The organism is Paenibacillus sp. FSL R7-0652 (genome assembly GCF_038595045.1).
Classification (GTDB): Bacteria; Bacillota; Bacilli; order Paenibacillales; family Paenibacillaceae; genus Paenibacillus.
The window spans coordinates 6,499,386-6,557,056 of sequence record NZ_CP152001.1 but is presented as its reverse complement, the minus strand read 5'-3'; the positions used below and the strand labels follow the sequence as shown (position 1 = coordinate 6,557,056).

Sequence of the window (57,671 nt, the reverse complement as noted above, 5' to 3'; positions counted from 1 at the left end):
TACCCTGCCCAACCCGCAGTTGAATAACCTTTTTACACCATTAACGGAGAGTGCAGAACCAATCTGAAGAAGCGAAGTGCTCGCGTTTATCCTCGGATTTCCCCATTAAGAGGGGAAGGAAAAGAAATCCGATGATAACCAGCGATCGAAAGATGGTACTGCAATCGGAGTGCCCCGGTGTAACCAGCCTATCCAACTATAAACTAACGAAATGAGGATGATTCCATGTCAGCAACAGCAGCAAAAGAGTTTTGGTTCGTTGTCGGTTCACAGCATCTGTACGGAGAAGAAGCACTCGGTGAAGTTAAAGCAAACGCACAGAAAATTACGGATGCCCTGAACGCTAGCGGCGTACTCCCTTACCCGCTTGTGCTGCAGGATTTGGCTGTAACCGCAGACAAAATTACCAGCATCATGAAAGAAGTGAACTACCGCGATGAAGTAGCGGGTGTAATCACTTGGATGCATACCTTCTCTCCAGCAAAAATGTGGATTCGCGGTACGAAGCTGCTGCAAAAGCCGCTTCTTCACCTCGCAACGCAGTATAACGAGAGCATTCCATGGGCAACCATCGACATGGACTTCATGAACCTGAACCAAGCGGCACACGGTGACCGTGAGTACGGCTTCATCAATGCTCGCCTGAGAAAACAAAATAAAATTGTTGTGGGATACTGGGAGCGTCCGGAAGTGCAGCAGCAGGTTGCAGACTGGATGGACGTAGCGGTGGCGTACAACGAAAGCTTTAACATCAAAGTTGCTCGTTTCGGCGACAACATGCGTAACGTAGGGGTAACAGAAGGTGATAAAGTCGAAGCTCAAATCCAGTTTGGCTGGACAGTAGACTACTACGGCATTGGCGACCTTGTGGAATACGTGAACGCTGTAACTGAGCAGGAGATTGATGAATTGATCACGCAGTATGCGGATCTGTATGAATTCGATTATGGCACGAACAGCAAAGAAGCGTGGGAAGCCAGCGTACGTGTGCAGGCAAGCTATGAAATTGCGATCAAAAAGTTCCTGGATAACGGTGGTTACACGGCTTTCACAACGAACTTCGAAGATCTGCACGGCATGAAGCAGCTTCCGGGCCTGGCGGTACAACGACTGATGGCTCAAGGCTACGGATTCGCGGGAGAAGGAGACTGGAAAACAGCTGCGCTGGATCGTTTGCTGAAAATCATGGCTCACAATGAAAACACGGGCTTCATGGAAGATTACACATATGAAATGGCATCCGGTCAGGAGGCGATTCTGCAATCCCACATGCTTGAGGTTGACCCGACACTTGCCAGCACAAAACCAAGAATCATCGTCTCCCCACTGGGAATTGGCGATCGTGAAGACCCGGCTCGTCTCGTATTCGACGGCAAAGCTGGAGAAGGCGTCGTAGTATCCATGGCAGACTTCGGTACACATTATAAATTGCTGATCAACGAAGTATCCGCCTTCGAACCAACCGTTCCTGCACCCAACCTGCCAGTGGCACGTGTATTGTGGACAGTGAAGCCGAACTTCCAGGACGGGGTTAAAGCCTGGATTGAGAACGGGGGCGGACACCACACGGTTGTATCTCTGAACCTGACGACAGATCAGATCATCACGTACGCGAAGCTGGTGAACTTGGAGTACGTTGTAATTAAATAGGAAAAAGACGCGGATTTATTGGTTTTATACAATCATCGTGAATAACGTAACACAAACTGCAGCGGTTGAATTCAAGTTGTATTCCGGCAGTACCTGAAGTATGATCAGAGTATAACGAGATCGGGCTGGAAAGTCATATCAGACATCAGCGCGAGCATCTGCTTGCAGTATAAAAAGTGTATTTCCAGAGGCCGAGAGATAATCTCGGCCCTTTGTTTTATTTTGCGGCAGATCGTTTCATTTCAAAGGAGGTTATTTCATCATGACACATACATACGAAAGTCTTACAGCTCAGCTTAAAACATTAGGCATAGATCCCTGCGGTACACTGCTTGTCCATTCATCCATGAAGAGTATGGGAGAAGTGGAAGGTGGAGCAGATACTGTGCTGGATGTGCTGAGTGACTACATGAAGGACGGATTGCTTGTGCTGCCTACACATACGTGGTCAACGATTAACAAGGATAATCCATTGTTTCACGTGGAAACTTCTTCCTGCTGTGTGGGCATTCTGCCTGAGCTGTTTCGTAAACGTGATAACGTAGTCCGCTCCTGGCATCCTACACACTCCGTAGCGGCCCTAGGTAAAGACGCACGGGCGTTCACTCAGGACGATCATCTCTTCGATACGCCGTGTGCACGAGGTTCTGTATGGGGCAAGCTGCTCGATCGCAAAGCTACTATACTGCTGGTCGGCGTGGACTTGAAACGGAATACGTTCATCCACGGCATAGAAGAATGGGTGGACATTCCAGGCAGAATGACAGATGATCATGAGATGCTGTATACGGTTTTGCCGGATGGAACTAAAATTTCCGTGCCTTCGCGCAGACACTGCGGTTTATCATGGTCAGAACATTTCTGGAAAGTAGATGATGTACTGGTTCAAGCAGAAGCTATGCATAAAGGAAGCTTTGGAGATGCTGTCGCCAGCGTATGTGATGCCGCCAAAACAACTGAGGTACTTACGGAGATGTTAAAGGAAAATCCGGATCTGTTCTCGGACAATGAGCCATTGGCAGATGTGAAGTAAGCGGAAATTGTCTGATACTCAGGTTGAAGAAGGAGCCTGATTTTCAATGCAAAGCAAACGATCTTCTAATGAAGCGAATGAAACAATGGGGCGTTAAGATGAGAAACGAGCTTCAGCTTCTGATACTTCACCTATAGGAGACTGATGTCCTTTCAGGTATTTGAAACAAGAAACCTACCTCTGATGATGTAGGTTTCTTTTGGTGTTTATCTCTGTTTCTGAAAAAGTTAGAAAGTGAGACCAGCTACTTTTGATGTCAGGGTCCATAAGATTAGAGAACGGCGTGTTCTGCTAGTCTGTTGTCGCTCTGTGCTAGTTACGTATCGGAATGTGAAGAGTATCATCATATTCATAAGTCAGCGTAGGTGGAAGTTTATCATCCGAATGTGTCAGTCAGCAGAAGGAGGTGCAGATGAATGACAACTCAATCCTTTGACCGCATCAAAATGCCGCCAGGTTTCTGGGGTGGACTATGTCAATTGGGGATTGCCGCACATGATGTCGTCCGCAAAGCCGGACTGCCGCTTACGATTATTTCGGAGCCGGCTGTAATTACTGCTCAATATTATGCAATCTGGCAGGCATATTCCGACTTAGCAGGGGATATTGCTCAAGGAATAATCAAACTTGCAACCACATATGAAGTCGCGAAATATCCGCCAACAATATTAGCCACCTATCACGCCTGTGATTATCGTGATGCATTGCAGCGGATGTCCCGATATAAGCTGCTCTGTCCTCCCGAAAGGTTGAACATGATTGAAGACGGCGAGGAATGCACGATTGAGTTGGATTGGCTCGTTACCGATCAATCTTGTCCACCGTTACTGGTTGGTATAACGCTGGCATTTCTGCTTGAGTTGGGACGGCGGGGGACAGGTCAGCATCTGACAGCAAAAGCTGTAGAATTTGCACAGCCGATGGGAAATGCACAGGTTCTCGAAGCGTACTTTGGGTGCCGCGTCCGAACAGATGCCGATCGGAATCGATTGACACTGCATCGGAGAGATTTGGATCGTCCTTTTCTTACTTATAATAAAGAATTGCTTGAAATTCTCACCCCTGCACTGGACTGTACGATACATGAACATCAAGAAACTTGTTCTGTGTCGGAGATGGTCCAATGGATTATGAAGCGCAGCTTCAGCGCCGGACGTCCCGATATGCATACGATAGCCAAGGAAATGGGCATGAGCGATCGTACGCTTCAGCGCCGACTAACCGATGAGAACACAAGCTTCGTAATTCTGCTTAAAAAGGCAAGGCATGAACAGGCACGAATGTATCTGGCAGACTTATCTCTGGACATTAAAGAAGTGGCATTCCTGCTTGGATATGAAGACCAAAACTCATTTTACCGGGCATTCCGTACTTGGGAAGGCGATACACCTGCTCATTGGCGCAGCGAATATGCGGAAGGATATGCAGCTCAGGCAGAAGATACACATTCGGACATTCAACGTAGTCATTAAACAACCGGAACAAAAAGGGAGAAAGTATCATGGATATGGGATTGAATAACAAAACAGCATTGATTACTGGATCAACGAAAGGAATCGGCAAAGCGATTGCCATCGAGTTGGCCAAAGAGGGCGTTAACGTGTTAATCAATGGACGGAATGTTGAAGAAGTAGAACGCGTCGTTAGCGATATCAAGGCTGCGTATCCGAATACGTCTCCTCAGAATGCTGCAGCTGATATCGTTAATGCCACTGAGCGGGAGGCTTTGTTTTCCAAGTTCCCGCAGGTTGATATTTTGGTCAATAACACCGGGATTTATGAGATCATATCTTATTATGACGTAGATGATGCGGTGTGGGAGAAATATATCCAAACCAACGTGCTTTCCGCAAACGCAGTCACCAAATTTTATTTGCCGTCCATGCTGAGCAATGGCTTTGGCCGCATCATTTTTATAGCGAGCGATGAAGCAGTGATGCCTGGACAGATGCCGCAATATGCCGTAACCAAGTCGATGCTTCTCTCCCTCTCGAAAAGTTTGTCCAAATTGACAGTGGACACGGAGGTAACAGTCAATACGATTATGCCTGGACCAACACTTTCAGAGCATGTGCAGCAGATCGTTGAGCGTGTTATTCAGGAGGAGAATATGACTTTTGAAGAGAAAGAAAAACAATTCATGGCCTCTCATCTTCCACAATCCGAGCTGCAGCGATTCATTAGACCCAGTGAAATCGGTAGGCTTGCGACATTTGTATGCAGCCCTTATGCAGCACCGTTCAAAGGTTCACCGATCCGTATGGACGGGGGAATGGTTCCGACGATTTACTAATTAAGCCGGGTTAGATATTTAAACAATAACGCAATAGATTAAAGTGAAGCCAATCGAAACTGGTCATAACCCCGTCAAGTAGACAGTACAAAAAAGACAAGATTTAAGCTGCGGCTGTTTCCCGGTATTCCACCGGGGAACGGTCGTTTAGTTTTTTCTGAAATCGGTTTTGGTTGTAAAACAATATGTATTCACTCACTTGCTGTTCAACCTCTGCTTTGTTAGCTGCCTTATTCAAATAAATCTTCTCCGTCTTCAAATGAGAGAAAAAAGATTCAATACAGGCATTATCTAAGCAATTTCCACGCCTGGAGTGACTGCCTAGCATGCCGAGCTGGTTTAGTTTACGGTTAAAGGGCTTCGACGTATATTGAAATCCTTGATCTGAGTGTAGGATTACGCCATTCAGATCCACGTGCTGACGGAGTCTGTCCAGCGTGTCATGAACCAAAGCGAGGTCATTTCGTTCAGAAAGATGCCACGCTACAATTTCGTTATTGTATAAATCTTGAATAACAGAGAGATACACAAAGTGTTCTCCAGCACGAATATAGGTAATGTCCGTAACCAGCTTCGTTCGTGGTGTATCCGCCTGAAACTGACGCTCCAGCCGATTCGGGTTTACCACAGAGGCTTGTTTTCCAAAGAATCGACGCTTTTTTCGAATGACAGAACAGATGCCTAATTGTTTCATTAATCGGTACACCTTTTTGTGGTTGACTCGAAGGCCTTCCCGTCGTAAAGCAACGGTCATTCGAAGATAGCCAAAGTAAGGATGCACGCGATGAATGGCAAGCAAATGGGATTCTAGTTCATGTTCTTTGTGTCTACGCTCTTTTGCGGCTGCTATGCTTTTTCTCCACTTGTAATAACCCGAGCGGGAAACCGCAGCTAACTTCAAGAGCCAAGCCAGACCATGGCGTGCTCTCAGGTCCTCAATGATTTGAAATCTGGCTGCTTTACTCGTCACTCCTTGTGTAGATTTGGATACCGCTTTTTTAAGTATTCAATCTCCGCCCGCAAATACGCCATCTCTTCTTCCATACTGGAAAACTTGGTTCTAGGGCGTCCACGTTTGGGTATAGCAGGTTCTAGACTCATTCCCTGTTTCGCTTTGGCTGCCCACACTTGTACCTGAGATTTATTTTGAATATCTAAACGTGTCGCTACTTCACGTATACTCATATGTTCTTCGTTGACCAGCCGGACGGCCTCCAATTTCAACTCCAAGGAGTACCGCCGGTATGTTTGTCCTTTTTTAGCCATGAAAAAACCCCCTTCGTTTACATGATTAAGTTCATCTTAACAGATGTCTTTTTTCTCATGTCTACTAAAAGGGGATAATACCAAACAGGGGTTGGCTTTTTTGATTTTCATAACGTAGATTCCTTACTGCTGCGGGCTGGACGATGTTTAGTCGAACGCTGAACGTTTTTTGATATTGAGCGAGCCTTCAAAAACTTTCATAAAAGTGCAAAATAGATCATGATTTCAATCAGAGGTTGGTCAGAATTCCAGCGAATGGGCTACTCAGGGTATCGGGGGTGTGGTACGATATGGGTAATTTAGCCAGTGGGAAAATAGTATTGGGGTAAAGGCAGCTCATCATTGTTGCTTTTAGAACGTTCAGAAGGATAAAGTTTTAAATTATGTCAGTGTATCAGCATTATTCCTTGATAACCATGGAATCATTGTCGCATCCAAGAAGGAGAAGATTTGTGAACCCTTTAGTGTGGTATGACCTTTCGTTGTTCGTGCTGTTGTTTGGTGTGGGCGTGTATGTGTTTGCTGCGGTTAGAATTACGAACTTACATAAAGTGTACTTTTTGTTTCATGGTTTAATGATGATGTGGCCGTTCTGTCAGTTTGCGATTACGCTTACAGATGATCCGGGGCTGCAGTTGTTCTATGTTTTGCTGTCCTTTGTTTCGGTCTCTCTGCTGGGGAGCGGGTGGCTGCTGCTGACACTCTTTATCACCGGTTATGCGGAACGGCTGAGTAATGCGCGTTTGATGCTTTTGTTTGTACCTGCTGTGATCGGAGCAATTGGGGTAGTGGCCAATTCATGGCATGATTTTGTGATGCCTCTGGAGGGTGGATATATCCATCGTGCTTATGGCCCTTGGTTCTGGGTTGTGATGTCCATTTTGGTGAGCTACTTCGTTTCCTCTCTGGTGATCATGTTCCGCGCCGTATTCTCGTCTAAGACACCCGCGATGATTCAAAAGCAGGTCAAAATTACCCTATGGGGTATTTTTGTGCTGGCTGCGTTTGCAGCCCTTGATGCGATTCTGAATGTGCTGCTGAGCCGCTGGCTGCCAATCATTCCGGGTCTGACCTCGCTCGGGATTTTCCTGTCCGATCTGTTCTTTGTGTATGTGATCAAAAGGTACAATGTGTTCAATCTGGTCTCCATTGCCCATGAGGACGTCATTAATACGATCCCCTATGGCATCTTGGTGCTGGATGAGAACGGAGTCATTGTGGAGGAGAATAAAGCCTCTCGTTTGTTTATAGAACAGCATGTGGGGGATGTCTGGGACATGGAGGCATTTCTTGCAGGGGGGACTGCTGAGGGGGATGCCCGGAGGTTTTTGAATAAGTATCGTTTGAAAAAAATGGAGCTTTGCCAGATCGAAGTGATTGTGGAGAGGGATCATCAGCTTTGTCACTACATTCTGCAGTCATCTCCAATCGTAGATTCGGCTCTTGCTCCGTTAGGGCATCTGCTGACGTTCCAAGATGTTACGCAGGAACGCTTCTATGCCAAGGCGATGAATCAGCAGTATAGAACGCTGCATGAGCGCACCGAGGCACTGGATCTGATTCGACAGGAGTTGTCCGAGGCCAACCGCAAGCTGGAAGAGCTGGTCCTGACGGACAGTCTGACGAATTGTTATAATCGCCGCTATCTGAAGCAGCATCTAAACCACGAAGTACTCACAAACCTGCAGTACAAAATGCCGTTCTCTCTTATGCTGCTCGATATTGATCATTTTAAAGCGGTCAACGATCATTATGGTCATGTCATTGGAGATGAAGTACTGGTGCGTACAGCAGAGGTGCTTCGGCAATCTGTACGCAGTACGGATATTCTAACCCGCTATGGCGGAGAGGAATTCATGATCTACCTGCCGCATACGGAGCATGACTTGGCCATTGAGATTGCGGAGCGTGTAAGAAGGGCAGTGGAGTCCAACCGTATAGAAGCAGACCATGAGATTGGGGACATAGCGATTACAATCAGCGTTGGAATTCTGTCGATTGATGATTTTGAGTATGATGACGACGAGGTGCCGGAAGATGGCGATCGATACCTAATCCAGCTCTTTAATGCGGTGGACAAGGCACTGTATCGGGCGAAGCAAAAGGGCCGAAACCGGGTGGAGTATGGGGTATTGGCGCGGGGAGCGGTGTGATATTTATGAAGACGATAAAGATTACAGTGGATGGGAAGGCCGCAGGAGGCGGTGGATTTTATTTTGAAGGCGATGTGTGTAGCGGACAGGCTGGGGATAAGAGGCATATTATCAAGTGTACAGCGGTATTGGAGTCGTTGCGAGAAATAGCGACGGAGGAGCAGATTGAGCGGTATCGGGTGTTTTTAGCGGGAATAAAGTAGGGACGTTATTGGGTTTACTGAAAATGGTAGGATGTGCTTGGATGTGGGTATATGCATATAGGACTATAGCACCGATGAGTGGTGTATCAGATGTCGGGTTATAGGTAAATTCAGGATGTTAACCGGATGGTTTTACATATTATACTTCTGCTAACATAGGATAATCCTATTTCAAATGAGCGGAGAAAGCGTATGAGTACAATCAAAGTGACCCCTGAACAATTACATCACGTATCCAATCAGGTGGATCGGGCGAGACAACAGTTGGAGCATATCCAGGATAATCTTTCAAGGCAGATCATGTTTCTTCAGGCTGTATGGCTGGGTGTGACGCAGGAACGTTTTTATGGTGATTTTGCACGGTCACGTCCTGTATTACAGAAAGCACTGGAGAGCATGTTGTATACTTCAAAAGAGTTAAAAGATATTGCTACGAGGTTTGAGCAGGCAGATGCCGAGAAGGGCAGTCTGGGTGGTGTTATTGGCGCTGTGGGTGCGGCAGCGATGACGAAGAGCTCGGGGAGTGATGCGGGTTCGGGGGATAAAGGCTACCGGATGGCACAAGTCGATGTTTATGGTAGGTTGATGTGGATGCCTGTAAACGAAAATGGTGTTCCCGATCAGGCATCTCTGCAAGCTTATGAGAAGGATCAGGGGCATTTGGATATCAACAAGATGCAAGCAGCAGGTCATGTGGAAGAGCTGGGGGAAGATATTAATGCGTTGCAGATTAAAGCTTTTGAAAATCGAATCCATCCCTTCACGGGCGAGCCTGTATCCGACAAGTATGCTCAGATGATGCTGACTTCTCTGAAGTTCAGCCAGATCGTTATGGCTTTCCAGATGGTTCGCGGAAGTATGCCGGGTCGCAAAGGGCTATTTCATTTGCCTGCTTCTGATCCGGCAGTCGCAAAGATGAAGGCTAATGTGGCGAATGCAGAGAAAGCTAGCGTAAACAACAAGATTCACGAAGTGGACCCAAGTAAAAAGTTTACCGGCTCCGGGATGAAGGATTATGATAAAGTGGCAGAGATGGAGTATGAGTCGATAAGACAAACAAAAATGCATGATATCAAGGACGTTGCGGCAAATACCGGATTAAGTGTAGATGAAATAAGAGCCATGAAGAAGCATTTATTCTTTGGCAAGCATCAGGTTCCTCAACCTGGTGGTAAAGAGTTTAAAATGGAACGGTTCATAGCAGACGACGAAATAGCATACGCATGGAAAACTGCTCAAAAGGGTGAACTGAGCGTTGAACAAAAATCTTGGTTCAAGCAATTGGCAGATCATGAGCTAGTTGAGCGGAAGTTGATGGCACAGGGACAAAAGTATCGGACTTTAGAATCATGGAATCCAATAACGGGAAGATATGATGGATTTCCACCTGGAGCCCATGAGAACGCTCCTAAACAACCTAGAGCTTCTTTTCCTGGATATGAAGAGTATTTCTTTAATAAATCTTTTAAGTAGGTGAAAGATAAATGGGATATTTATTAAATAAAGCTGTTGAACGTCTAAAGTCAATAAATGATGTGACAGAAGAAAAGTTACAAGAATCCCATCATGTCTTGATCGTAGAGTATTTCAGAAGAGTTAATATATTTCTGAACATGAGAGCTATTAACATAGATCGATATCCTATATTTAGTTTTGCCAAGACTATAGGAGAAACAATAAACAGTGAAGTATATGATTGCCTTCCAAAACTAAATATTTTTCAAAATGTATATATGAAGGCGGTCTGTTATAGTTTTTTAGAAATTTCCGAATTAGCAGATCGAGGTGTACAAGAAGCATATAAACATATTAATTTATTTGAACCTATTATTAAATTTATGGAGAGAGGTGGGAGCTTCACAATTCGGCAAGGTGAAATGATGGTGGGAGATTCGGCATATCCTCTTAATTATTGGAGAGATAAGGTTATTGAGGAACAAGATATCAGTGAAAGGACTCTACAAATACTTGATGAAAGGCCATTTTAAAAGTTCAAATAAATACAGATTTTGCTCAAACAAAAAACATACGAAATCTGCTTGGTCAACTAGCGCCGGGTTCCTACGGCATTCTTCACGTAAAAGAACGGATATGAACAAGAGGTGACCAGAGTGATTCTGAAACAGCAGTAACCAGGATTAATACGATTAATTGGGAAAGTGTGGGGACGCGCTCTTCTGAAATAGAAGCCGATTTAGCACGGGAGTATCTAAGAAGATTAACACTCTTCTTTAGAGACACCTCTAATAAACCTCTGCCTCCTTTCATAGCTAATGTTGCTAGTATACTTGGGGATGAACAAGAAATTGAAATCTCAAATTATTGCAACGTGGAAGCCATGGCAACACACGGTAGTAACGTGTATGTGTATAAAGTTTTTGAATACTACTTGCAGTTAGCGAAGCTAGCTGATCAGGATCATGGTTATGTTGATTACTTACTTATATATGAACCATTCATCAAAATCTTTGAAAGAGAAGGATTGGTTGTACTAAAACCAGGAGAATTAAACGTGGTAGGGTTTGCACATATTCCATTAAATCATTGGTACGATAAGTTTATAGATATGGAACCGTTCGACTTAAACAACTTGAAAGAATAAATGTCCTGAATAGGTCTTCTTAGTAACTAGCATTGTAGTTTTTGAGAAACAAGACGGATGCAAAGTATATATTGAATACGATTGAGTGGAACCGGAGTGTGCTCAAAATATGTTCACGATTTCATTTAAAGCCATAGATGATTTGGACGCACTGAAGCAAATGTCGGCAGAGCAGTTTGATCAAGCCAAACAAGATATAGATGGAATAATGGAATTGAATTTCAACGGAAGAACGTTTGGTTTGTTTCTGTTAATGGTGAATTTCACCTTTTGTGCCTAAGTTAGAGGATGAATGCTGAGCGTTTGCTCTCCTGAGAGCGGAAATGAACAATACGATAAACAATTTTGATCTACTCCCTAAAATTCAATAGCATCTTTTAGTCTTGATCAGGAAGAATAGGCATTTTATCTTCTACATGAAACCATTTTTCGATATGATCATTTAAAGCAGGGATATCCTTAATACCTAATTCGCAGATTTTATTGTATCTTTCACCCAATATACGCTTTAAGTCATAGTGTTCTTTAAATTCGTCTGTTGATCTTGCTAAGAATACTTCATATGGCTCTAAGCTGTAATTTTTATTACGGCTCTCAAAACTTAGGTACAATTTCCACTGAAGTTCCCCTTCTTGGAAAGAATCTACACATTTAGCCAATTGGTTATACACTTGCCCTGGACTATGAAATCGAAAATATAATCCAGGTGTACTGTGGTAAATGTTCTCTTTTGCAAACATATTAAATTTGACCCATTCGTAGGTACAAAGCTTAGATAATGTATAGCCTATGAGGTGGGTCAATTGAACGTCTTTTTTATCCATGCTATATATATTCATAACGTCACCTCTAATTTTCTAATGGTTTAATTGATAGTTGTATTTTCCCGTTATTATGTTGTTGAATGGATTTCAAATAACTTTCTTTAAGTACAGGCTTATCTCTATATCTGGGGTCATAAACATATTTGCCGTCTGAATATACTGTGTGATAATAGAAGTCTTGCTTCGTTCCATATTGTTCAATCTCAATGGTTCCTTTATCCGAAGATTTGAGAGTGATTATTTGACCTTTCCCTTTAGCCGCTGTTGCTAAATCCTCCGCTATTTCTGAACAATCATAGGATAGGTTTGCTCTGTACATCTTAGATTTATCCAGCATTGCTTTATTCACGTAAGGGTTCCCAAATTCAGGGGGAGAATCTTCCTTAAGGTCTGATTTTTCTTCAGTATCCTCATTCCTATTCTTGCTTCCTCCAGAATCGGTATGAGGTGAATGGTGCTGTTTACCATCAATTGACTTAATCCCGACCTTCCTGCCAAAAAGGCCAAGAAGCATGGAAGTTGTGATATTTGCAGCGTACTCTGCTCCGCCTTCTTGCTTCATTTTATCGAATTCGGCTGTAATATACTTCTCTGCCTGATTTCGGGTATCTCCGTTATCCCAGGCGTAGTTCCAAGTAAATGCAATACCGTTTCCGATGTCCGTAATTGTACCGATGGTATTATCATACAAGAAGTTACCCGCAGTATCTAATGGATGTTCAATAAAGTCTTTACCTAGCTGCAGGGCAGAATCACCAATGGATATGACGTTCTCTCCGGCTTGCTTAAAAAAAGCTTCCATGTGTTCTTCAACGCTCCGTTTAGAAGGGGACTCGTTAGGACCACAAACAAGATCATTAGCACGAGCTGCACCCGTATTAGCCTGATACTGTAGTAACGCGGAGATATTAACCATAGTGGAATCACTATCTAAAAAACGATCCCGGATCTCTTCCAAACGAAGAGATATTGTATGAAGCAGATCAAGAGTGGTATTTAGGTTTTTCTCTGCATAACGAGACAAATGGGCAAAGCGCTCGGCAGTCTCGCCCTCAAAACTGTCTAGGAGAGGAGTGAGTTGACTGTGCAGCCTAGCTAAAATTTGTTGCAAATGCCCATGTCCTAACTTAAATAGACCAATTGTATGTGTCATTTGATCCACAGGAATTTGTATCTTCGCCATTATTTCAATCCTTAATTTTTATCATAAAATATATTTTACTCCATGTTAGATGATGTGTTTGAGAGTCTTTGGTGCCATTTTTTTGAATCTTATTCCTAATTTTGTGTTTTATGAGTGGATCAAATGGACTTTTTTTCAGATAAAAGTGTTGTGTACTCTGAAAAAAAGCAAGTGACTTAGATCTGTTGCTCTAAAAATAGGACCGCAACACCGAAGGAGATTTTGAATGATTTTGATGAAGGGTACAAGTCAGGAGGTTAGCCGGATAGTTTAGTGTGATGACTTCTGCTAACATAGTATTATCATTTTCATTTCTGAGTTTATAAGAGTTGAAGCAAAGTTGTTGGATTTGGTGCGAATAAGGGAGAATCAAAAGCTTTTATAAAATGGCTGAGCTTCGTCAATTTAACCTAATAAAGTTATTTGTAATTCCTAAATATAAAAGAGTACCAGCGGATATCAAAATAACTGCTAGGAACAATCCACTAAAAACAATAATTTTGTCAACCTTATTCCATTTTTTAATCATTGTCATCCACCCCCTATTTTCAATTCTCAGGAACATCATAGAAATAATCATAATATATCTTGCTTTATTCTTACTTATATGATGAACGAGGCGGAACTATTAGCATGCGGCAGGGTGAGATTATAGCAGGGGGATATGTCTTCCCTTTGCAAATGTGGAGTATATGTCTAAACAGACTCCAACGGATATAAGTCATGAGGAGCTGAGAGCATGGATAGGTCACTACTCATTGATATTAACTATCCTTTACCTGCAGTTTTTTAGTTTCTATTATCTTCATCTTTTTATTGGTATCTCCGTCTTGATCATCCGTTATGGTGAATTCAGCGACTGCCGAAATATAATAAGTGCCTGATTTCTTAATCTTATACGTGTAATCTTCCGTGATATTTGTTCTTTCCTTCAAAATACGATTAAGTCCTCCATCGTTAACAGCCATTGAATTGATCTGCCTCCTGTTCTCATCCTCGATTACATAAGTAAATAACTGCACCCTACTGGAAATGGGGATTGAGGTCATGCTTTCATTTTTCAAACTTGCTTGAATTGAAAATGGTTCATTGACCTTTGCGGTTTGTGGTAGCAAAAGCATGACTTTAAATGGATCCGGCCTGGTGTTCATAGTAGAGGAGCCGTCTTCCACAATGGACGCGGAATCTGGATTCGGGTTTGGTAAGGAACAGCCTGCGAGGAGAAACAGGGCGAGAACTCCCACAAGATACTTTTTAAAACTCATAATTGATCCCCTCCTTTCCTATATAAACGGTATTTAAGATCTTTATGTTTCAATGTCCGAATACTATTATGCCAGCGAACTTCGTAGATATTTTGAACAGATTGATCCTATAGCGTTGCAAAATGCCGAAGGTTACTGTTCACATCTACTTGAAGACTACGAAACAGGTTTGCAGCGCTCCATATGAAACAAAAAACATACCCAATCCGCTCTCATTGGAGAGTCGGATTTTTTTGCGTCCAACCCACCAAAAATATCTTGTCAAAACGTAATCATTACGATAAGATAATACTCATTGTTTAGATGATAATGATTACGATTAACAACCATATGAATTAGAATGAGAGAGGGGCATGACCTTGTTTACGAAAAAGAAGCCTTTGCTGGTGCTAATCTCCTTGGCCCTGAGTGCTGCAGTGCTGCTCACCGCTTGTGGAGCATCCACATCTAGTCCGGCGGCGCAAGGCAATACCATTACCCAAGCGAATAAGAACGTTCACTTCTTATATAACTTCTCCACCAGCTCCCTTGATCCGCATGTGGATTCAAGTTATGTGCCGCTGCGTGCGGGCATCACGGAAACGCTGCTGCGTCTGGATGAGGACAATCTGACCGTTGCGCCGTGGCTTGCCGAGAGCTGGGAGAGTAAAGATGGTCGGCACTGGACGATTCATCTGCGCGACAATGTGACTTTCCAGAATGGTAAACCGATGACAGGGGAAGCGGTTAAAGCATCTCTGGAGCGGGCGCTGAAGGAGAACGTGGCCATCCAAAACACATTGAAGGTGGATACGATCAAAGCCGAAGGGAACAAACTGGAGATCACCACGACCGAGCCGTTCCCTGAGTTTGCATCCGAACTGGTTAATCCGAACACGGCGATTATTGACGTTAGTGAGCCGGATATTGTGAACAAACCTGTCGGTACAGGCCCGTTCAAGCTTACTTCATTCACGGCAGGCAGCAAGCTGGAGCTGAGCCGCTACGATACATACTGGGACGGGGCTTCGCCGCTGAACTCCGTGACATTTTCGTTCAATGAAGATGCCAACGCACGTTCACTTGCACTGAAGTCCGGTCAAGTAGACATTGTCTACCGCCCGGAAGTGGAAAGTCTGGATTCCCTCAAAGCCATTGATGGGTTGAAAGTCGAATCCACCTCCACGTTCCGCGTGCACCAGTTAACGATGAATATGCAGCGGGAGAGCATCAAGGATGTGAATGTCCGCCGAGCGCTGGATGCGCTAATTGACCGCAAGGGCATTGTCGATACGATCCTGCTTGGCTACGGCGAGCCTGCCATTGGCCCGTTCCTGCCATCGCTGCCCTTTGCGCCTAAATACACACATGCAGCAGCGGAGAGCGGCCCGGATGTGGCTGTAAAATATCTTGGCGAAGCTGGTTACACCCAGCAAAACGGTGTGATGACCAGAGACGGCAAACCCTTGAAGCTGACGCTGCTCACCTATTCGTCACGCGCCGATCTGCCGCTCATTGCACAAGTGTTCCAGTCCGATGCGAAAAAGATCGGGATCGATGTGCAGATTCGTCAGATTGATGCACCGGAAGAATACATGGCCTCCAACCGGGACTGGGACATCGCAACATACAGTAATCTAACCGCTCCACGAGGGGATGCGGGTTATTATCTGAATGCGACATACCATCCGAAGGGTGCGCTGAACTTTAGCGGATCGGAAGACCCGGCACTGACCAAGATCATCGACGAACTGAACCTTACCGTTGAACCGCAGAAACGCGCGGAGCTGGCAGAGAAAGCAGCGAATTATGTACATGATAACGTGCTGAACTCCTTTGTACTGCATCCAGCAACGATTGTGGCCTACAACGGCAAGAAGGTGAAGAACTGGGTTACCACGCGCAGTGAATATTACATGATCACAAACAAGCTGGATGTGATGTAATGTTTCGCATTTTGATTCGCAAGTTTCTGGAGGTATTTGTATTTCTGCTCTTCATTATGTTTGTGAGCTTTCTGTTCATCCGGCTTGCTCCCGGCGATCCAGTGCTGACCATCCTGAATGTTGAGGAATTATCGGTCAGCAAGGAGCAAGTCGAAGCGCTGCGGGAGGAGATGGGCTTTAATGACTCGCTTCCGGTACAGTTTGGTCGCTGGCTGCTTGATTTTGTACGGATGGACTTTGGTGTATCCTATTCAACAGGTCAGCCGGTGATGCAGACACTGATGCGCGCACTTCCGGCAACAGCCGAGCTGACAATCGGTTCACTGCTGATCATGTTAATCGTGGCCATCCCGCTGGGCTCCCTGTCCGCACTCTATCGGGGCAGCTGGATCGATCAGGGCAGCCGCATCATATCGATTCTGGGTGCCGCAGTGCCCAGCTTCTGGTTGGGACTCATCCTGATTGACTTGTTCGGCGTGCGATTCGGAAGTCTGCCAACGATGGGACGGGACGGATTCACCTCGCTTATGCTGCCATCACTGACGCTGGGACTTGCCATCTCCAGTGTTTATGTACGTCTTTTACGCTCCAGCCTTCTGGACTCTCTGAGTCAGGAATTTGTACGTTCTGCCCGGGCTAGAGGGATCTCGGAGGGGCGTATCTTCTTCCTGCATGCATTCAGACACAGTCTGCCTCCGGTGATCACCGTATTTGGGGTCAGTTTGGGGAGTCTGATTGGCGGCGTGGTGGTGATTGAAGTGCTGTTTGCTTATCCGGGGATCGGCAAGCTGGTAGTTGATGCCATCCGCCAGCGCGATTATCCGTTGATTCAAGGATACATCCTGATCATGGCCATCATCGTGTTCCTCGTGAATACCGCCGTCGATCTGTCGTACCGTTATTTAAATCCAGAGATGAAATTGAAGGAAAGGGAGGCCCACCGATGAAAACAATGCCCCTGCGCATGCCGTCAACCAAAACAAAAAAGCACAGCTGGCAGGCCATCATCGGCATGCTGTTTGCACTGCTCGTTATCGCGGTCTCCCTCTATGCCTTTTTATACCTTAAACATGATCACACCCTCACCGACCTGCGCGGCAGACTGCAGGGCATGAGTGTGCTTCACCCGCTCGGCACTGACCATCTGGGCCGTGATGTGCTGACACGTCTGCTTCTGGGGGGCGGCCAGACACTCGGTTACAGCCTGCTGGCACTCGGCTCAGCACTGCTTATAGGTATTCCGTTTGGTCTAATAGCAGGGTACAAACGCGGCTGGATCGACAAGCTGTTCATGCGTATTGCAGATGCGTTTCTGGCTTTCCCGGATACCATCGTGGCGATTGTACTGAGCGGTCTACTTGGTGCAGGCATCGGCAATCTGGTACTGGCGATTGTCATTGTGAAATGGGTGAGTTACGCACGTCTCGTTCGAAGCACCGTCCTATCCGAGTCGCAAAAGGATTACATCCGTGTGGCCCGGACGAACGGTCTGTCCGATGCACGAATCATGACCAAACATCTGCTGCCGCATATTGCAGGTCATGTGCTGGTGCTGGCGAGTCTGGATCTCGGCAAAATCATCCTGCTGATCTCATCCTTATCCTACATCGGACTCGGCGCACAGCCACCAACACCCGAATGGGGAGCGATGCTGAACGACTCGCGTCCCTATTTCCAATCCAGACCTGAGCTGATGGTCTTTCCGGGACTCGCTATTGTCTCCGTTGTGCTGCTGGCGAATATGCTGGGCGACTACCTGAGAGACCGGTTTGATGTGAAAAAGGAGGTGCAGTCATGATTCTCTCCATCCAGGAGCTGAGCATCTTCAGCCGGGAGCGGACGATTGTGGATCAGGTATCCCTTGCTGTCCGCGAAGGGGAATTCATGGCGCTCGTGGGACAGAGCGGCAGTGGTAAAAGCCTGCTCTCACAGGCCATTGGACAGCTGCTGCCGCCCAACCTGCGCGCATCTGGACGTGTCCTGTTTGAAGGCAGCAGCCTGCTCGAACGGAAACCGAAGGAGATGCGAACACTGCGCGGACGCAATATCTCGTATATTTTTCAGGACTATCAGGGAGCATTTACACCTTTTCGCAGCATTGGCGGACACTTTGACGAATATCAGAAGGTGCATGGAGAGAAGTCTGCCGCGATCCGTAAAAAGCGTGCCGCAGAAGCGCTGGAGTCTGTTGGACTTCACCCCGAGCTTCTTCGCCGCTATCCGTTTCAGCTGAGCGGGGGTCAGCTGCAGCGTGCATCCATTGCAGCGTCGCTCATGCTCTCGCCGCGCCTGCTCATTGCCGATGAAGCAACGACCGCGCTGGATAGCATGTCCGCGCATCGCGTACTGGAACTGCTCGCACGCAAGCAAGCCGAGACGGGCTGTGCAATCCTGTTCATTACGCATGATTGGCGGCATGTGCGCCGATATGCGAACCGCTTGTCTGTCATGAAAGAAGGGCAGATCGTCGAATCTGGCGGCAAGCATCGCATTTTGGATCATCCCCAGCATGAATATACACGCCAATTGATTGAAGCGGCGCCTGTATTGAAAAGCAAGTTAAAGTCTGGATTGAAGGAGGGGGGTGCAGAGTGAGAAGCCAAGCCAGCCAAGTCGTGTTACGTGTGGAACAGCTCACCCGCACCTATGCTGGTGCGGAACATCCCGCCATCAACGATATCTCGTTCACCCTTAATCGCGGCGAGTGCCTGGGTCTTGTCGGAGAGAGCGGCTGTGGCAAAAGCACACTGGCCCGGTGTCTGCTTCGCATCGAGGATGCGGATCAAGGCTCGATCCAGCTTGGCGGGCATGACATCGCGCGGCTGGATGGACGTCGTTTGCGTCCGCATCGGAGCAAAATTCAGATTGTTTTCCAGAATCCTTCGGCTGCACTGAATCCAAAGCTCACCATTGGAGCTTCCTTAATCGACCCCTATGAGCAGCTAGGGCGGGATGCCAAGCTAGAGCACTTTACCTATACATCAAAGGAAGCCTACATCCGTCAGCTGCTGGAGGCGGTAGAACTTCCGAATGAGCTGGCGAACCGCTACCCCCATGAGCTGAGCGGCGGGCAGCGGCAGCGCGTGACCATTGCCCGAGCCATCGGCATTGAGCCCGATGTCGTTGTTCTGGATGAACCAACGGCCAGTCTGGACGTCATCTCACAGGGAGCGATTCTGCAATTGCTCACCGATCTGCGCACGTCGCTTGGCCTGTCCTACCTGTTTATCTCGCATAATTTGGCGGCGGTGCACCGGATGAGCCAACACATCATCGTTATGCAAACCGGACAGATTGTGGATCGGTTTGGTGCGGATGCGTTGTTCGCCGAGGAACGCCACCCGTATACGAAGGAACTGATTTCAATATTCTGAGGGCACGGCGCGTATGAGCATATGAACTACTTCTTTCTACAATAAGAGCCGTTATGCGAGGGTTATCATGCATGCGGCTCTTTATGCACCCTTTTTCACAGCGATACATAGTCTTTAAAACAGGGCCTTTTACCAGGCGAATGCAGAGTTCCTTCTTTGCTTTGAACAAATAAATCTTTCAGGCCTATAACCGGGCTAACGAACCGCGGCAAACTAGCGTATACTGAGGAAATAGCAAATATCTTGAAATTGCATATTTAAATTGCTCTATATTATTGATACACTAGTTCAAGGTTATATTCATTCAGACAAGGCGTGAACCCTCGAAGAGTGGGCTTGCAGCCAATGCCAAATCGATAACGCTTACATCCTTTTGGCAAATATAGGATATAAGGACGGTAAACATGAGCCAGGGACAAACGAGTACAGATGTAATCTTGATCGGTGCCGGAATTATGAGTGCAACTTTGGGAACTTTGCTGAAAGAATTGGCACCAGACTGGAATATTAAGGTTTTTGAGAAGCTTGCCACCGCAGGAGAAGAAAGCTCGAACGAGTGGAACAATGCCGGAACCGGGCATGCTGCGCTGTGCGAACTTAACTATACTGTTGAACGACCAGACAAAACCGTAGATATTAGCAAAGCCATTAAGGTGAACGAGCAGTTCCAGGTTTCCAAGCAATTTTGGTCCTATCTGGTGAATAGTCGTCTGATCCGTAATCCGAGGGACTTCATTATGCCGATTCCTCACCTCAGTTACGTACATGGCGAGAGCAATGTGCAGTTTCTGAAAAGACGGTATGACACATTGTCGAACCATCCGCTGTTCGCAGGCATGGATTTCTCGGACAACCGCGAAGAGCTGGCGAAGTGGATGCCGCTGATGATGAAAGACCGTACAAGCAGCGAGCCGGTTGCGGCGACCAAGATTGACTCCGGTACGGACGTTAACTTTGGTGCTTTAACGCGTATGCTATTGAAACATCTGCAGGAACAAAAGGTGGAAGTCCACTATAAACATAGCGTGAAGAACATCAAACGTAAGAGTGATAAGTCATGGGAATTGACCGTGAAAAATCTGACGAGTGGAGCTGTTGAACGCCATCGGGCGAAGTTTGTCTTCATCGGTGCGGGCGGCGGAAGCCTGCACCTGCTCCAGAAGTCCGGCATTCCGGAAGGCAAACATATCGGAGGCTTTCCGGTAAGCGGCATCTTCATGGTGTGCCAAAATCCAGAAGTCGTGGAACAGCATCACGCCAAGGTATATGGTAAAGCTTCGGTAGGTGCTCCGCCGATGTCGGTACCGCATCTGGATACACGTTATATCGATAACAAGAAGTCACTGCTGTTTGGACCATTCGCTGGCTTCTCGCCGAAATTCCTCAAGACCGGGTCAAACGCTGACCTTATTGCATCGGTGAAGCTGCACAACCTCTTAACGATGCTTGCGGCAGGTGTGAAGGAAATTTCACTGACCAAGTATCTTATTCAGCAGCTCATGTTGACGAAGGAACAGCGTATGAAGGAACTGCGCGATTTCGTGCCAAGCGCGAAAAGCGAAGATTGGGATATGGTACTGGCAGGTCAGCGGGTACAGGTGATCAAAGACACGGTTCAGGGCGGCAAAGGTACGCTGCAGTTCGGAACGGAAGTCGTGACTGCGGCGGATGGCTCGATTGCCGCACTGTTAGGCGCATCGCCGGGTGCTTCGACAGCAGTTCAAGTTATGCTGGAGATTCTGGAGCGCTGCTTCCCGCAGCATATGAAGGAATGGGAGCCGAAGATCAAAGAGATGATCCCGTCCTACGGCATATCACTTGCAGACAATCTGGATCTGCTTCGAGAGGTGAACCTGTCTACGGCGAAATCGCTGGGATTATCAGATGAGAAGCAGGCACTGCATGTGTAACTCATGAATCATATAAGCAAGCATCAATTATTCATATATGCAGGCGCAAAGGAGAAAGCTGAGCTGGGATTAACCCCTGGCTCAGCTTTTTCAGGTTGGTTGTACTTCCATCGATACTCAATTAATTCAAATCTGGATAATCCGGAATAAAAAAGGAAACCTTCGTTCCTTGACCAGGAGAACTTACAATTGTTAAACCCTGCCCATAGAGCTGATTCAGGCGCCGATGTGTGTTAGTTAAACCGATGCCTCCAGGCTCTAACGGATATGGCTTGGGCCATGCTAAAGCTCGTTCAATCTGCTCCGGGTGCATCCCTGAGCCGTTATCTTCAATCTCGATCAGCGTGCCGCCGGTTTGGGCGAGAATGCGAATCCATACCGTCCCGCCCTCCACTTGGCTGAGAACACCATGACGAACGGCATTTTCAATCAGCGGCTGGATTGTGAGCGGAGGCAGCATAATATCGATCTCATGCGGAATGTCCCAGACTACGTTTAATCGCTCTTCAAATCGTTCCTTCTCGATGTAGAGATAGGCTTTGGAGAGGTCGATCTCATGACTAATTTCCACCATTTTCTCCGAATTCACAAAATGAAAGCTGGTTTGCAAATACTCGATAAACGCATCTCCTAACCGCTGCATCCGGTCCGTATCAATCTCACTCAGCATCATAATGGAATTAAGCGTATTAAACAGGAAGTGAGGCTGGATCTGGGCCTGCAAATAAGCCGCTTCCATGCGCAGCCTCTCATCGATCGACTGCTTCAGCACAATCAGTGAACCAATGCGGTGTCTCAGCTCCACAGCATCTACAGGCTTTGTCACATAATCTGTAGCACCGGCCATGAATCCGGCATAAATATCAGCAGGTTCGTTCCTGGCCGTTAACAGCAGAATGGGAAGCTCGGACACCGAGTAGCGTTTACGAACCGTTTCTGTCAGTTCATAGCCGGACATATGAGGCATCATCACATCAGCAATTAATAGATCCCATGACTGCGTATTTAACCATTCAAGTGCTTCTAAGGCTGAAGCTGCGGGTTGAATATCATAAGGTTCATTGGACAGCATGGAGATCAGCACGCGTAAGTTCACGGGATCATCATCGACAGCCAGAATACGGGCAGTCGTCTTCTCATGAAGAATGGGCTGCTGCTCTTCGCTTACACTTGCGGCAGTCTCTTCAAAATGATGAATATCCCATCGCGGCAGCGTTTGGTCGGATAAGGCTGCTGTATCTTCCCGTGGAAGTGAGATCTGGAAAGTAGATCCTTGTCCAGGCTCCGATTGCACGGTGAGTTCACCGCCATGAAGCTCGGTGAGCTGCTTGCTGATACTTAGTCCCAGCCCAATGCCTCCACTCAAACGCGCCTGATCTGTGCCCTGTTCGTAAGCATCAAATATACGGGCTTGTAATTCTTCGCTGATGCCTGTGCCTGTATCCGAAACCTGCATGATCACGCTGTTTTCGCAGGCTCGAGCAGATACCGTAATAGTACCCTCATCCGTGAATTTGAGTGCGTTATGCAGCAGGTTGTACAGAATCTGAACAAGCCGTCTCTCATCAGCTTGAACAAGCGGCAGTCCTTCCGGGATATCTATATTCATCTGAACTTTCTTTCCCTCTGCCATAAATCGGAACATGCCGATCACACCGGATACAACCGATGCAAGAGATAACGGCTTTTTCTGAAGAGTAATGCGTTTTTCCTTCAGACGGATGACGTCCAGGAGATCATCAATCAACTGCGACATGCGCCTTCCGATGGTCATCAGCAGCTTCATGTCTTCGCCATGCTGTCCCCCGGACTTACGCTGTTCGCGCACCGCAATGCTTTCGGCAATGTTGATCATTCCATGCAGTGGAGTTCGCAGTTCATGAGCAGTGTTTACAAGGAATTGGTCCTTCTGCTGATCCTCCTCTTTAAGCTGCTCATACAGCATTTCAATCTCGTTGGAGTTGCGAAAATACTTCCTGAACCAGTAGGCAGCGAAGCCAAATATGGCTGCGATCACATCAATCGGATAGTATACATTGGTGATTTCGCTGTGTGAATTCACGAATCCCCAGAGCACACTGGATAAGCTGCTCATTGCGGCGAAGAGCAAAAAGCTTGCGTCACTTTGCTTAGCTGCGGCCATTTTGAAGAATAGAAGTACAGACCAGCCGATAGCGAAAAAGTAGAGGAAATCAGGAATCTGGGTGTGAAGCGCATAATACACAAGTGTTACGGGTGCAATGAGCAAAAATCCAAGGTATCCTGTGATTATGCTTGCGTAAATAACAAAGAGTCTGCGTCCCTGAATGGGATTCGCAAAGCTTCTGGCCAGCATCAGAAGAAAGAGTGCAAATGATGCATATGAGATTGCCTTAGCTTTGACGATCCAGGTGAAGTTAAGCGGCAGCCAGTTTAATAACAGACCATCGTGGTCAGATACAACCGTGAGGGCTGTTGCCAGGGTCAAAAAAGAGAAGGTGAGCAGCGCTCGCTGCTTTCGGATGAACAGAAACATAACAAAAGCATACAGGCTGTGCAGCAGCAGTATGGCAAACGTTATTTTCTGCAAATCAATGGATATCCCCCGCTCCTTTCCTATAGCTTCAGCAGAACCAATGTACAGAGAACGTGTGATTCCTCCGCTGAATGGGTCATCGAAGTTAGCTATCTGCACATGTAGAATCAGTTCACTCGACTCACCTGGTGCATAAGAAGTTACAAATGCAGTCCTTTCTGGTTGATAGTCTGCTGCTTGGCTGGCGGGCTCTCCGAACTTGGCCACAACCGTTCCGTTAATGTCAATGATGGAGGAAGTCTGCATTTTCTGGGCCCAGAGGGCAGCTTCCTTCACCGACGGATCAAGCAGTATACGAAGATGGTAGGTTCCATAGCCGAATGAAGACGCGGCTTGTGGTAGCGCATTACGCCAGTCACCCGGTACTTTAATCCATGTGGAAGGCGTATCTGAACGGGTGTCCTCTTTGGAAGAGATCAATGCATGAGGAGTGAATCCCCATTCTCCATCCAGGGAGATCGGTGAAGCCTTGGCAAGGTCCCAGCCGCGAAGGTCCAACACGCCTCGAACAGGCTCAGGATGATCGGGTATAGCAAAAGCGGCAGACCATATCCAGCGAAATCCCAGCAAAATAGTTAAAAATAGAAGTGACAGCACTACATATTTAGGTATTTTCATATTAGTTAATGGTTTCATGGCAGATTCTAGTTTTCGACACGCTGCACTGAACTCCTGCATACCCGGCGGCAATCACGGGTATTTTTTTGATTATAGAAGTTAGACAGTTTATCTAAAGTGATAGCGCTATCAATCTAAAATTTATGGTAAAATTATAGATTAAAGGATGATAAGCAAGTCAGAGGAGCTGTGCATATGAGAGTGATTTTGGTAGATGATGAAAATCTCGCTCTGAGCAGATTAAATAAATTGTTGTTAGAGAGAGAAGATTGCAAGGTTATCGGTTCTTTTCTGAAGGCAGAAGAAGCCATAGAGCAGATCAAGCATCATCTGCCTGACCTTGTTTTCATGGATATTCATATGCCGGGAATGAACGGAATTGAGGCGACTGAACGAATTCATGAAGTTTCCCCCAAAACGGAAGTTATTTTCACGACAGCTTATAACGAACATGCACTGACAGCCTATGGGCTTGAAGTCCTGGACTATATTATGAAACCTGTAACGCGGAACCGTTTGGACAAAACGATGAAGATGTATCAGCGCAGAGCTGTGCCGACACCTATGAATGTGACTGAAGAACCGGAAGAGCCGTTGATGTTCATCCGCTGTCTGGGAATGCTGCAGGTGCAGCTGCATCCCAGTGAGCCGCCCAAACATTTGAAATTCAGAACGACCAAAATCAGGGAACTGTTTGCCTATCTTCTTCATCATCGAAATAAACCGATCAAGCGGGATACCCTGCTTGAACTGTTATGGCCGGAATTGGAGGAGAGGAAAGGCATATCTAATCTGCACAGCGGTATTCATCGCATACGCGGTATGATGAACGAATTCATGGGTGAAGACCGGATGTCTGTTCGGTATCAGCATTTCGGTTATATTTTGGACACAGGCGAGTTCCGGATTGATGCAGAAGAATGGGAGAGACGTCTTAATCGGTTGTCTGTATTATCACCGTCAACACTTGCTGAACATCGATATGTCTCAGACCTGTATGAAGGCAAATATTATGGTGAGGATGATTATGCCTGGGCAGAGCTGGAACGTCAGCGTCTGCATGCGCTTTGGCAAAATCATGCCATGAAGCTTGCACAATATTATATGGATGCGGACCAGCATAATGAAGCAATTGTGTTATATCATCGAATGCATCAGTTTGACCCGACGATGGAGGAAATCAGCCTTTCTTTGATGAAACTGTATGCTGAATTAGGTAATAAAGACCCGGTAGTGGCTCAATATAATCAGCTGGCAGCGGCATTACAGCAGGAGGCAGGCATAGATCCTGGCTTCGACGTTCAGTTTTGGTACGATGAATGGAAAAATAAAAATAGTTGAACAACGGATAGATACTAGAGTATAAAATTGTTTTGGATGTTCTTAGTCTTACAGCCTCTTTGAAGAGGCTGTTTTTTGTTGTCTTCACATAAGTTGGGCTTGGTCAGAATTTGGTAAGCGGCTTGGTTTAGAATATACAAGATATGTAATACCAAGACCAAATCATACGAAAGATGACAGGAGGCTAAGTCAAGTTGAAGGTATTTAAAGCATTGAGAATATCGTTTCTGGCTTTTGCGGTTCTGCTATCAACCTTCTCATCCTATTTTGCTCCGGGAGCAAGTGCGGCGGATGAAAATATCTATGTATCCTCACAGGGAAGTGATAGTGAAGGTACGGGTAAAGCAGAAGCACCGTTTGGGACGATAGAAAAAGCACTAACAAACATAAGTGCTGCAGGGACGATTGTTCTTCGGAGTGACATCACTTTAGATGGAACCTTGGCAATTAACGCTCAAGGGAAGAACATTCACATCCAATCTGATGAAGGACATGTATATTCAATCATTCGCAGCAGCAGTAACATTGATAAAAATCTGATTGAGGTTAGTGGCGGTAATCAAACGAATACCGTTACCTTTGATAAGCTGATTATTGATGGGAATCAAGTGAACCTGAATGCTGCGAGGCATGGTGTATATGTTTATGGTGGGACTGCCATTTTTAAAGATGCAGAAATTAAAAACCATCTGGTGAAGTCAGGCGGTCAGCCTGCAAGTGTCATCTCACTTAGCGGTGGCGGCGCAAAAGTGGTTATACAGGAAGGAACCTTGATTCATCACAACAAGATTTCTGGATACCTGCGAGATAACCCGTCCAATGTATTAGGGGCTGGTAGTGGGGCAAGTCTGGAAATCGAGGGTGGAGTTATTACCGATAACGAAGTTATGACGGGCAGTAACGGAGTTATCGTCGGCGTAGGGTTGTATAAGAGCCCGACGTTTAAGATGACGGGCGGACAAATAACAAAAAACAAGCTGTCAGGAACGGAATTAGACGAGAACGCTACAATAGGAAATGTAGCCGTTTATATGCGCGGCAGTGCTAGAGATGCCCGATTTGACTTTGGGGGAACGGCTTTTGTATATGATAACCTGAATTCAGACGGGAAACAGCGAAATGTATACCTGAAAAATGCGCAAGCTACAGGTGATGCTTATCTGACACTGGTAGAGGCTCTGCAGCAGGGGGCGAAGATTGGTGTTTACGCCAATATTATGCCTGATGAAGTAGATAATCCAATTGTTGATATTGCAATCGGGCCTAATGCCGGAAGCAGCAGATATGAAGCGACGGAGGCGGACGCAGCGTATTTCGTATCGGATATTAATACGGCAGCTGTCATTCGGTATAACGGGGATAGCAAAAAAGTGGTTTTGTCTTATCAAAAACCGATCGAGCTGAAGCTTACTCAGCCTGGGGATGGCAGTATTGTTGATGTACAACCTGACGTAAGCGGGACGGTTACTCCAGGTTCAAAGGTTACCGTTACCTTGATCAGCAAATCAGGTCTGAACGAACCGCTGATCGCGGAAGCTGAAGTCCGGGAAGATGGGACTTGGAGCTTCACACCAACTACAAAGCTGCAGGGCGGGGAGTACACCCTGAAAGTATCGGCAGCAAGTAATGGCGTTTCGTCTGAAACGTTATCCAGAGATATAACGGTGGTAGACAAATCGGCACTTCGAAATAAAGTTGACGCAATCAACAGTGAAAATTTAGCTGAAGTGAACTATACATCAGAGAGCTGGACTATATTCCAAAATGCGATGAACAAAGCGGCAGAAGTTCTGGATAATCCGACTGCAGCTCAAGCGCAGGTGGACAACGCTCTTCAGGATCTGACGAATGCTCGCACAGGTCTGACTGCAGTGAATGGTACAGACTCAGCTGGTCCTGGGGGAGTGGATAATCCTGTACTCTGGCTGCTGCCGGATGAGCATATGGGAATTGCCAGCGGGGAAAAGGTGAATATCTGGAAAGATCGCAGCAGTAAAGGCAATCATGCATCACAAGAGACAGCGGCTAATCAACCGGTTTATTGGGATGACTTGAATCATAACATCAATTTTAATCCGGTATTGGCATTTGACGGGTCTAACAGTTATATGAATCTGGATGTAAGCAAGCTTCCGCAAGGAAAGAACCCAAGATCGATCGTTACCGTGAGCAAAACGAATCGAGTGGAAGGCATTGATTACATCATTTCCTGGGGGAAGAGTGATTCTAGTGCTTACTCGGGTATAGGGATGCTTCATAATGAAACAAGAGGTGGCTTGACAACCTTTAACAGCGATAGGAATCAAACGTTGTATACTCCTCTAGAGTTCCTGGGAACCACGTTCCCGAACGAGCAATTTGTCACTTGGACAGGTGGAATCACAGCGCCTAACCAAGCCAGAATGTACAGTAAAATGAAGCAGGTACAGCAGCTGAATGATTGGGGAAAAGACAATGCCAAGTTATGGGATACGGGTAATGCCGATGGAGCCATAGTCGGCAAGCTTATCCCGGAAACGAAAAAGGATGGCTATTGGAAGGGGACTATCGAAGAAATTATCATCTATGATCGTGCGCTGACAGATGAAGAACGTCAAAAAATCAGCACCTATTTGGCCATTAAATACGGTTACACGCTGGATCAGACCGTACCGAATTCCTATTATGATTCAAATCTGAATACAATCTGGGATTCACAATCGAATACAGCCTATACCCGCCGCATTACAAGTATCGGTAGAGACGATCAAGGCGGACTGCTGCAGAAACAAGCCAAAGCACAGGAGCAGGGCTCCATTGTGACAATGGCTTTGGGTGACCGCATTGAGAATACGAACTCTGCTAACCAAAACGATGTAGTGAATGATTCTTCTTTCTTTATATTTGGTGATAACGGAGCAGCTGCCGAATTCAAAACCTCCCTGACGAAAGGAGCAGAGAAACTGCTTCGAATGGAGCGGCTCTACAAAGTACAAAAATCGAATTGGGATGAAGCACAGATTACGATTCAACTCGATGCCATCGAAGGCAGCACCCAGCAGCCTCGATATTTGGTTATCAGCAATGATGATCAATTTGATACTCAGGATTCGTTCTATCCTATTGAAAACGGGAAGGTTACGCTTAATACTTCACATTTCAATTCTGATTCGTACTTTACCTTTGCCATTACAGCCAATCCGCTGACAACACCGGAAGTCACACTGACCGGAGACGAGTTGACTTGGGGAGCGGTAGAGCACGCGGATCAGTATGAAGTAACGATCAACCTGGAAAACGGCACGAAGCGGACAGTACCCGTCGAAGGCACATCACTGAACCTTTCTCTGCTGGAACCATCACTGGCGTCCGGCAGCTACACCGTGACCGTAACGGCAAAAACAAACAATCCAGCTTATGCAGATTCGGAACCATCGGCGCCTAAACCATATGTCGTTGTTGACAAAACGAATTTGAAAGCTAAAACCGATGAAATTAACGGTAAAATCCAGACCGGAGAACTGGATAAAGAAGAGTACACACCAGCCAGCTGGACAGCCCTTGATGAAGCGATGAACGAGGCACAGCGAGTGCTGGATGATCCAGCAGCATCACAAGCACAGGTAGATAAAGCATTAGAGGACCTGACGAATGCAAGAAATGCATTAACTAAGCTTACTCCTGATCCTGGAGTAGATAAAACAGGTTTGCAAAATAAGTATGATGGCATCCGGGAAGAGAATCTGGAAGAAGAAGAGTACACACCAGCCAGCTGGACAGCCCTTGAAGAAGCGATGAACGAGGCACAGCGAGTGCTGGATGATCCAGCAGCATCACAAGCACAGGTAGACAAAGCATTAGAGGACCTGACAACTGCAAGAAATGCACTAACTAAGCTTACTCCTGATCCTGGAGTAGACAAAACAGGTTTGCAAAATAAGTTTAATGACATCCGGGGAGAGAACCTGGAAGAAGAAGAGTACACACCAGCCAGCTGGTCAGCCCTTGAAGAAGCGATGAACGAGGCACAGCGGGTTCTGGATGATCCGGCAGCTTCACAAACACAGGTAGACAAAGCATTAGAGGACCTGACAACTGCAAGAAATGCATTAACTAAGCTTACTCCTGATCCTGCAGTAGACAAAACAGGTTTGCAAAATAAGTTTAATGACATCCAGGAAGAGAACCTGGAAGAAGAAGAATACACACTAGCCAGCTGGTCAGCCCTTGAAGAAGCGATGAACGAGGCACAGCGGGTTCTGGATGATCCAGCAGCTTCACAAACACAGGTAGACAAAGCATTAGAGGACCTGACAACTGCACGTACGGGCCTCACTCTGGTGAATGGTGAAGAGAATACGGCTGTACTGCAGACGCTGGTTCCATCTACAGGCAGTCTATCGCCGGCCTTTGATCCTGCCAAAGATTCGTACAGCATCACTGTGCCAAACAGTGTATATCAACTGCAGTTGACGCCAACAGCACTAGATCCCCATGCGAAGATTGAGATCTCGGTTGGAAATGGGGAATGGAGTGAGGTTTCAAGCGGGGTTGTCAGCGGTAATCTCCCGCTTCAAGTTGGCAGTAATACCATTGTTGTAAAAGTGACAGATCCTCTTGGACATGTCATGAAGTATACAATTAACGCAACCAGAATGCCTGCTTCAGACAGCAATAATGGAGGCGGCAGCGGAAATAATGGTGGAGGAAATAGCGGAGGTAACAGCGGAAGTACACCAGTGTCGACACCACCGGCATCTACCCCTGCGCCAACACCAACCCCGGCGGCTCCAAAAGACAATCTAGAAACAACGCGGGATGGCAGTCATCAGCCATTTGCAGTTTCCAAGTCATCGGATTCGAAGCAAACGGTAGTCGAAGTTGATCCTGCCAAACTGCTTGCTGCAATGTCACAGGGTACAGGGCAGCAGTTCGCCATTCATTCACCGAATGAAGGTGATGTGAACGTAGGCGGTCTAACGCTGGAAGTACTGAATCAATTAACGAATCAAGGCTCGAAACTAAACATCAGTAATCCGCTGGCGATTTATCCGGTGCCTGGAAGCAAAATGGACATGAAAGCTGTATCCAGCCAGCTGGGCAGCGCTGCAATGAACGATATAGCCGTGCTTGTCGATATCACACGTTCGTCGGACGCTTTAATCAGCAGTGCGAAGAACAAAGCTGCAGCCGACGGATATGAGCTTCTGGTTAATCCGGTAGATCTGGATCTGACTTTCACGAAAGATGGCCAAACGGTTAGAACAGGCCAGCTGAATGGCTATGCACCGAAATATATTGCGCTTCCGGAAGGAATCGATCCGAACCGGATTACTACCGGCGTGATTATCAACCCGGATGGAAGTATCTATCACGTACCTACTGTTGTAACGAAGATTGACAGTCGTTACTATGCACTCATCAATGACTTACGCAGCAGCGGCTCCTATTCTGTAATCTGGAACCCGCAGGATTTTGATGATGTACGCACACATTGGGGAAAAGAAGATGTAAACAACATTGCGGCTCGATTGGACCTGAAAGGAAATGGAGATAATACCTTCGCACCTAATCGTCAGGTTACCCGTTCCGAATTCGCAGAGCTTGTGGTTCTTAGTCTGGGCCTGATGCGTCAGGATGCTCCACACAACAAATTCCCTGATATCCATGAGACGACCTGGTTCCGATCCAGTGTAGCTTTGGCTAATGAATGGGGTATCGTTAAAGGGTATAATGACGGCAATTTCTACGGCAGTCAGCAGATGACCCGGGAACAAGGATTTGCGATGATTGCTCGTGCATATCGTTTGGTTAATCCAGAAGCTGTCGTGAGTGGAGAGCAGATCAATACCGAGCTTGCTCGATACAATGATTCAACCGCAGTATCTGCTTGGGCTCAAGCAGATATAGCACAACTGATTCAAGCAGGAATCATTCAAGGAAGCGGGAAAGAAACGTTTCGTCCTCAAGCATCGATGACTCGTGCTGAGGTTGCGGCACTGCTCGCAAGAATGCTGAAAGTAACCGATTTGATTGATAAGTAATAGAAGAGAGTTATAATAGAAAAGCCTTTGCTGATATTTGGGGTCAGCAAAGGCTTTTTCTTGTGCAGCGAACGTTTGGTAGGGGCTTTATTTTTGGATTACAGATACCACTGCTTGGCCTTCTGATTAAAGAATCGGGTAACTTCCGGGTAATGGGCAAGATCAATCTGGTGCTGCCTCATCATTCTCTGAAGGAAGATGGTGTCTGTGAACATGCTGCTAAGGATGAAACTGCATTCCTCCGGGATATCTTGGAAAGCCTCCACGAGTACCCGTATTTCTTCAAAATCAAAGAATAGTACGTACAAAGCGTAATTTTGAAGCAAAAGGGTAAAACAGTGGTCACGGTATGATACAGGTTTCTCTGAACAGTGCTCAGACGAAACACTGATCCTATGATCATAGGCATCCGCATCGCTGTTCGTATCTATGTCTGTATACATAGTCATACCCGCGAGCAGGTCTCTAATGATCTGGAACAGCGCAGCGGGATTATTCGCATACAGTTTAAGCATGCCATCAACGTCGTTGATAAGATGAATCGCTGGTTCCAAACCGCTCTCAAGGGGAAGGTGCAGCTTGTTCGATCGTCCCTCAAGGACGTGTAACAGCTCCAGGGTAAGATATTTGCAGGCCTGAATCTCTTCGGCGGAGATGACAATCTGTTCGCTGTATTTGTCTCGATGACTGATGTAATGATCATAATATGCGGTGAAGTAATCTTCCAGAGGAATCCCCGTCTTTGTATGAATCAAACGCTGCCCATGGAATGAGCAGGCATGTAACGTTTCATCATTAACCGGATGCGCATAGAGATAGAAGAAGAAGAGATATTCGTGCAGCTGCTGTTTTTGCCCATGATCTAACCGAGTTATGTCGCGCAGATGGGACAGCTGAAGGAAGCTGTATTTTTTCATGAGATCATTCATCGCACTGTAGGTATTGTATGTATTCATGGACAGCGTACTGTTTACGGTGAACAGCAGGTAATACAGAATCATCTCATCATACACATCAAGTGGATCAAACGTTTCGGACAGGACAGGCTTCCAATCGGGTACTGATCCATAGTACGGGTCTTCGGGGCGCAGCTCGGTGAGCCAGCCAGTAAAGCTTTCTTCTGGATGATCAGCAAAGAATAAGTCTGCACTGTCATCTTCATACAGCCCATATGCCATCATATTGCCATGTGTCGGCTCCAATGAAAGATTGAATCGGATGCGATAATAATCGTTATATATATTTTGTAGATTCATTTCAGGCAACCTCGTTTCTATGTATGTCGTGACTTTCTACAGCTCTGCCTCCATCTTCATTCTATTCTATCCTTCGGCTTTATTCGATACGTGTTTGAATACTCACTCTGTAGGCTGCAGCTATGCGGATTAGATCAATTTCCTCTACCCGGCTATCTTTTCTCCTGAAAATAATCCAAAAAAGCATAAAAAAATCATGTCGTAATACTTTCACCCTGCTCACGAAACCCAAATTCTGAGATGATGAGTTCACCAAAGGTTCGGGTTACGAACATCGGAACTTCGGGCCCTTGGCCTTCAGGCTATGGCGATCCTTCCTTCTACACATCATTGGAGATTCCAGGGTCGCCGCTCTCCTGAAGATTTCAATTCAGAGAGGAGGCGTCCAGGCTATCATATTCCTTCCTTCTCAAGCTAACCACCAAATGTTATATAGGGATATGGCTTTCCTGGACTCTTTGATCATGAACAATACAAATTACAATAACAATAATGAGAACAACGATAACTACAATACCGATGAGGGCAGCAGTACGAATATGAATGGCGGCATCAGTATAATGGAAACCAATATGAGAATGAACAGCATTTATGTGCGCAGAGCCGGCAAACTGATGATTCAACCGAGCGAACAGCGGCAGCATCGGCTTCCTAAAAAAGTTCTGGCGACAGTGCTCAAAAATATAGAGTCCCTCGGCTTCACCTTCTCGCTTGAACTGATGCAGGCGCTGCGAACGCTGACTCAGGAGCAGTTCGAAGTGCTGGTTCAACAGCTGATCAAAGATCTTAAAGTCATGGTTGGTGCCCATGTGCAGTACAAACCGATGTATAAAGGTTTCCCGGAACAAGTGATGGAAGAGGACGACGCAGAGCTGTATCTGAATGCGGTTCTTCATTATCTGACACATCTTACGCTGGATGATTTCGAGCCTTCGGCTGTGGCAGCGGGTGTGCGGTCTCCTTTGCTGGAGCAAACGAAGCTGAAAGTCATTGACCTCGGGAACAAGCAGGCATTCCTGAAGCTGATCCGTCAACTGATTGAAGCAAAGGGTTCTATCTCCGATACAGACAAAAAAGACATCAAACATGTACTCAAGCATGCAGACCCAAGTGATGTTGAGGCAATACTGCCTGCAGAGATTCCGTTCAAGGAAAATGTGGGCTATGTCGTTGCGGTGCTGCTGAAATATGAATTGGCAAGCATGGAACGCATCGGGTCTTATTTCAAAACGGCAAGCGATGTGCTCCGACTGGCAGTATCTTGGTCGGAGGGGGACGTCAGTTTGGCAGCAGCCTCACCTTTTCGTAAATTTAAACGTCGTGAGCGCCGCCTGCTCCTCAGCCTGCTGGAACAATGCGGCTCCATCACAGAGGATATGCTCCGCTACAAGAATCGCTGGATCAGGCTGGGTGAGATTCTGCACCCATCCGAATACAAGCATAGGTATCCGCGCTGCCAGGAGGCTTTTGATATACTGCGAAACAACAAGCCGTTCTCGACCTTCAACAGCAGTGTCGAGCTGGCTTTCCAGTATCGCAATATCTGGAGCTTGATTGATCTGCTGTCTCAGCGTCCGGGCGAATTTGCGCGAAAACTGGATCATATGCTGCGCATCACAGAGGATGAGGCGTATGTGCTGCTGGCTTTTGAAGAGGCAGCTGCAAAGGTATCGACGCCAGTGTTATTACAGGTGAGACAGCATTTTGCACAGCGAAATGAATCTCAGAATCTGCGTGTCTTTTTCCCTAAAGGCAATGTCGCCAAGGCTTTTGGCATTCCGAATGAGCTGCCGAAGCTTGATGAAACAGTCTGTCAGGAAGTGGTGCAGCTATGCGAGCAGGCTTTGATCACACGGTTTGCTGCATTTCCTTCACTGGGGAAGACGTATGTTGATGAACGACTGCAGCATTATTTGGTTCCTTTTTCCCAGCGATCTGCGAGCAAAGCTTTACGGACCATTGTGCGGGGAAGCCGCATCCCGATGGGAGAGGGCGATACGATACGCTTCTTCAGCTGGTGGAAGGAGGGCGAGGTGGACGGCACGCCTACGGGACGAGTGGATATTGACCTGTCGGCAGTCATGTATGACGAGAACTGGAATTACGTCGAACATATCTCGTATACGAATTTGCGGTCTGTCAGGTATAAGGCCGTCCACAGCGGGGATATTGTAACTGCGCCGTATGGAGCAAGTGAATTTATTGATCTGCATATGCCTTCCATTGTGAATTACGGCGGACGTTATGTGGTAACCACGCTGCACTCCTTCACCAGCCATCCGTACTGTAACTTGCCGGAATGTTTTGCGGGCTGGATGATGCGTAAAAAGCCCGGGTCGGGCGAAATTTATGAGCCTACCACGGTGGAGAACAAGATTGATATTACCGCCGATACTCAGATTGCGATTCCCGTTATTCTGGATCTGGTGGAGCGAACAATAATCTGGACCGATCTGGCGTTAAAGAGATACCCGGATTACAACAACAATGTGGAAGGGAATCAAAAGGGAATTGTGCTGATGGGGAAGGCCATGACCACATTGCGCAAACCCGATCTGTATAACTTGTTCCTGCTGCACGCCAAAGCGCGAGGTGAACTGGTGGATACAAAGGAGCAGGCCGATACCATCTATGCAGTTGATGAAGGGGTAACGCCTTATGATATAGAGCAGATTATGGCAGAGTATCTGGCTTGATCAGTAAGTATGACATGAATTGGAGCGAAGTCGTGGATACCAATTATGAATTAGTAATTGGTATAGAATAGTAATTTAACAATAAATAGTAAACATTAGGGGTTAGAAGTAGATAGATAGTAGATAGTAGAGTAGATAGTAAATAGTAAATAGCAGTTGTGGTGAGTGTCCAGCATGCGTTTAGAAATGTATAGGGATGAGAAGAAGCAGCCGCAAGGCTGCTTCTTTGACCTGTTTGACTGCCAGTTCCATTTTATAGTAACCTTGGCGTGACTCTAGGATTGTTGCTTTCTTTTTAAAAAGGAGTGATCTACATTGAACAAAAATACAAGTCAACGTGCAGGTATAGAACCAAGTATGGATGCAAGCATAGAAGTGAAAATAAACACCAGCGTCGACGTAAGTAGAAGCACAAGCATGGATTCGGTACTTAGTCAGTATGCATATAACGAGCAGTCATCCTCTCAAGAGCTGATTGAGTTCACATTGAAATCACTGCGGGACCTGCTTCCAGTGGCTGGGTTCAAGATTATCAAATCCCGTAAAGCCATCGAGATGAAAACGCGGGAATTTATCATATCCATCTATCTTCAGGCTAATAGACATAATAGGTCAGGAACGAGTATAGAAGTTATGGTGCATTGTAAGGTTACGCATACTAAGCGAAAGGCACATACGGGGCTGCCGGAAAGTTACTATCAGCATTCGGAGCTGAAGTGGTATGAACTATTTGGCAAGGACGCATTTAAGGAAAGCCTTATATCGATGACGGAATATATTATCCAGCATGAGATTCCACTCATTGAGCAGCTTTTATCGGATCCTCAGCGTGTGATAGAAGAACATCTGAGGTATGAAGAAGATGAGAAACATGAGGATCAAGAAAAACATGAGGACTATGAAAAGCATGCAGAGCTGCAGCAGAGGGTATTCAGCCCTTATTTTTACTATCGCTACGGTACAGAAGCCCAATTTGAGCAGGCGAGACAGCGATACGTTGGGAGTTTAAGCGAAGCGCAGAATAAGCAGTATGACGAGGCGGTTACCAAGTTTCAAGCCGATAGAAACAGTCCAATCAAGCGCGGAGGAGATTGGGCATATTTGACGGTGGCCAAGGCATCCGGGTATGAAATATGAATATTACCCCTGTTATTCTGATCGCTGCTGCCCTGTTCAGCTATATGTTTATCTACTTTATGTGCAAAGTCGTTAATCCGCAGGCATCAAAGAGGCATGTCGTATGGGCAGGAATTTGTTTTGCCATTCTGGTAGTGATGCTGTTCAGTATACTGCTCTTGCTTCTGCTTGTTGAGAGATGAAAAGGTCCATTTTCGCACCACGTGCAGCTAGCTCGCAGCATGCGGTGATCCGCTTCATGGGCAAGGATGGTCAGTATATTACAGACAGCGGCTAACGATTTCAGATGACGCTATTTGAGGCATTTTACCCTGTTTGAAAACGTAACGATTCTGAGAAACGTTATTTGCGCATTTTGGTTGTAAAATCTTCATTTGTGGTGCTTTTCGGCAGCAATAGCGTCGCTGGGGATCGTTATATTTCTAAACGTGAGAAAATCACCCAAATAAGGTTTCTAGAGATCGTTAGAAGATAGAGGGGCCCCCAGTCTACTAGCGTCCTCACATTCGTATGTTGAGTTCCATATAGATTACTGATCTCCATACACGTGGGTGAGCTGCGAGTAAAATCGGAGTTCACTCTAACTTGCCAGGCTGCAAACCAGGTTATATTGGATCGGTTTGCCGAGTTTCGAAGGTTTCAAAATCCAAACTACTGTGAAGCTGCGTGTCATATCATAGCTTGTACTTACCTTCCAAACTTACTGCTTCCACGCGTTCGCTTCACTGACCACTTCCGCTCCACCTGCGGACATGAACTCTTGTCTGAACTCATCGAATTCGCTGAGCGGCCGCTCGCCCGTAATAAATGCGATATAGGCTTTGTTTTTTAGCCGGATCAACGCGTCGCCATAGTTGGCTAGAGCGGGGGTAGCGACTTCCAGCGCGTTATATATGCCGTCCTGATCGAGGTGCAGCGCGGCTGCCCATTGCTCCCGTTCTCCTGTCTGTTTCAGTGGAACGGTCATTCCGATATTGGCACCAATCGTATTTTGATATCCGAACATGGCGTCATACGGGGGCATGACGATGACATTTCGGGGTTCGACAGGTGTCCAGACCCAGTGCTTGTTTTCCGCCCCGAAGGTCATGCTTGCCGCCTTGTCCGGATCCGGGTCTGCACTGACCTCGTCCAGAATGCGCAGCATCATCTCCAGCTTGCCGGGTTCTTTCACCGCATCGGCTCCGATCGCAGTGAAGCTCATTAACATATCGTTTCCTTTGGAGCCGCGCTGTCCGTGGGGGCCGACGAACGGTTCACCGAAAATAACCTGTGCCTCAGGAAACTTGGACTTTAATTCTTTGACGTTAAATGCTGCCTGAGAGGGGCTTTTCAATGCCTTACCTTCATGGTCGACACGCCAATCCTCATAATCGCCGTCCTGAATCCAGTGGTAGTAGTTACCCATCGAAGTCATCCCGATTTTACCGTTAATGAACGCATGGGATAGATGTTTATATCCGCCTTTATTCTCCCCTGTGACAAACTCTGGATCAATGACACCGTCCTTGTACCATTTCCGCAGGTAGGCCAGCGCCTCTTGCATCTCGGGTTCCAGCGCACCGATAACTTTCTTTCCGTCTTTTGTGCCGAAGTACAGCTGATCTGCAAAAACAATCTGACCAAAGGCTCCAAACACAACGTTCATGCCTTCACTGGACAAACCATACGTATCCTGAATGCCGTTGCCGTCGGGATCTTCAAAGGTAAATGCATAGATGACTTTCTCGAATTCTGCGAGCGTCTGTGGAACAGCCAAACCCAGCTTGTGCAGCCAATCCTGCCTGAACACTACAGGTGTGCGATAGATGTTAGTCGGATTGATGACAGGTATGCCGTAATATTTACCGTCGATGACTCCTGCATTTTCATAGGCCGGAGCGTATTCATGGATAATGCGAATCAGATTTGGTGCATAGGTATGCAGTGTCTCTACCGGAATCTCCGCGAGTACTCCTTGCTGTTGGTACTTTAACAGATCCTGCGGCTGCCGGATTCGAAACAGGTCGGGTATGCTGCCTTGAGCCAGCTTCATGTCGAGGAGGGACTCGTATTTATTGTTTTCCATATTCCAAATGTCTAAATCTACACCAAACCGGTCCTCCACTACCTGCAGCATCTCGGCATCCTGGGGTACAGGCAAGTTCTGATGCATCGTCCATGAGATGTGATATTTGGCTTTGTCTTTTAGAGGGGAGAGCGTGCTGCCTTCTTGTGAATCAACCATAGCGCTGGGCCCTGTCAGCAAATTGCAGCCGCCAAGAATAACGCCCATCATGGTGAGCAGCGCTGTAGTCAGGAACATCTGATAGCGATAAGGTGTTTTCATTCTCGGTCCTCTCGTATTCATCCCGCTCATCCTCCTTACACTCATGATCCGGCCTCCGGCATCGCTGCCGAGGTGAGACTTCGTACATAACTCCCTGGTGTACATCCGTACATTTCCTTGAAACGTTTAATGAAATAAGCAGTTGTGCCGTAGCCAACCGAACTTGCGACCCGGTCAATGGTCATGTTGTTGTTTTCAATCAATACCTTGGCCTGTTCCATTCGTCGGGATGTGACATAATCGGTGTAGGTTACACCCATCTCTTCTTTAAAAAGCTTGCTCAAATATTTCGGACTTAGGAATACTTTGGTCCCAACAGCCTCAAGTGAGAGATCCTCGGAGAGGTTGGCTTCAATATACTGCTTCGCCAATTCAATGGTTGAGACAGCACGGTCACTATTGCGATTTTCGGTCTCTTCCATAAATGTGGTGATCGATGCTGTCAGCCAGCTGCGGTATGCGAGAATATTACGCAGACTCGTATACTCATGGTACAGATCGGGGTGCCCGAACTGCAGTGGGTGTTTATAACGTACATTCTTGGCTGCGTCCGAGTAGATGAACACCATGTTCGACAGAATAAAATGGCAATAATCAGCCGGATACTGTCCCTTTCGCATATGTTCAGCCACTTGTTCAATCGTGCCTGCAGCCTCATCCAGCTGCCTGCCCTGAAGCTTGTCTCGAAACTTGGCAAGCAGGGTCTGAGGAATTTCATCCAGACTGTGCTCACGCTGAAGCAGGGAATGATCCTTCAGAATGTGCAGTTCAGGCAAAAAATAAGCATATTTCATCAACGTATGTGCCTCATTGAAGCTCTGGTGGATGTCTCTCAAATCACTGACCCAGCATCCGGTAGACAGCTGAATGTCCGGCTGGAGCTGCTGCCGTGTCTCCGCAAGCAGCAGCTGGGCGAACTTGTCCAACAATGCCTCTGAAGCCACGTCGGTACAGAGAATGACAGCAAGTCTCTTATCCGGCAGCTCTTCTGCAATGAGACGGCTGTCCTGCAGGGACAAGCATTCAAGTCCATGCATCAGTCTGGCGATGGCTTCCGGCTGGTCTATAGAATCTGGTTCTACAGAGCTTGCTCCTGTATTCATCAGCATACAGCAGTATTCAGCATATGGCCTTGCGATACCAAGAGCGGCTCGTTCCTCTTTCCACGGTCGATGTTCCGGGTTACCCTGCAGCAGGTTAAGCACTGCTTTATGCCGGACAGCTGCGCTGTTCGCGATCATCGTTTCTTCAAGGCTGCTCACTTGTTCCTTAAGATGAAGAAATGCACTGTCGATCAGCCGGAACTCGTTAGTCATCTGGTTCGATGCCGTTCCAGTGAGATCCTTGATACGTCCTACCAGACGTTTGATCGGACTATAGTTCGCACGAACAAGTACGGCTGATAAAATCAGCCCGATCAACAGTGCGGCTAAACAGATTCCGAGAATAAGCTTCTGAATCATGATGGATTGTTCATAATAATAGCTGGACGGGGTTGCACTGTAGATCGTCCAGTGGGTTGATGGCAGCGTTTGATAGGATACAACGTATGGCGATTCTGCGATTGTTTCGTCAAAGCTGCCTTTTGCATCGCCTAGATTAAGGACTTTCTTCAGACTAGCTGCATACATGTCAGACTGTCCGGATTCCTGCTCTTGTGATTTGCTTACCGCAGCTCCGGCCGCGTTGACGATCACCGTATGCTGATATTGGGAAGGCATCATATTCTCAATGATGTGACTCACAGCCTCTTCTTTGACATCAATGGCGATGATGACGTCACTGGTTTCCCCTGTGGAACGAAAAGGATAACTGTGCGCATATGTAAACAATTCATTGGTATCCCCGGTCTGACTTGAGAAAATGTCCTTTGGAATAGGGCGTGCTGATGTCCAGAGACTGTTGTGCTTGCTGGTACGCATCTCTTGGAGCCAGTCTGTGTAATAAACAGATCCTTCACTCTGATCTGCCCCATAACGCAGGCCGTAGAGTGAAGAGAGCATAATGTTACGTGCGGGATAATAGAGATGAATCCCTTGAACAATGTCGGTATTAGCTGCAGCTTTGGCTTTGAGCAGTTCCTGCAGGTCTACGACCTGATTAAGTCCATTTCGATCCTCCTGGTCCGCAAAGAGCCGGATGTTGGCTGATCTATCCAGAGACAGTTCAACATACATCTGCTGTACTCGCTTTAGTATAGTTTCTTCGATAGTCCGTGCTGTATTTTCAAGAATCAGCTGATTCTTATTCCTTAATTCTTCATTATAGCTGCGTGAGAAATAGATATAGAAAAAAGAGCAGATCAGCAGCACAATAACAATCACGATTGAACCATAGGAAAGGGCTAGTCCAGCCCATGCAGTGCTCCATTTTTTCATCAGGCATTCCTCCCGGCCCAAATTATACACTACCCGAATTCTGTAAGGTTCACGATTTATATTAACTTGATGTAAAATGTTGAAGATTTATGATATTGCGTCGAAATTGATACAATGACGAAATTGTTTTATTGCTGGTCTGACGGCCCGAATGCTACATTGAGACCGAACCGAGACCAACTATTAAACGATGGGAGTCGACAAGATTGAAAACAAAAATGGCTAACAACAAAAACAAAAAAAGATTGTTCACTGCTGCTCTAGGTTTGGTCGTTCTAACAAGTTCCATAGCTCCAGGTGCTGCATTTGCTGCACAGAATAATGATCCGGTAGCTTTACCGAAACAACCGGCCTGGGGTTACTTCGTGGATACGTACAAAAATAACAAGCCTGACAATATGACTGTAAATAATAATCCCGCAATTGGAACGTTATCCAAGTTCCTCGATCTATGGACACCAGGAAGTGCTTGGGATAATGGTACGAAGCTGAACAGTGCTGTACTGGACTACAACATTGATTATGTGGCACAGCGTGCCAAAACACGTTCCAAAGCAGACGAGGATGCTGCCTACTATACCGATCGTACGAATCAATCCTATGGCGCAGTAGAAGGTCTGGGGAAACTGGCTGGTGTGTATCGGGAGAAGTCAGGCACATTTACTTCTATTACAAGTATTCCGGCAGATGCAGCGACAACCAAGTATTCGGATAAAAATGATTCCAACAAAGCAGGGGATTCTAATTCGGAGCTTGGTAAAATGGTAGATCTGATCGGCAAAGTTCGCGGTGACTACGCTTCAACACAACAGGCAAAAATGTTCTATCAATATAAACGCCCGTTCCGCTGGCAGGGTGAATCCCTTATCGTGCCTTCACTCGCTGCCGTGAAGAGCAGCAAACCTGAAACGGATGGCGGTTTCCCGAGCGGTCACACGAATGCGTCCTACCTTGCAGCCATTGCTCTTGCTTACGCTGTACCTGAACGCTACCAGGAGCTTATGACGCGTGCTTCCGAGATGGGCGATGACCGAATCGTAGCCGGTATGCACTCCCCTCTGGATGTTATGGGCGGTCGTGTGCTTGCAACAGCATTTGCAGCATCTGCGCTGAATGATCCGGATAATAAAGAGCTGAAAGAGCAGGCATATGCTCAAGCACATGACATTCTTTTGAAAGAAACGGGTACAAGTAAGGATCGCTTCACAGATTATGCTCGCAACAAATCCGAGTACAGCGAGCGTTTGACTTACGGCTTCCCGCAGATCGGCTCCACAACCGAAGCGGTGCAGGTGCCTAAAGGTGCGGAAGTGCTTCTTGAAACAAGACAGCCTTACCTGAACGAGCAGCAGCGCCGTGCGGTACTGTCCACAACAGGGATTGCATCAGGCTATCCAGTGCTGGATGATCCGGAAGGCTGGGGACGCCTTAACCTGTTTGCGGCAGCAGATGGATACGGCGCGTTTAACACAGATGTAACGGTAGTCATGGATGCAGCTAAAGGTGGATTTAACGCCAAAGACGTATGGCGCAATGACATCTCTGGTACAGGCAAGCTGACCAAAGAGGGCAGCGGAGTGCTGCACCTGCAGGGTAACAATACGTATTCCGGCGGTACCGAAGTGAAAGCAGGTACGCTCGAAGGGGATGCAGCCAATGCATTCGGTGCCGGTTCGGTTGTGAATAACGGTGGTACGGTTGCAGAGAATGTAGAGGGTAAATGGAATATCCAGGGTGATTTCACACAGGCATCCGGCGGTACGCTGGAACTGAACGTGAGCAGTGCGAGTGATGTATTGGATGTAAAAGGTGCCGTGAATGCCAACGGTAAGCTGCAGGTCAATTTTGACAACAACTACGTACCTGCACAAGCAAATCTCACATTGATCAGCTTCGGTGCGAACAAACTGAATGGTAAATTTGCATCGGTGGAAGTGAAGGGTCTGCCAAGCCAGTATACAACCGAGGTTGTATATCAAAATGATCGGATTGCCCTTGCTGTTAAAGATACTGCGAATCCGGGTGCAGTAACGACGAATCCGTTCAAATCGGATATTGTCAGCCAGGATAACGTTCAGAAAAACGTAAATGCAGTAATTGAAGCGACGAAGAATGAACAACTGGCGATGAGTGATATCTCCACACACTGGGCCAAGAAAAACATTAATGCTGCACTGAAACTGCGCGTCGTCAACGGATATGAGAACGGCACATTTAAGCCGAATGCATCCGTTACTCGTGCTGAATTCACGGCAATGATTGCTCGTGCACTTGGCCTTGGTGAAAATAAAGCGGCAAACAGCTTCAAAGATACAAAAACAAGCTGGGCAGCGGGTTACATCGGTACCTTGGCGGATAAAGGCGTAATTGGTGGATACGCAGACGGTTCCTTTAAGCCGAATGGAGCGATTAGTCGTGCCGAGATGGTGACCATCATGGCTCGTGTACTGGACTTGAACACACTCGCAACAGGAACCAAGAACAGCTTCAGTGATGTGAAATCCGGATACTGGGCGGCTGAAGCAATCGAGCTGGCATCCTCCGCGAAACTGGTGAATGGATTGACTGATTCCGAGTTCGCGCCTAACGGCAAATCGACTCGCGCTGAGGCGGTAACCATCATCGTCCGTGCACTGGAAAGTGACAGCACAATCAAATCATGGATTGCAGGACTGTAATTGTAATCTAGTCACAACAGATCATCTTATCATTTGACCATCAGATCAAAACGGCCGAGGCGGTTCGAATATCGAACCGCTTTGGTCATTTTAATTTTGGCTTAGGAATGTACTGTAGACTATAAGCTCATCTATGGATGTGGTAAAATGTGGTTTATAATTTATGTGAATTACATAAAAGGCGGGGAGAATATGAGTCGAGTGAATAATAGCGGATTTTACAAAATAAAGTTTTGGATCACACCGGAAGAACTGGATGAAATCTTCGAGCTTTTCAATCATCAGGGGGCCTTATTTGTTTCTACCAATCATGTCCAGACCCCGTATGACAAGCAGCAGGTGCTTCAAGCGTATCATCGATTCTATGGTTACTATGCTGCTGCTGAGAAAGCGGCGGACTATTTTCCACACTTTGTATACTCCATCGTGCTTACGTTGGATCAGGATACAGCAGGTTTTTTCGTCAGAAATGAAGGGATCAGTTTCCCGTATCATGAACAGTGGGCTGTGGATGAGCTGCCCTGCATCATGATTTCGCTCCCCAAAGACATTCGGATTCAGGCAGAAGGTGCCGAAGGAGCAGATTACACCTATGAGGATATCCGGGAACATCGGCCGCTGGCATACCAATTGTACGAAGAACTGGTGAGCGAGATCAAAACGAGAACAAAACTGCTGCGGTTTTTGGTTCCCGAATCAGGTGCATTGTCCTTACAAAAGCCTTCGGTGCGTATTAGCAGGAAGGCTGCTGAACATATCAGCAGTGGCTGGACTTTTGACAAGTATAAGCTAGTGATGCACACCAAGTAACAGGTCGCATCTCCCCAATAAGAAAGTGCAGCATGACAATATCGCTGTAAAAATATGTAATATAATGGTATTATATAGATGTGATTGTAAGAGGTTTAGATTAGAAATATAAATGGGAAGAAGGTGGGATACAAGTTGAAAACAATGTAGAAAGTTTGCGTATACGACAAAATGTAAGCGCTTTACAAAATGAATAAATCTCAGGAGGGATATTCACATGACTTACCGTTTGGCTAGAAAGGGATGGAGCGTGCTGCTGCTCATCGTTATGTTTGCCTCCGTTTTCACTTTTCCTGCCTCTACAAGCCATGCAGCGACTATCCATGTCTCTGATAATGGTTCCAGAATCGAAGTAAACACCGGATCGGGACTTGCATATATCGTAAATAAAACGAATGGAGATATTATCTCGGCCAAGATGAATGGAACCGAGCTGAACAGCAGCAGAGGGTCACATATTGGTTCGGGATTAGGGTCTTCTGCCAACGTAACGTGGAATAAATCACCTTCCGGCTCAACGGTGCTGATCACCGTCTCCACCAACACGCTGACTCATTATTACGCTTCGCGCGGCGGTGAGAACATCATTTATATGGCTACCCACATTACGGCACAGCCGTCCATCGGAGAGCTTCGTTATATTTTCCGCGGCAACGGAAGTGTGCTGACAGGGGTTCCCGTTCAATCAAACAACCGGGGGAATACCGGAGCGATTGAAAGTCAGGATGTGTTCGGGTTTGCGAATGGCCAGACAGCCTCCAAATATTACGGCAATGATCAGGCAAAAGACCTGTCTGTCAGAGGGGTGACCGGCAGCGGGGTCGGGGTATATATGGCCTATGGCAATCGGGAGAAAAGTTCAGGCGGTCCCTTCTTCCGTGATATTCAGTTCCAGAGCGGCTCTGAAACCGAAGTCTACAACTACATGAATTCGGGACATGCACAGACTGAGGACTGGCGCCTCGGCCTGCATGGTCCGTATGCGCTTATCTTTACAACGGGAGGTACACCTGCAGTTCCTGATTTCAGCTGGATGTCGGGGTTGAATCTGCAAGGGTGGGTCACCAGCCGGGGCAATGTGGTGTTAAACGGGCTTTCGGACATGGAGTCAGGTTATGCCTACACCATCGGATTTGCGAACAGCAGCGCCCAGTACTGGGTAAATGCTTCTGGCAGCGGGGCTGCTGCCAAGTACGGTATGATCCCGGGGACATATACCATGACCGTATATAAAGGTGAACTTGCAGTATACACGGAAAATGTAACTGTTAATGCAGGACAAACAACAACCGTAAATACCCGCACCATTACGAATGATCCAGGCAAAGCCCCCAGCATCTGGCGGATCGGGAACTGGGACGGGACACCACGAGAGTTCCTGAATGGACAAACGATACCCATTCGTCATCCTTCGGACAGCCGCAATCCAAGCTGGGGACCGGTAAATTATACGCCAGGCAGTGCAGTGAACCGTTTTCCTGCCATTCAGTTCCGTGGGCAGAACTCACCTACCACCGTAAATTTCAACTTGAATGCAGCACAGGCATCTTCCTCGCATGTATTCAATATTGGTATTACGGCGGCATACAATAATGGCAGACCAAGTGTAACCATCAACGGGCAGACATTAAGTAATCCAGCTCCTTCGTCACAGCCGAAAACACGCAGCTTCACCATTGGCACGTACCGGGGCAATAACACGACCTTTAGCTGGAACATTCCTGCATCTTACTTTGTTCAAGGCGCCAATACAATTACCATTACACCAATCAGCGGCTCTAGTGATCTAGGGAACTGGTTAAGTGCAGGCTGGGTCTATGATTGTGTGGAACTGCTGCATTAACTTAAAAATCATTAATCAATCCAGCCCGGCGGAATGAAGTATATCAGGTCGGGCTGTTTTTGGTATGGTTTCAGATGAATGTCAGTGTAATTCGGTTGTTCCGTATGTAAAGCTGACAAGGTAGAAAGCCATGATGGTTCTGGTAGGTACCTTCTAAGCTGGAGAAGCAGTTCCGTATAGTGGTATAATTTTCAATACATAATGATGAGATGAAGGAACGGAGGCACGATAATGAGCGAAGAGTTGTTGGAACAGTTGGAAACTTGGCATGAGGAAGACGAATACGAGAAGATTGTGGATGCGGTGCAGGAGATTCCTGTAGAAGAGAGAGACTATGAACTGGTAAATCATCTGGGGCGTGCACTGAACAATCTGGAACGATATGAAGAAGCAGTAGAACAATTTCTGACCGTATCCGAAGAGGGAGCAGATGACCCGCTTTGGCAGTATAGGATTGGACTAGCGTATTACTATCTGGAACAGTATGACAAGGCTGAGCAGGCATTCGAGCGTTCGGATGAGCTGGAGCCAGGGGATGAAGATACACTGGAGTTTCTGGATTGGATTCGAACAAGGGACGAACATGAAGATGATGAGGACATGGCTGATGAAGGGAGCGATGAAGTACAGGAGGGTGGTGAGCTGGGACAGGAAACATCTGAAAAGGCTCCTGCAGCGATCTCAGCCGCACCTGTCGTTCTTGGTGATCCTGTACCAGCATCCGGCGAATTCTGGAATGACAGTGAACTGGCTCTGGAGCGATATGTATCTGATCCGCCAAGCGACGGTTTGATTGAATCGGTAGAGGAACAGCTCGTATTCCGTTTACCTGCCTCCTATATTGAGATGATGAAGAAACACAACGGCGGCATTCCATATAACCGCTTCTTCCCTGTGACGAATGAAGAATCAGGTGAAACGGGATATGTGGAGATTGAAGGGATATTGGGGATTGGTCGTGATAAAAGCAGCTCCCTATGCGGCGCAGAGGGCAGCTGGGCAGTGATCGAACGTGATGGTTATCCTGAAATTGGCGTGGTCATTGCCAAAGCGCCTTCCGAAGCGGGGGTTGTCATGCTGGACTACCGTTCCTTTGGTAATGATGGCGAGCCTGAAGTGGTCTATGTAACAAAGGATCAGCGAACGATTACACCCCTTGCACCGAACTTCGAAGCTTTTATTCAGGGGTTAATGCGTCCGGAAGTTTGAGATAGAAATGGCATGATCAGAATAAAGAATATAAACCAAAGAGAAGCTGCAGGATGAGGTCCCCCTCTGCGGCTTCTCTTTTTTCAGATATACAGCATATCCGTGGCATAATTCGAATCATTCTGTTCATTTAAACCATCTTCCGTCTCTGACGGAATGGAGCTGCCCATCCCTCAGTTTTTAAGCAGGGAATCCACCACCAGGAGGCGGCCATGCACCATAGAAACGGCGAAGCAGAACAATCTCGCCCAGATGGTACGAGTTGTGTGAAGCAATATTGCGCAGCAATCCGCCTTTGGTTTCTCCTGGAAAATAGAGCAGTGGATCGTTCAGCTGTGCAGTTTCTGCAATGGATACGGCTTGGTCGATTCCGCTTAGAAATGCTTGAATGTCCTCCTGCCAAGTTTTTTCATCCTGTGGACCTTTCTCTACAGGCCAGCTCTCGCTTACATCTGCCGGCATCTGCGGTTTACGTCCCTGGATATGCTCCAGCATGAACTGCTGCCAGTAGTGCATATGTTTCACCAGTTGATAGATCGTGTAAGGCATAGCCTCATGTGTGCGTCCCGCGAGATCCAGATCAATATCGGGCAGTGCCTTGGCGATGCGAATATGCCCGCGTTCTCCTACTAAGGATCTGACAAGAGCTTGTCCAAAACTTTGATTTTCATCTGACATGTGTAATCTTCCTCTCTATACGAACAGGTCTATAAGAACAGGTCTCTCCCTGTTATTATATCTATTATACAATTAAATTGCGGAAAATTAAAAAGTGGGAACAGAAACCAAATTTGCTGTATGCTTATGATATAATGGTGGAAATAAAATCGAGATCTCTGGGTCAAGGAGGAAGCTCCTGTGAAGGTCATATTGGTTGATGATGAACGCCTCGCGTTGATTGGACTGCAAAAGTTGTTAGAGAAAGAAGTAAGTGACATTCAGATTACAGCTGCCTATAGGAATCCGATAGAAGTAATGCCTGGAGTCCTGCTGCATCGACCGGATGTCGTTTTTTTGGATATTCATATGCCAGAGATTGATGGAATCGAGTTGGGACGGCAGATTCAGGCTGCTGTACCCGGCACAGAGATTATTTTTGTCACCAGCTATGATCAGCATGCCGTTCATGCTTTTGAACTTCAAGCACTGGATTATGTGATGAAACCTGTGAAGAAGGAACGTCTGAAGCAGGCATTAAATCGTGTACAGGAGAGGCTTGGCGTAAGACGTGAGCAGCAAACAATCCCGAAGGAACCTTCCTTAATCTGCTGTTTTAATCAGATCCGGTTTAAACTCCCGGGTAAAAAGCCGCAGGTTGCCAAGTGGCGTACCAGCAAAGCTCAGGAATTGTTTGCGTACCTGCTGCATCACCGCAACCAGACCATTCATCGCAGTGTACTGCTGGAGCTGCTGTGGCCCGAATTGGAAGATGACAAAATTGTGCATCAACTGTATACCACCATGTATCATATCCGCCAAACACTGAAATCATGCGGGATGAACATGATCAAGATTCAGAGCGGGCATCTGGAGGCTGGATACCGATTGGAGCTTGGTGAGGCCAGGTTGGACTGTGAGCAGTGGGAGCAGAATATCCGGCAGTGGAAGACGGTAACTCCTGATTGTGTTCAGGAATATGAGCGTATCCTCCATCAATATGAGGGTACATATCTGGGACAATATGAGTACATGTGGGCCGAACCTGAGCGCGAAAGACTCCGTTATTTGTGGCTGTTCCACATGAAGCAGCTGAATTTGTACTATCAGAAACAAGGCTTGGACGAGAACGTAATTGAGAACACACGGCGTATGCAGCAGATCCTTCCGGATGAAGAGGAAAGTTACTTTATCCTGATGAAGATGTATGCGGAGATGAATCATAATCTGGGTGTGGAAGAACAGTATCGCCTCTTAACCGCCAGAATGGAGCAGGAATTGGATATTTCGATAAGTGAAGAAGTACGTGAATGGTACACGGACTGGAAATCTGGGTTGACCAGATCAAGGCTCCGTCACCGATGAACCTGCATTATAATCAACCTCTGAAGCGTTACCGGTATGTTCTGATCATGCTGGTCATCTTTGGTGTGCTGCTGGGCATGCGTTTGTCTTGGTTTTCTATGTTCCCTACTCTGGAAGGGCACCGTCCTGTGAATGGAGTGCTTGATTTGCGCGGGGTTAATCTGAACCAATCGCCAGTGATGAATCTGAACGGAGAATGGGAACTTTATTCGAGTGAGCTGCTTACGCATCAGGATTTTTTGAATAAAGCAAAAGAGCCCGCGGCTTCGATCGTTCAGGTTCCCGGAGACTGGAGAACTGCCGCCAGCATGGATCAGGACAGTTCATTTGGATATGCTACCTACCGATTGCGCATTTTGACGGATCCCCTTCAGACACCTGTCACCTTTTGGTTCAAAGACATCCGCAGTTCATCCGATGTTGAGATCAATGGGGAGAACGTGGGTGGTATGGGGCAGACAGCAGACCATGAAGATAACTATGTGCCTAGAAGCACTTCTTTTACAGCTGCCTACGATGGGGAAGGTTCAACTTCCATTGAACTGCTTATTCGTACATCCAATTATGACAGTCCTTATAAGGGAGGAATCAGCAAACCTGTTCAGTTTGGTTCGCAGGCCGCCGTTGACTACGTACGCTGGTATTCGATCGGTTTTCAACTGGCTATCTTTCTTGTGCTGATGCTGCACGGGATGTATGCCTGTATTTTGTATGCGTTCAATCCGCAGGAGCGAGCCCTGCTGGTCGCAGCGGTCCTTACGCTGTCCGTTGGCATTACAGTCATGGCTGGTCACGATAACATTTTAATGTTATGGCTTCCGATTAACTATACATGGGGAGTCAAGCTTCGGCTGATCTGTCTGATGCTGCAGAATGCTTGTATCCTGCTGCTGTTTCAGAGGTTGGCCCTGGTTCGTATTCGTAAAAAATGGCTCCAAATCTACACAGGCACAGCCTTGATCTATATTGCTGTCATTCTGGTTGTACCGATTAGCATGGTGTATATGCTGAATCAGTACTATCTCCTCAACCTGTTCTTTCTGATCTCAGGGATCTGGTTTCTATCCATTGTCGGTGCAATGATTTTTAGAACATCATCAGACCGGGATACGGTTTTCCTGCTTCTGACCGCCGGGGGAATTATATCAAATCTGTTATGGAGTGCAGCAGACACTTTCGGGGACGGAACGACCGTATATTATCCGCTCGATATCGTGTTTGCCATTACAGGCTTCTCCGCTTATTGGTTCAAGAAATATTTCAGAAATGCTCGTGAGAATATGGAACTGAACAAGGAACTGGAGAAGGGGGACAAGATCAAAGATCAGTTTCTGGCGAATACGTCGCATGAGCTGCGGACACCACTGCACGGAATCATCAATATAGCTCATAATGTCATTACCCGGGAAAAGAGCAAGCTTGATGCACGCAGTGTGGAGGATATGGAGCTGCTGATTACGATTGGGCGGCGAATGTCTCATCTGCTTGGAGACCTGCTGGATGTTGTTCGTCTTAAGGAGCACCGCATTACACTGCAGCCTTCTCCGCTATCAGTTCAATCACTCGTTCCTGGCATCATGACGATGCTTGGTTACATGGTCGAACGGACATCGGTTCAGCTGCAGATGGACATTGAGGAAGACTTTCCTCAGGTATTGGCGGATGAGAAGCGGCTTGTACAGATTATGTACAACCTGCTGCACAATGCGCTTAAACACACGGAGGAAGGTACGATTACGGTAAGTGCCGAGATGGGTGAGGGCTGCGTTCTGATTCATGTTGCCGATACAGGCACAGGTATGGATGAGGCGGCCCAAGGGCGAATCTTTCTGCCATATGAGCAGGGATTCTACGATGAACGGGACGGGCAGGGCATCGGGCTTGGATTGAGTATCTGCAAACAGCTCGTCGAGCTGCACGGCGGAACACTGTCTGTACGTTCTGTACCTGGGGAAGGTTCGGTGTTTAGCTTCAATTTGCCGCTGGCCCCGTCAACTATGCAAACAGAGCCGCAGTCACAGTCAACGTTGGAACCACAGCATCCTGCTGCGTGGGAGCAGGATGCCGCGATGCTGGAGGGAGCACTGAATGGCTTTTCGCTGCAGCATGCCGTCACGAAAAATGTGGAATCGGCTGCGGCCGAAGAAATGCCTCCGCTTTTAACCGAAGGAAAGTCATACATACTTGCTGTTGATGATGATCCGGTGAACCTGGAAGTGCTGGTCAGCAGCCTCTCCAATGAGCCCTGCCTGATCACAACTGCTCGTTCAGGGCAGGAAGCATTGAAGTTGTTAAATACACGGCAGTGGGATTTACTAATTACGGATGTAATGATGCCCAATATGTCGGGATATGAATTGACTCGGAAGGTACGTGAACAATTTTCCATGTCGGAGCTTCCGGTGCTGCTGCTGACGGCCCGAAGTCAGCCGCCGGATATCTATACCGGATTTGCCTCCGGGGCTAATGATTATATCACCAAGCCAGTAGATGCTGTCGAGCTTAAGTACCGGATACGTGCATTAACGATGCTGAACCAGTCTATCAAGGAGCGCCTGCGAATGGAAGCTGCATACCTGCAGGCACAGATTCAGCCGCATTTCTTGTTTAATACGCTGAATTCACTGATGGTTCTTAGCGATATCGATGCGGAACATATGCGCAAGCTCGGCGAAGCCTTCTCCTCTTATCTTCGGATCAGTTTTAACTATCTTAATACGAGGGAAGTTGTAGATTTATCCCATGAGCTGGAACTTGTTGAAGCGTACCTGTTTATTGAAAAGACACGTTTCGAAGATCGGCTTTCCGTTGTTTTGGACATCGATCCTGATCTCAAGTTGCGTCTGCCACCACTGTCGATTCAACCTTTGGTTGAGAATGCGGTTCAACACGGTTTGCTCAGCCGCAATGCGGGCGGAACGATATGTTTGACTATTAGTAAGCGTGAGGGCTGCACCCGGGTTGAGGTCAAGGATAATGGCAAAGGCATGGGGCCTGACCAGGTCGCCGCCTTACAGCAGTCTTCCTGGAACAGCAAAGCCGGGATTGGAATTGCAAACACCAACCGCAGATTACTCCAACGGTACGGCCGTGGATTGACGATCGTCAGTCAGCTGGGCAAGGGCACTATGGTATCTTTCGAGATTCCAGATCGTGCAGCCGATCAGGAGGACAGGAGAAGTGCATCATCTCCAAATTTTAATGATTTCTAATGTTTCTAGCGTATGTTAGTATATTTTACATTAGAAGCGCAGGCTCTGGCAGCCTGTGCTTCTAAACGCTGCTATAGTAGGTGGAACGAGATGCGCAATTGGGTCAAAAACGAGAACGTACAGATGATAGCCGTTGCTCTGGCTACAGCGGCAGGTGCACAGTTCAAAATTAATCCCTTTCGGGAGGATGATTTCCGAATTGGTCTGGGGGTCAGCATTCTTCTATTTCTGCTGATGATTATGCCGCATTTACCCTACGTGAAAACAGGGATTCTGACCGGGCTGGCAAGTATTACTCTCCAATCCGCTGATCTGATTCATCATGTTCACACCTTATCGGTATGGGACAGCATGCGGGATAACCTTGGGGCAGGTTTGTATTATGTGGTCTTTGCGTATGGGCTGAGCAAGATTAAATATCGTTTTCATGAAATTCCTCCGCTCCTGCTCGGCGGGATGATAACGGGGATTGATTTTTCTTCCAACTTCGTGGAGTTATTCGTGCGGGGCGTGCTGAGCGGGACCAATATTTTTTATATGCGTGAATGGCTGTATCTGCTTATTGTGGGCGGTCTGCGAAGTTACTTTGTGATTGGACTCTATAACAGTTTTGCAGTCAGGCAGATCAGGCTTCTGCATGCAGAACAGGAGAAGCGGATGGAACAGATGTTAAGTGTGAATTCAGGACTTTATGGCGAGGTCTTTTATCTGAAGAAAGCGATGAATACAATTGAGGGCATTACGGCAAACAGCTATGAGCTGTATCGTGATCTGCGAGATCGGGATATGAACGAATACAGCCAGCGAACGCTGGGGATTGCGCAGCAGATTCATGAGGTGAAGAAGGATTCACAGCGTATTCTGGCAGGATTGCTGAAGCTTTATGACAATGAAAACACCGTTAATATGAGTCTTTCGGAAGTGGTACATTTTGCGGGGAAGGCCAATCGGAAATACAGTGAGATGCTGCACAAACAGATCAAAATCGAGATTGAGCAGCAGTATGAAGGAGAATCACCTTACTATATTCCACTGCTCACGGTCATGAATAACCTGCTTGCGAATGCAGTCGAGGCCATTGAGCGTGAAGGTACGATTCAAGTAAAAGTATTTGAACAGGAGAACGATATTCACTTTGTGGTGATCGATTCGGGAAAAGGGGTACCTGACGCGAAGCGCGGGGTTATTTTTGAACCCGGTTATACGACCAAGTTCAATGAAGTTGGCATAGCCGCCACAGGTATCGGGCTGTCACATGTACGTGATATCGTGCAGTCGCTAGAAGGACAGATTCTGGTGAAGTCTGCTCCATTAGGGCATGGGACTGCATTCAATGTCATAATTCCCAGAGCCAGTCTAATGAAGGAACCGGGTGTCGAAAGCACTCTTGACCACGATCGTGGATGATCAAGTGCTGAGCCGCGGCATGGTCCATGACATCATCGATATGTGCGGAAACGGTACAAAGACTTAGAGCTTGCAGGCATGACTGAGGGTGGTCTGGAGGGCAGCCATCAATGGGATGGAAACAACGTAGGGCAAGTTCAAATGGGATTCTCGATGTGAAATGATCGAGAGTCCCTTTTTGTTTGGCAGCGTACCTGTTCAGGAACGGAGTACATCGGATAAAATGAACTTGAACAGGTTGATTTGCAGGGATTCTCGCTGCTGCGCCTAATAGATATAGGAGATCTGGAAGAAGAGAAATTCATCTATAGCGTCAATACATATTACGACCAGGGAGGACATCTTCTATGGAGCGAGCAACTCAGATGGATAAAGTCATCTTTCGAACACATTTGCTGCATGCGCTTGAAGAGATCCAAAGACGGGATCAGCTGCAGTACGAGGAGATTTATCTGCTCATCGATCCTGTTCACGAGCCAGGCACATCATTGAACGGTGCAGACGAAATGATGCGGCTGGTTGTACTGGCTCCCGACAATGTGGCACACCGGCAGTTCACTGTGGATGAGGCCGTCAATCTCTTATGCTGGCACGCACCACTGGTCCCTCTATGGATTGATGTATCCTTGGCAGCATCGGAACAGAAGAAGGCAGTATTCCAATTGAGATGCAGCCTGCGTCTGCGCAAACCGACACAGCTGTTTCATGCCGAGACAGGCCACGCCCCGTTCCGCATCGTATAGGCAATGAACAGGAGACATGTACTGTACTGATATATCATTCAAAAACGTTAATAGCGAGACACTCATCAGAATCAGAGCGGCGTGTTGCGTAACACGGATATTATAACAGGAGGTTTTACATATGAAGCCCAGCAGCAATGAAGAATTAGAGATCACTGCCATGTCGAAGGTGCCGTATATGAAAGTGCACGGCAGAACAACGGAAGACCGTTCACCCCTGACTTTATTTTGGACAGGCAGCGCGGTCGAACTTAACGTGCAGGGCTCAGAACTGTGGGTGGAAGTAGAGTCATCATATGATCAGCTTGAGCCCTGGATCAGCGTTATCATTAACGGTGTTCCGGTCAGCCGGCAGATGTTGGTGAGGGGCAGATTCTGGATCTGTATCTTCCGCGGCATGAACTCTGATGCAGTAAAAAATGTGCGTATTATTAAGGATGTACAGGCGATGAGTGTTGATCCGGGCTGCAGTCTGCAGTTTCATGCAGTGAAAACAAATGGCACCTTTCTACCGGTGGAAGAGAAGCGGCTTAAAATCGAATTTATTGGAGACAGCATCACTTCGGGTGAGGGAGCAATTGGCGCGAAGACGGAGGAGGACTGGGTCCCGATGTGGTTTAGTGCGCTGCACAACTATACGTTCATGACGGCTGAGGCGTTACACGCGGAGTACCGTGTCATCTCTCAGAGCGGTTGGGGCGTACTGAGCAGTTGGGACAACAACCCGCGCGGTAACATTCCAGAATATTATGAACAGGTCTGCGGCCTGCTGCAGGGTGAACAGAATAAACAACTTGGTACGCTGGAGCCGCATGAATTCAGCTCTTGGCAGCCGGACGTAATCGTGGTTAATCTCGGCAGTAATGATGATGGCGCATTTCATTCTCCAGCATGGACTGACCCGCTCACCGGACAGGTGTACAAGCAGCGTTTGAATGAAGATGGAACGTATCATGAAGAAGACTTGGCCAAGTTTGAGCAGGCTTCTGTACAATTTCTGATCCAACTGCGGAAAAATAATCCGCAAGCATATATCGTCTGGGCTTATGGCATGCTTGGAGCATCCATGCTGCCCGCGATATACCGTGCGGCTGACACATATAAAAGCCAAACAGCAGATCACCGGGTTTCCATCGTGCAGCTTCCCAATACAACCCTGGAAACGATAGGCGCAAGAACACATCCTGGTGACCTATCACATCGCAGAGCGGCTGATGTACTAACCGAATGGATTAAAGGAATTCTGAAATAAAATTATTTTGATGCGTGTCTCCATGATAATTTTAAGTCATGGGATAACGAAAGACCGTGCAGCGGGATGGTCAAGACCCCATTTAGTAGACATTATAAAAAGACCCTAGGCTGCAAACTGGCGTCGGTACTCTACCGGCGTCAGTTTTTTCAGTTTCCGTTGTGGCCGCTTTCGATTATAAAAACGAATATATTTTTCGATTTTGCTTTGTGCTTCGTTAAGCGTTCGGATATGATAAGGGTAGAGTCCTTCCGTTTTGAGATGCGAGAAGAAACTCTCCATCGAGGCATTGTCATAACAATTTCCTCGGCGAGACATGCTGATTCGGGCGCCAACCTTTGGCAGCATGTCGTGGTAAGCATGAGACGTGTACTGGAAACCCTGGTCGCTGTGAACGACGAGTCCGGTCACGTCTTTTTGCTTCGCAAACGCCTTACTGAATGTGCGGAGCACCAGTTCAT

The 57,671-nt window shown here is 46.9% G+C and carries 39 protein-coding genes and 1 pseudogene (1 of these 40 only partly in view); 30 read left to right on the top strand and 10 right to left on the bottom strand.

Annotated features, from left to right (window positions below; translation table 11 throughout):
* Positions 1–225 precede the first annotated feature (225 nt).
* The 4 genes from araA (at position 226) to MKY97_RS28500 (ending at position 4,976) form a co-directional block, all read left to right on the top strand.
* Entirely contained in the window at positions 226–1,650 is a 1,425-nt protein-coding gene (gene araA / locus MKY97_RS28515; RefSeq protein WP_123063856.1) for an L-arabinose isomerase, read from the top strand.
* Between the two features lie 262 nt (positions 1,651–1,912).
* A complete protein-coding gene (locus MKY97_RS28510) occupies positions 1,913–2,683 on the top strand; it encodes an AAC(3) family N-acetyltransferase (protein WP_342553498.1) in 771 nt (256 codons plus the stop codon).
* Between the two features lie 416 nt (positions 2,684–3,099).
* Entirely contained in the window at positions 3,100–4,155 is a 1,056-nt protein-coding gene (locus MKY97_RS28505) for an AraC family transcriptional regulator ligand-binding domain-containing protein (protein ID WP_342553497.1), read from the top strand.
* A 29-nt stretch (positions 4,156–4,184) separates the two neighbouring features.
* A complete protein-coding gene (locus MKY97_RS28500; RefSeq protein WP_342553496.1) occupies positions 4,185–4,976 on the top strand; it encodes an SDR family NAD(P)-dependent oxidoreductase in 792 nt (263 codons plus the stop codon).
* Between the two features lie 103 nt (positions 4,977–5,079).
* On the opposite strand, the pseudogene MKY97_RS28495 reads toward MKY97_RS28500, so the two are convergent.
* A pseudogene (locus tag MKY97_RS28495) lies at positions 5,080–6,242 on the bottom strand (IS3 family transposase).
* Positions 6,243–6,694: 452 nt separating this feature from the next.
* On the opposite strand from MKY97_RS28495, the gene MKY97_RS28490 reads away from it, so the two are divergent.
* From MKY97_RS28490 to MKY97_RS28465, 6 genes are all read left to right on the top strand, one after another.
* Positions 6,695–8,395: a diguanylate cyclase gene (locus MKY97_RS28490; RefSeq protein WP_342553495.1), complete on the top strand. Its 1,701-nt coding sequence runs from the start codon at positions 6,695–6,697 to the stop codon at positions 8,393–8,395.
* Positions 8,396–8,400: 5 nt separating this feature from the next.
* A complete protein-coding gene (locus MKY97_RS28485) occupies positions 8,401–8,598 on the top strand; it encodes a hypothetical protein (protein ID WP_342553494.1) in 198 nt (65 codons plus the stop codon).
* Between the two features lie 192 nt (positions 8,599–8,790).
* Positions 8,791–10,071 (top strand): WXG100 family type VII secretion target, encoded by a 1,281-nt coding sequence (locus MKY97_RS28480; RefSeq protein ID WP_342553493.1) that lies wholly within the window; start codon positions 8,791–8,793, stop codon positions 10,069–10,071.
* An 11-nt stretch (positions 10,072–10,082) separates the two neighbouring features.
* A complete protein-coding gene (locus MKY97_RS28475; RefSeq protein WP_342553492.1) occupies positions 10,083–10,586 on the top strand; it encodes a hypothetical protein in 504 nt (167 codons plus the stop codon).
* 173 nt (positions 10,587–10,759) lie between these two features.
* Positions 10,760–11,200 carry a hypothetical protein gene (locus MKY97_RS28470; protein ID WP_342553491.1) on the top strand — a complete coding sequence of 147 codons (441 nt, stop codon included), beginning with the start codon at positions 10,760–10,762 and terminating at the stop codon, positions 11,198–11,200.
* A gap of 109 nt (positions 11,201–11,309) precedes the next feature.
* Positions 11,310–11,480, top strand: coding sequence for a hypothetical protein (locus tag MKY97_RS28465; RefSeq protein WP_342553490.1), 171 nt, complete (start codon positions 11,310–11,312; stop codon positions 11,478–11,480).
* 97 nt (positions 11,481–11,577) lie between these two features.
* Here MKY97_RS28465 and MKY97_RS28460 read toward each other — a convergent pair whose 3' ends face one another.
* The 3 genes from MKY97_RS28460 to MKY97_RS28450 form a co-directional block, all read right to left on the bottom strand.
* A complete protein-coding gene (locus tag MKY97_RS28460; RefSeq protein WP_342553489.1) occupies positions 11,578–12,039 on the bottom strand; it encodes a hypothetical protein in 462 nt (153 codons plus the stop codon).
* Between the two features lie 10 nt (positions 12,040–12,049).
* A complete protein-coding gene (locus MKY97_RS28455) occupies positions 12,050–13,207 on the bottom strand; it encodes a WXG100 family type VII secretion target (protein WP_342553488.1) in 1,158 nt (385 codons plus the stop codon).
* Positions 13,208–13,971: 764 nt separating this feature from the next.
* Entirely contained in the window at positions 13,972–14,472 is a 501-nt protein-coding gene (locus MKY97_RS28450; RefSeq protein WP_342553487.1) for a hypothetical protein, read from the bottom strand.
* Between the two features lie 353 nt (positions 14,473–14,825).
* On the opposite strand from MKY97_RS28450, the gene nikA reads away from it, so the two are divergent.
* The 6 genes from nikA (at position 14,826) to MKY97_RS28420 (ending at position 21,681) form a co-directional block, all read left to right on the top strand.
* On the top strand, positions 14,826–16,397 hold the full coding sequence (gene nikA / locus MKY97_RS28445; RefSeq protein ID WP_342553486.1) for a nickel ABC transporter substrate-binding protein: 1,572 nt from the start codon (positions 14,826–14,828) through the stop codon (positions 16,395–16,397).
* Positions 16,397–17,344: a nickel ABC transporter permease gene (gene nikB, locus MKY97_RS28440; RefSeq protein ID WP_342553485.1), complete on the top strand. Its 948-nt coding sequence runs from the start codon at positions 16,397–16,399 to the stop codon at positions 17,342–17,344. The genes nikA and nikB overlap by 1 nt, the downstream gene beginning before the upstream one ends.
* Positions 17,341–18,195 carry a nickel transporter permease gene (nikC, locus tag MKY97_RS28435; protein ID WP_342553484.1) on the top strand — a complete coding sequence of 285 codons (855 nt, stop codon included), beginning with the start codon at positions 17,341–17,343 and terminating at the stop codon, positions 18,193–18,195. The genes nikB and nikC overlap by 4 nt, the downstream gene beginning before the upstream one ends.
* Entirely contained in the window at positions 18,192–18,992 is an 801-nt protein-coding gene (locus tag MKY97_RS28430; protein ID WP_342553483.1) for an ABC transporter ATP-binding protein, read from the top strand. The genes nikC and MKY97_RS28430 overlap by 4 nt, the downstream gene beginning before the upstream one ends.
* Positions 18,989–19,771: a dipeptide/oligopeptide/nickel ABC transporter ATP-binding protein gene (locus MKY97_RS28425; protein ID WP_342553482.1), complete on the top strand. Its 783-nt coding sequence runs from the start codon at positions 18,989–18,991 to the stop codon at positions 19,769–19,771. Before MKY97_RS28430 ends, MKY97_RS28425 begins: the two co-directional genes overlap by 4 nt.
* A 404-nt stretch (positions 19,772–20,175) precedes the next feature.
* Positions 20,176–21,681, top strand: coding sequence for a malate:quinone oxidoreductase (locus tag MKY97_RS28420; RefSeq protein ID WP_342553481.1), 1,506 nt, complete (start codon positions 20,176–20,178; stop codon positions 21,679–21,681).
* 121 nt (positions 21,682–21,802) lie between these two features.
* On the opposite strand, the gene MKY97_RS28415 is transcribed toward MKY97_RS28420, so the two are convergent.
* On the bottom strand, positions 21,803–24,874 hold the full coding sequence (locus tag MKY97_RS28415; protein WP_342553480.1) for an ATP-binding protein: 3,072 nt from the start codon (positions 24,872–24,874) through the stop codon (positions 21,803–21,805).
* A 195-nt stretch (positions 24,875–25,069) separates the two neighbouring features.
* Between MKY97_RS28415 and MKY97_RS28410 the strand changes: the two genes are divergently transcribed.
* Both MKY97_RS28410 and MKY97_RS28405 read left to right on the top strand, forming a co-directional pair.
* A complete protein-coding gene (locus tag MKY97_RS28410; protein WP_342553479.1) occupies positions 25,070–26,215 on the top strand; it encodes a response regulator in 1,146 nt (381 codons plus the stop codon).
* Positions 26,216–26,409: 194 nt separating this feature from the next.
* The gene (locus MKY97_RS28405; RefSeq protein ID WP_342553478.1) at positions 26,410–32,238 is read left to right on the top strand and encodes an S-layer homology domain-containing protein; all 5,829 of its coding nucleotides are present in this window, start codon (positions 26,410–26,412) and stop codon (positions 32,236–32,238) included.
* Positions 32,239–32,336: 98 nt separating this feature from the next.
* Here MKY97_RS28405 and MKY97_RS28400 read toward each other — a convergent pair whose 3' ends face one another.
* Entirely contained in the window at positions 32,337–33,494 is a 1,158-nt protein-coding gene (locus MKY97_RS28400) for a hypothetical protein (protein ID WP_342553477.1), read from the bottom strand.
* 572 nt (positions 33,495–34,066) lie between these two features.
* Here MKY97_RS28400 and MKY97_RS28395 point away from each other — a divergent pair.
* From MKY97_RS28395 to MKY97_RS28385, 3 genes are all read left to right on the top strand, one after another.
* Positions 34,067–36,190: a TerD family protein gene (locus MKY97_RS28395; protein WP_342556482.1), complete on the top strand. Its 2,124-nt coding sequence runs from the start codon at positions 34,067–34,069 to the stop codon at positions 36,188–36,190.
* Positions 36,191–36,505: 315 nt separating this feature from the next.
* The gene (locus MKY97_RS28390) at positions 36,506–37,327 is read left to right on the top strand and encodes a hypothetical protein (RefSeq protein ID WP_342553476.1); all 822 of its coding nucleotides are present in this window, start codon (positions 36,506–36,508) and stop codon (positions 37,325–37,327) included.
* Complete coding sequence (locus MKY97_RS28385; RefSeq protein ID WP_342553475.1) at positions 37,324–37,509, top strand: hypothetical protein; 186 nt, start codon at positions 37,324–37,326, stop codon at positions 37,507–37,509. Before MKY97_RS28390 ends, MKY97_RS28385 begins: the two co-directional genes overlap by 4 nt.
* Positions 37,510–38,027: 518 nt before the next feature.
* On the opposite strand, the gene MKY97_RS28380 is transcribed toward MKY97_RS28385, so the two are convergent.
* Together MKY97_RS28380 and MKY97_RS28375 are read right to left on the bottom strand one after the other, a co-directional pair.
* A complete protein-coding gene (locus tag MKY97_RS28380; protein WP_342553474.1) occupies positions 38,028–39,677 on the bottom strand; it encodes an ABC transporter substrate-binding protein in 1,650 nt (549 codons plus the stop codon).
* 20 nt (positions 39,678–39,697) lie between these two features.
* Complete coding sequence (locus MKY97_RS28375) at positions 39,698–42,034, bottom strand: AraC family transcriptional regulator (RefSeq protein WP_342553473.1); 2,337 nt, start codon at positions 42,032–42,034, stop codon at positions 39,698–39,700.
* Positions 42,035–42,240: 206 nt separating this feature from the next.
* On the opposite strand from MKY97_RS28375, the gene MKY97_RS28370 reads away from it, so the two are divergent.
* The 4 genes from MKY97_RS28370 (at position 42,241) to MKY97_RS28355 (ending at position 48,574) form a co-directional block, all read left to right on the top strand.
* Positions 42,241–44,712: an S-layer homology domain-containing protein gene (locus MKY97_RS28370; protein ID WP_342553472.1), complete on the top strand. Its 2,472-nt coding sequence runs from the start codon at positions 42,241–42,243 to the stop codon at positions 44,710–44,712.
* A gap of 192 nt (positions 44,713–44,904) precedes the next feature.
* Complete coding sequence (locus MKY97_RS28365; RefSeq protein WP_342553471.1) at positions 44,905–45,522, top strand: hypothetical protein; 618 nt, start codon at positions 44,905–44,907, stop codon at positions 45,520–45,522.
* Between the two features lie 217 nt (positions 45,523–45,739).
* Positions 45,740–47,365 carry a rhamnogalacturonan lyase B N-terminal domain-containing protein gene (locus tag MKY97_RS28360; protein WP_342553470.1) on the top strand — a complete coding sequence of 542 codons (1,626 nt, stop codon included), beginning with the start codon at positions 45,740–45,742 and terminating at the stop codon, positions 47,363–47,365.
* Between the two features lie 231 nt (positions 47,366–47,596).
* A complete protein-coding gene (locus MKY97_RS28355) occupies positions 47,597–48,574 on the top strand; it encodes an SMI1/KNR4 family protein (RefSeq protein WP_342553469.1) in 978 nt (325 codons plus the stop codon).
* A 180-nt stretch (positions 48,575–48,754) separates the two neighbouring features.
* On the opposite strand, the gene MKY97_RS28350 is transcribed toward MKY97_RS28355, so the two are convergent.
* Positions 48,755–49,252, bottom strand: coding sequence for a DinB family protein (locus tag MKY97_RS28350; RefSeq protein ID WP_342553468.1), 498 nt, complete (start codon positions 49,250–49,252; stop codon positions 48,755–48,757).
* 180 nt (positions 49,253–49,432) lie between these two features.
* Here MKY97_RS28350 and MKY97_RS28345 point away from each other — a divergent pair, with 180 nt between their 5' ends.
* The 5 genes from MKY97_RS28345 to MKY97_RS28325 all read left to right on the top strand — a co-directional run bounded on the left by MKY97_RS28345 (position 49,433) and on the right by MKY97_RS28325 (position 57,210).
* Complete coding sequence (locus tag MKY97_RS28345; RefSeq protein ID WP_342553467.1) at positions 49,433–50,596, top strand: response regulator; 1,164 nt, start codon at positions 49,433–49,435, stop codon at positions 50,594–50,596.
* The gene (locus tag MKY97_RS28340) at positions 50,542–53,808 is read left to right on the top strand and encodes an ATP-binding protein (protein ID WP_342553466.1); all 3,267 of its coding nucleotides are present in this window, start codon (positions 50,542–50,544) and stop codon (positions 53,806–53,808) included. The genes MKY97_RS28345 and MKY97_RS28340 overlap by 55 nt, the downstream gene beginning before the upstream one ends.
* Before the next feature lie 90 nt (positions 53,809–53,898).
* On the top strand, positions 53,899–55,215 hold the full coding sequence (locus MKY97_RS28335) for an ATP-binding protein (protein WP_342553465.1): 1,317 nt from the start codon (positions 53,899–53,901) through the stop codon (positions 55,213–55,215).
* A gap of 347 nt (positions 55,216–55,562) precedes the next feature.
* Positions 55,563–55,958, top strand: a complete 396-nt coding sequence (locus MKY97_RS28330) for a hypothetical protein (RefSeq protein WP_342553464.1) — start codon at positions 55,563–55,565, stop codon at positions 55,956–55,958.
* Between the two features lie 121 nt (positions 55,959–56,079).
* Positions 56,080–57,210, top strand: a complete 1,131-nt coding sequence (locus MKY97_RS28325; RefSeq protein ID WP_342553463.1) for an SGNH/GDSL hydrolase family protein — start codon at positions 56,080–56,082, stop codon at positions 57,208–57,210.
* A 105-nt stretch (positions 57,211–57,315) separates the two neighbouring features.
* Here the strand turns inward: MKY97_RS28325 and MKY97_RS28320 are convergent, their stop codons facing one another.
* Positions 57,316–57,671: the end of an IS3 family transposase gene (locus tag MKY97_RS28320; protein ID WP_342553462.1), read on the bottom strand. The gene runs 529 nt beyond the window's last position; only the last 356 of its 885 coding nucleotides appear in the window; the start codon falls outside the window, past its right edge; it ends in the stop codon at positions 57,316–57,318.

What these genes read in the sequence shown, in the direction of transcription:
- araA (WP_123063856.1), top strand. Translation starts at nt 226, where the DNA reads ATGTCAGCAACAGCAGCAAAAGAGTTTTGGTTCGTTGTCGGTTCACAG.
- MKY97_RS28510 (WP_342553498.1), top strand. Translation starts at nt 1,913, where the DNA reads ATGACACATACATACGAAAGTCTTACAGCTCAGCTTAAAACATTAGGC.
- MKY97_RS28505 (WP_342553497.1), top strand. Translation starts at nt 3,100, where the DNA reads ATGACAACTCAATCCTTTGACCGCATCAAAATGCCGCCAGGTTTCTGG.
- MKY97_RS28500 (WP_342553496.1), top strand. Translation starts at nt 4,185, where the DNA reads ATGGATATGGGATTGAATAACAAAACAGCATTGATTACTGGATCAACG.
- MKY97_RS28485 (WP_342553494.1), top strand. Translation starts at nt 8,401, where the DNA reads ATGAAGACGATAAAGATTACAGTGGATGGGAAGGCCGCAGGAGGCGGT.
- MKY97_RS28480 (WP_342553493.1), top strand. Translation starts at nt 8,791, where the DNA reads ATGAGTACAATCAAAGTGACCCCTGAACAATTACATCACGTATCCAAT.
- MKY97_RS28475 (WP_342553492.1), top strand. Translation starts at nt 10,083, where the DNA reads ATGGGATATTTATTAAATAAAGCTGTTGAACGTCTAAAGTCAATAAAT.
- MKY97_RS28465 (WP_342553490.1), top strand. Translation starts at nt 11,310, where the DNA reads ATGTTCACGATTTCATTTAAAGCCATAGATGATTTGGACGCACTGAAG.
- MKY97_RS28460 (WP_342553489.1), bottom strand. Translation starts at nt 12,039, where the DNA reads ATGAATATATATAGCATGGATAAAAAAGACGTTCAATTGACCCACCTC.
- MKY97_RS28455 (WP_342553488.1), bottom strand. Translation starts at nt 13,207, where the DNA reads ATGGCGAAGATACAAATTCCTGTGGATCAAATGACACATACAATTGGT.
- MKY97_RS28450 (WP_342553487.1), bottom strand. Translation starts at nt 14,472, where the DNA reads ATGAGTTTTAAAAAGTATCTTGTGGGAGTTCTCGCCCTGTTTCTCCTC.
- nikA (WP_342553486.1), top strand. Translation starts at nt 14,826, where the DNA reads ATGACCTTGTTTACGAAAAAGAAGCCTTTGCTGGTGCTAATCTCCTTG.
- nikB (WP_342553485.1), top strand. Translation starts at nt 16,397, where the DNA reads ATGTTTCGCATTTTGATTCGCAAGTTTCTGGAGGTATTTGTATTTCTG.
- nikC (WP_342553484.1), top strand. Translation starts at nt 17,341, where the DNA reads ATGAAAACAATGCCCCTGCGCATGCCGTCAACCAAAACAAAAAAGCAC.
- MKY97_RS28430 (WP_342553483.1), top strand. Translation starts at nt 18,192, where the DNA reads ATGATTCTCTCCATCCAGGAGCTGAGCATCTTCAGCCGGGAGCGGACG.
- MKY97_RS28420 (WP_342553481.1), top strand. Translation starts at nt 20,176, where the DNA reads ATGAGCCAGGGACAAACGAGTACAGATGTAATCTTGATCGGTGCCGGA.
- MKY97_RS28415 (WP_342553480.1), bottom strand. Translation starts at nt 24,874, where the DNA reads ATGAAAATACCTAAATATGTAGTGCTGTCACTTCTATTTTTAACTATT.
- MKY97_RS28410 (WP_342553479.1), top strand. Translation starts at nt 25,070, where the DNA reads ATGAGAGTGATTTTGGTAGATGATGAAAATCTCGCTCTGAGCAGATTA.
- MKY97_RS28400 (WP_342553477.1), bottom strand. Translation starts at nt 33,494, where the DNA reads ATGAATCTACAAAATATATATAACGATTATTATCGCATCCGATTCAAT.
- MKY97_RS28395 (WP_342556482.1), top strand. Translation starts at nt 34,067, where the DNA reads ATGAGAATGAACAGCATTTATGTGCGCAGAGCCGGCAAACTGATGATT.
- MKY97_RS28385 (WP_342553475.1), top strand. Translation starts at nt 37,324, where the DNA reads ATGAATATTACCCCTGTTATTCTGATCGCTGCTGCCCTGTTCAGCTAT.
- MKY97_RS28380 (WP_342553474.1), bottom strand. Translation starts at nt 39,677, where the DNA reads ATGAATACGAGAGGACCGAGAATGAAAACACCTTATCGCTATCAGATG.
- MKY97_RS28375 (WP_342553473.1), bottom strand. Translation starts at nt 42,034, where the DNA reads ATGAAAAAATGGAGCACTGCATGGGCTGGACTAGCCCTTTCCTATGGT.
- MKY97_RS28365 (WP_342553471.1), top strand. Translation starts at nt 44,905, where the DNA reads ATGAGTCGAGTGAATAATAGCGGATTTTACAAAATAAAGTTTTGGATC.
- MKY97_RS28360 (WP_342553470.1), top strand. Translation starts at nt 45,740, where the DNA reads ATGACTTACCGTTTGGCTAGAAAGGGATGGAGCGTGCTGCTGCTCATC.
- MKY97_RS28355 (WP_342553469.1), top strand. Translation starts at nt 47,597, where the DNA reads ATGAGCGAAGAGTTGTTGGAACAGTTGGAAACTTGGCATGAGGAAGAC.
- MKY97_RS28350 (WP_342553468.1), bottom strand. Translation starts at nt 49,252, where the DNA reads ATGTCAGATGAAAATCAAAGTTTTGGACAAGCTCTTGTCAGATCCTTA.
- MKY97_RS28340 (WP_342553466.1), top strand. Translation starts at nt 50,542, where the DNA reads ATGGTACACGGACTGGAAATCTGGGTTGACCAGATCAAGGCTCCGTCA.
- MKY97_RS28335 (WP_342553465.1), top strand. Translation starts at nt 53,899, where the DNA reads ATGCGCAATTGGGTCAAAAACGAGAACGTACAGATGATAGCCGTTGCT.
- MKY97_RS28330 (WP_342553464.1), top strand. Translation starts at nt 55,563, where the DNA reads ATGGAGCGAGCAACTCAGATGGATAAAGTCATCTTTCGAACACATTTG.
- MKY97_RS28325 (WP_342553463.1), top strand. Translation starts at nt 56,080, where the DNA reads ATGAAGCCCAGCAGCAATGAAGAATTAGAGATCACTGCCATGTCGAAG.